This is a genomic window from Streptomyces sp. NPDC041968 (assembly GCF_055589025.1).
This window is the reverse complement of the sequence record NZ_JBVJCB010000005.1, coordinates 168,821-221,375: the sequence shown is the minus strand read 5'-3', so window position 1 is coordinate 221,375 and position 52,555 is coordinate 168,821. Positions and strand designations below refer to the sequence as shown.

Annotated in this window: 66 protein-coding genes and 1 pseudogene (2 of these 67 cut by a window edge); 55 read left to right on the top strand and 12 right to left on the bottom strand. The window is 71.4% G+C overall.

Annotated features, from left to right (window positions below):
• From rplB to truA, 28 genes and pseudogenes are all read left to right on the top strand, one after another.
• A protein-coding gene (gene rplB / locus ACZ6EG_RS14675; RefSeq protein WP_053135624.1) for a 50S ribosomal protein L2 crosses the window boundary here: on the top strand, positions 1-330 show its end. The gene continues 507 nt to the left of window position 1, outside the view; only the last 330 of its 837 coding nucleotides appear in the window; its start codon lies beyond the left edge, outside the window; its stop codon occupies positions 328-330.
• Positions 331-342: 12 nt separating this feature from the next.
• On the top strand, positions 343-624 hold the full coding sequence (rpsS, locus tag ACZ6EG_RS14670; protein WP_003974263.1) for a 30S ribosomal protein S19: 282 nt from the start codon (positions 343-345) through the stop codon (positions 622-624).
• Between the two features lie 44 nt (positions 625-668).
• Entirely contained in the window at positions 669-1,016 is a 348-nt protein-coding gene (gene rplV / locus ACZ6EG_RS14665) for a 50S ribosomal protein L22 (RefSeq protein WP_003974262.1), read from the top strand.
• The gene (gene rpsC / locus ACZ6EG_RS14660) at positions 1,016-1,855 is read left to right on the top strand and encodes a 30S ribosomal protein S3 (protein ID WP_053135626.1); all 840 of its coding nucleotides are present in this window, start codon (positions 1,016-1,018) and stop codon (positions 1,853-1,855) included. Before rplV ends, rpsC begins: the two co-directional genes overlap by 1 nt.
• 5 nt (positions 1,856-1,860) lie before the next feature.
• Positions 1,861-2,280, top strand: coding sequence for a 50S ribosomal protein L16 (gene rplP, locus ACZ6EG_RS14655; protein ID WP_004927269.1), 420 nt, complete (start codon positions 1,861-1,863; stop codon positions 2,278-2,280).
• Positions 2,280-2,504: a 50S ribosomal protein L29 gene (rpmC, locus tag ACZ6EG_RS14650; protein WP_003998824.1), complete on the top strand. Its 225-nt coding sequence runs from the start codon at positions 2,280-2,282 to the stop codon at positions 2,502-2,504. Before rplP ends, rpmC begins: the two co-directional genes overlap by 1 nt.
• Positions 2,504-2,791 carry a 30S ribosomal protein S17 gene (gene rpsQ / locus ACZ6EG_RS14645; protein WP_391969951.1) on the top strand — a complete coding sequence of 96 codons (288 nt, stop codon included), beginning with the start codon at positions 2,504-2,506 and terminating at the stop codon, positions 2,789-2,791. The genes rpmC and rpsQ overlap by 1 nt, the downstream gene beginning before the upstream one ends.
• A 97-nt stretch (positions 2,792-2,888) precedes the next feature.
• Positions 2,889-3,257 carry a 50S ribosomal protein L14 gene (gene rplN, locus ACZ6EG_RS14640; protein ID WP_030831680.1) on the top strand — a complete coding sequence of 123 codons (369 nt, stop codon included), beginning with the start codon at positions 2,889-2,891 and terminating at the stop codon, positions 3,255-3,257.
• 2 nt (positions 3,258-3,259) lie between these two features.
• A complete protein-coding gene (gene rplX, locus ACZ6EG_RS14635) occupies positions 3,260-3,583 on the top strand; it encodes a 50S ribosomal protein L24 (RefSeq protein ID WP_003974256.1) in 324 nt (107 codons plus the stop codon).
• Positions 3,583-4,140, top strand: a complete 558-nt coding sequence (rplE, locus tag ACZ6EG_RS14630) for a 50S ribosomal protein L5 (protein WP_356601753.1) — start codon at positions 3,583-3,585, stop codon at positions 4,138-4,140. Before rplX ends, rplE begins: the two co-directional genes overlap by 1 nt.
• Before the next feature lie 5 nt (positions 4,141-4,145).
• Positions 4,146-4,331 carry a type Z 30S ribosomal protein S14 gene (locus tag ACZ6EG_RS14625; protein WP_003948630.1) on the top strand — a complete coding sequence of 62 codons (186 nt, stop codon included), beginning with the start codon at positions 4,146-4,148 and terminating at the stop codon, positions 4,329-4,331.
• A 209-nt stretch (positions 4,332-4,540) separates the two neighbouring features.
• Entirely contained in the window at positions 4,541-4,939 is a 399-nt protein-coding gene (gene rpsH, locus ACZ6EG_RS14620; protein WP_026248232.1) for a 30S ribosomal protein S8, read from the top strand.
• 24 nt (positions 4,940-4,963) lie between these two features.
• Positions 4,964-5,503, top strand: a complete 540-nt coding sequence (gene rplF / locus ACZ6EG_RS14615; RefSeq protein WP_053135632.1) for a 50S ribosomal protein L6 — start codon at positions 4,964-4,966, stop codon at positions 5,501-5,503.
• Between the two features lie 3 nt (positions 5,504-5,506).
• The gene (gene rplR / locus ACZ6EG_RS14610) at positions 5,507-5,890 is read left to right on the top strand and encodes a 50S ribosomal protein L18 (protein WP_121748663.1); all 384 of its coding nucleotides are present in this window, start codon (positions 5,507-5,509) and stop codon (positions 5,888-5,890) included.
• 43 nt (positions 5,891-5,933) lie between these two features.
• Complete coding sequence (gene rpsE / locus ACZ6EG_RS14605; RefSeq protein ID WP_004927232.1) at positions 5,934-6,539, top strand: 30S ribosomal protein S5; 606 nt, start codon at positions 5,934-5,936, stop codon at positions 6,537-6,539.
• A 2-nt stretch (positions 6,540-6,541) separates the two neighbouring features.
• Positions 6,542-6,724 carry a 50S ribosomal protein L30 gene (gene rpmD, locus ACZ6EG_RS14600; RefSeq protein WP_003974250.1) on the top strand — a complete coding sequence of 61 codons (183 nt, stop codon included), beginning with the start codon at positions 6,542-6,544 and terminating at the stop codon, positions 6,722-6,724.
• Between the two features lie 2 nt (positions 6,725-6,726).
• The gene (gene rplO / locus ACZ6EG_RS14595) at positions 6,727-7,182 is read left to right on the top strand and encodes a 50S ribosomal protein L15 (protein ID WP_043381011.1); all 456 of its coding nucleotides are present in this window, start codon (positions 6,727-6,729) and stop codon (positions 7,180-7,182) included.
• 242 nt (positions 7,183-7,424) lie between these two features.
• The gene (gene secY, locus ACZ6EG_RS14590; protein WP_356601757.1) at positions 7,425-8,738 is read left to right on the top strand and encodes a preprotein translocase subunit SecY; all 1,314 of its coding nucleotides are present in this window, start codon (positions 7,425-7,427) and stop codon (positions 8,736-8,738) included.
• A complete protein-coding gene (locus ACZ6EG_RS14585) occupies positions 8,738-9,391 on the top strand; it encodes an adenylate kinase (protein WP_356601759.1) in 654 nt (217 codons plus the stop codon). Before secY ends, ACZ6EG_RS14585 begins: the two co-directional genes overlap by 1 nt.
• 130 nt (positions 9,392-9,521) lie before the next feature.
• Entirely contained in the window at positions 9,522-10,358 is an 837-nt protein-coding gene (map, locus tag ACZ6EG_RS14580) for a type I methionyl aminopeptidase (RefSeq protein ID WP_391969950.1), read from the top strand.
• A 98-nt stretch (positions 10,359-10,456) separates the two neighbouring features.
• Positions 10,457-10,621 (top strand): annotated as a pseudogene (locus ACZ6EG_RS14575) (type I methionyl aminopeptidase); the annotation flags it as partial.
• Positions 10,622-10,770: 149 nt separating this feature from the next.
• Complete coding sequence (infA, locus tag ACZ6EG_RS14570; protein WP_003948620.1) at positions 10,771-10,992, top strand: translation initiation factor IF-1; 222 nt, start codon at positions 10,771-10,773, stop codon at positions 10,990-10,992.
• A gap of 68 nt (positions 10,993-11,060) precedes the next feature.
• Positions 11,061-11,174, top strand: a complete 114-nt coding sequence (gene rpmJ, locus ACZ6EG_RS14565; RefSeq protein ID WP_003974245.1) for a 50S ribosomal protein L36 — start codon at positions 11,061-11,063, stop codon at positions 11,172-11,174.
• 195 nt (positions 11,175-11,369) lie between these two features.
• Positions 11,370-11,750 carry a 30S ribosomal protein S13 gene (rpsM, locus tag ACZ6EG_RS14560; RefSeq protein WP_003974244.1) on the top strand — a complete coding sequence of 127 codons (381 nt, stop codon included), beginning with the start codon at positions 11,370-11,372 and terminating at the stop codon, positions 11,748-11,750.
• Between the two features lie 64 nt (positions 11,751-11,814).
• Positions 11,815-12,219: a 30S ribosomal protein S11 gene (rpsK, locus tag ACZ6EG_RS14555; protein ID WP_003948617.1), complete on the top strand. Its 405-nt coding sequence runs from the start codon at positions 11,815-11,817 to the stop codon at positions 12,217-12,219.
• 142 nt (positions 12,220-12,361) lie between these two features.
• On the top strand, positions 12,362-13,384 hold the full coding sequence (locus tag ACZ6EG_RS14550) for a DNA-directed RNA polymerase subunit alpha (RefSeq protein ID WP_003966937.1): 1,023 nt from the start codon (positions 12,362-12,364) through the stop codon (positions 13,382-13,384).
• A gap of 181 nt (positions 13,385-13,565) precedes the next feature.
• Complete coding sequence (rplQ, locus tag ACZ6EG_RS14545) at positions 13,566-14,063, top strand: 50S ribosomal protein L17 (RefSeq protein ID WP_053135645.1); 498 nt, start codon at positions 13,566-13,568, stop codon at positions 14,061-14,063.
• A gap of 68 nt (positions 14,064-14,131) precedes the next feature.
• Positions 14,132-14,986, top strand: coding sequence for a tRNA pseudouridine(38-40) synthase TruA (gene truA, locus ACZ6EG_RS14540; RefSeq protein ID WP_391969949.1), 855 nt, complete (start codon positions 14,132-14,134; stop codon positions 14,984-14,986).
• Positions 14,987-15,037: 51 nt separating this feature from the next.
• Here the strand turns inward: truA and ACZ6EG_RS14535 are convergent, their stop codons facing one another.
• Positions 15,038-15,931 carry a hypothetical protein gene (locus tag ACZ6EG_RS14535; protein ID WP_391969948.1) on the bottom strand — a complete coding sequence of 298 codons (894 nt, stop codon included), beginning with the start codon at positions 15,929-15,931 and terminating at the stop codon, positions 15,038-15,040.
• Positions 15,932-16,005: 74 nt separating this feature from the next.
• Between ACZ6EG_RS14535 and ACZ6EG_RS14530 the strand changes: the two genes are divergently transcribed.
• The 4 genes from ACZ6EG_RS14530 to glmM all read left to right on the top strand — a co-directional run bounded on the left by ACZ6EG_RS14530 (position 16,006) and on the right by glmM (position 20,026).
• Positions 16,006-17,211 carry a glycosyltransferase 87 family protein gene (locus tag ACZ6EG_RS14530; RefSeq protein ID WP_391969947.1) on the top strand — a complete coding sequence of 402 codons (1,206 nt, stop codon included), beginning with the start codon at positions 16,006-16,008 and terminating at the stop codon, positions 17,209-17,211.
• 208 nt (positions 17,212-17,419) lie between these two features.
• Positions 17,420-17,863, top strand: a complete 444-nt coding sequence (gene rplM, locus ACZ6EG_RS14525) for a 50S ribosomal protein L13 (RefSeq protein ID WP_003974239.1) — start codon at positions 17,420-17,422, stop codon at positions 17,861-17,863.
• A gap of 42 nt (positions 17,864-17,905) precedes the next feature.
• The gene (rpsI, locus tag ACZ6EG_RS14520) at positions 17,906-18,418 is read left to right on the top strand and encodes a 30S ribosomal protein S9 (RefSeq protein ID WP_052839842.1); all 513 of its coding nucleotides are present in this window, start codon (positions 17,906-17,908) and stop codon (positions 18,416-18,418) included.
• A gap of 249 nt (positions 18,419-18,667) precedes the next feature.
• Positions 18,668-20,026 carry a phosphoglucosamine mutase gene (gene glmM / locus ACZ6EG_RS14515; protein ID WP_384694914.1) on the top strand — a complete coding sequence of 453 codons (1,359 nt, stop codon included), beginning with the start codon at positions 18,668-18,670 and terminating at the stop codon, positions 20,024-20,026.
• A gap of 89 nt (positions 20,027-20,115) precedes the next feature.
• Here the strand turns inward: glmM and coaA are convergent, their stop codons facing one another.
• Complete coding sequence (coaA, locus tag ACZ6EG_RS14510; RefSeq protein ID WP_384695310.1) at positions 20,116-21,084, bottom strand: type I pantothenate kinase; 969 nt, start codon at positions 21,082-21,084, stop codon at positions 20,116-20,118.
• A gap of 217 nt (positions 21,085-21,301) precedes the next feature.
• Here coaA and ACZ6EG_RS14505 point away from each other — a divergent pair, with 217 nt between their 5' ends.
• Both ACZ6EG_RS14505 and glmS read left to right on the top strand, forming a co-directional pair.
• A complete protein-coding gene (locus ACZ6EG_RS14505; protein ID WP_391969946.1) occupies positions 21,302-22,084 on the top strand; it encodes a hypothetical protein in 783 nt (260 codons plus the stop codon).
• A 129-nt stretch (positions 22,085-22,213) separates the two neighbouring features.
• Positions 22,214-24,061, top strand: coding sequence for a glutamine--fructose-6-phosphate transaminase (isomerizing) (glmS, locus tag ACZ6EG_RS14500; RefSeq protein ID WP_391969945.1), 1,848 nt, complete (start codon positions 22,214-22,216; stop codon positions 24,059-24,061).
• A 4-nt stretch (positions 24,062-24,065) separates the two neighbouring features.
• Here the strand turns inward: glmS and ACZ6EG_RS14495 are convergent, their stop codons facing one another.
• Both ACZ6EG_RS14495 and ACZ6EG_RS14490 read right to left on the bottom strand, forming a co-directional pair.
• Complete coding sequence (locus tag ACZ6EG_RS14495) at positions 24,066-24,527, bottom strand: ASCH domain-containing protein (RefSeq protein WP_356601779.1); 462 nt, start codon at positions 24,525-24,527, stop codon at positions 24,066-24,068.
• Between the two features lie 122 nt (positions 24,528-24,649).
• Positions 24,650-26,104 carry an NAD(P)H-hydrate dehydratase gene (locus ACZ6EG_RS14490; protein ID WP_469604591.1) on the bottom strand — a complete coding sequence of 485 codons (1,455 nt, stop codon included), beginning with the start codon at positions 26,102-26,104 and terminating at the stop codon, positions 24,650-24,652.
• 61 nt (positions 26,105-26,165) lie between these two features.
• Here ACZ6EG_RS14490 and ACZ6EG_RS14485 point away from each other — a divergent pair, with 61 nt between their 5' ends.
• Entirely contained in the window at positions 26,166-26,768 is a 603-nt protein-coding gene (locus ACZ6EG_RS14485; RefSeq protein ID WP_356601783.1) for a helix-turn-helix domain-containing protein, read from the top strand.
• 38 nt (positions 26,769-26,806) lie between these two features.
• On the opposite strand, the gene ACZ6EG_RS14480 is transcribed toward ACZ6EG_RS14485, so the two are convergent.
• The gene (locus ACZ6EG_RS14480) at positions 26,807-27,178 is read right to left on the bottom strand and encodes a holo-ACP synthase (protein ID WP_356601785.1); all 372 of its coding nucleotides are present in this window, start codon (positions 27,176-27,178) and stop codon (positions 26,807-26,809) included.
• Between the two features lie 92 nt (positions 27,179-27,270).
• Between ACZ6EG_RS14480 and alr the strand changes: the two genes are divergently transcribed.
• The 3 genes from alr to tsaE all read left to right on the top strand — a co-directional run bounded on the left by alr (position 27,271) and on the right by tsaE (position 30,335).
• Positions 27,271-28,437, top strand: a complete 1,167-nt coding sequence (gene alr / locus ACZ6EG_RS14475) for an alanine racemase (RefSeq protein ID WP_391969942.1) — start codon at positions 27,271-27,273, stop codon at positions 28,435-28,437.
• Between the two features lie 118 nt (positions 28,438-28,555).
• A complete protein-coding gene (locus ACZ6EG_RS14470; RefSeq protein WP_391969941.1) occupies positions 28,556-29,827 on the top strand; it encodes an alpha/beta fold hydrolase in 1,272 nt (423 codons plus the stop codon).
• Positions 29,793-30,335: a tRNA (adenosine(37)-N6)-threonylcarbamoyltransferase complex ATPase subunit type 1 TsaE gene (tsaE, locus tag ACZ6EG_RS14465; RefSeq protein ID WP_391969940.1), complete on the top strand. Its 543-nt coding sequence runs from the start codon at positions 29,793-29,795 to the stop codon at positions 30,333-30,335. Before ACZ6EG_RS14470 ends, tsaE begins: the two co-directional genes overlap by 35 nt.
• 216 nt (positions 30,336-30,551) lie before the next feature.
• Here the strand turns inward: tsaE and ACZ6EG_RS14460 are convergent, their stop codons facing one another.
• Positions 30,552-30,674: a hypothetical protein gene (locus tag ACZ6EG_RS14460; RefSeq protein WP_469604584.1), complete on the bottom strand. Its 123-nt coding sequence runs from the start codon at positions 30,672-30,674 to the stop codon at positions 30,552-30,554.
• A 115-nt stretch (positions 30,675-30,789) separates the two neighbouring features.
• On the bottom strand, positions 30,790-31,344 hold the full coding sequence (locus ACZ6EG_RS14455) for a hypothetical protein (protein WP_391969938.1): 555 nt from the start codon (positions 31,342-31,344) through the stop codon (positions 30,790-30,792).
• 161 nt (positions 31,345-31,505) lie between these two features.
• Between ACZ6EG_RS14455 and tsaB the strand changes: the two genes are divergently transcribed.
• The 8 genes from tsaB (at position 31,506) to ACZ6EG_RS14415 (ending at position 38,339) form a co-directional block, all read left to right on the top strand.
• A complete protein-coding gene (gene tsaB / locus ACZ6EG_RS14450; RefSeq protein WP_391969937.1) occupies positions 31,506-32,159 on the top strand; it encodes a tRNA (adenosine(37)-N6)-threonylcarbamoyltransferase complex dimerization subunit type 1 TsaB in 654 nt (217 codons plus the stop codon).
• A gap of 44 nt (positions 32,160-32,203) precedes the next feature.
• Positions 32,204-32,689 (top strand): ribosomal protein S18-alanine N-acetyltransferase, encoded by a 486-nt coding sequence (rimI, locus tag ACZ6EG_RS14445; protein WP_391970127.1) that lies wholly within the window; start codon positions 32,204-32,206, stop codon positions 32,687-32,689.
• Positions 32,682-33,800 carry a tRNA (adenosine(37)-N6)-threonylcarbamoyltransferase complex transferase subunit TsaD gene (tsaD, locus tag ACZ6EG_RS14440; RefSeq protein WP_391969936.1) on the top strand — a complete coding sequence of 373 codons (1,119 nt, stop codon included), beginning with the start codon at positions 32,682-32,684 and terminating at the stop codon, positions 33,798-33,800. Before rimI ends, tsaD begins: the two co-directional genes overlap by 8 nt.
• The gene (locus ACZ6EG_RS14435; RefSeq protein WP_384694953.1) at positions 33,797-34,054 is read left to right on the top strand and encodes a hypothetical protein; all 258 of its coding nucleotides are present in this window, start codon (positions 33,797-33,799) and stop codon (positions 34,052-34,054) included. The genes tsaD and ACZ6EG_RS14435 overlap by 4 nt, the downstream gene beginning before the upstream one ends.
• A gap of 156 nt (positions 34,055-34,210) precedes the next feature.
• Complete coding sequence (locus ACZ6EG_RS14430) at positions 34,211-35,260, top strand: LacI family DNA-binding transcriptional regulator (RefSeq protein ID WP_391969935.1); 1,050 nt, start codon at positions 34,211-34,213, stop codon at positions 35,258-35,260.
• Positions 35,261-35,523: 263 nt separating this feature from the next.
• A complete protein-coding gene (locus ACZ6EG_RS14425; protein WP_469604578.1) occupies positions 35,524-36,579 on the top strand; it encodes an LCP family protein in 1,056 nt (351 codons plus the stop codon).
• Positions 36,580-36,687: 108 nt separating this feature from the next.
• Positions 36,688-37,044, top strand: a complete 357-nt coding sequence (locus ACZ6EG_RS14420) for a YciI family protein (RefSeq protein WP_383641477.1) — start codon at positions 36,688-36,690, stop codon at positions 37,042-37,044.
• 44 nt (positions 37,045-37,088) lie between these two features.
• The gene (locus ACZ6EG_RS14415; RefSeq protein WP_391969933.1) at positions 37,089-38,339 is read left to right on the top strand and encodes an RNA polymerase sigma factor; all 1,251 of its coding nucleotides are present in this window, start codon (positions 37,089-37,091) and stop codon (positions 38,337-38,339) included.
• 10 nt (positions 38,340-38,349) lie between these two features.
• On the opposite strand, the gene ACZ6EG_RS14410 is transcribed toward ACZ6EG_RS14415, so the two are convergent.
• Positions 38,350-39,525, bottom strand: coding sequence for a class I SAM-dependent methyltransferase (locus ACZ6EG_RS14410; RefSeq protein ID WP_469604574.1), 1,176 nt, complete (start codon positions 39,523-39,525; stop codon positions 38,350-38,352).
• Between the two features lie 162 nt (positions 39,526-39,687).
• Between ACZ6EG_RS14410 and ACZ6EG_RS14405 the strand changes: the two genes are divergently transcribed.
• From ACZ6EG_RS14405 to groL, 4 genes are all read left to right on the top strand, one after another.
• Complete coding sequence (locus ACZ6EG_RS14405; RefSeq protein WP_391970126.1) at positions 39,688-40,557, top strand: polysaccharide deacetylase family protein; 870 nt, start codon at positions 39,688-39,690, stop codon at positions 40,555-40,557.
• Positions 40,554-41,270 (top strand): polysaccharide deacetylase family protein, encoded by a 717-nt coding sequence (locus ACZ6EG_RS14400; protein WP_469604571.1) that lies wholly within the window; start codon positions 40,554-40,556, stop codon positions 41,268-41,270. Before ACZ6EG_RS14405 ends, ACZ6EG_RS14400 begins: the two co-directional genes overlap by 4 nt.
• A 295-nt stretch (positions 41,271-41,565) precedes the next feature.
• A complete protein-coding gene (groES, locus tag ACZ6EG_RS14395; RefSeq protein ID WP_003974211.1) occupies positions 41,566-41,874 on the top strand; it encodes a co-chaperone GroES in 309 nt (102 codons plus the stop codon).
• A gap of 134 nt (positions 41,875-42,008) precedes the next feature.
• Positions 42,009-43,634 carry a chaperonin GroEL gene (gene groL / locus ACZ6EG_RS14390; protein WP_356601811.1) on the top strand — a complete coding sequence of 542 codons (1,626 nt, stop codon included), beginning with the start codon at positions 42,009-42,011 and terminating at the stop codon, positions 43,632-43,634.
• A 206-nt stretch (positions 43,635-43,840) separates the two neighbouring features.
• On the opposite strand, the gene ACZ6EG_RS14385 is transcribed toward groL, so the two are convergent.
• From ACZ6EG_RS14385 to ACZ6EG_RS14375, 3 genes are all read right to left on the bottom strand, one after another.
• Entirely contained in the window at positions 43,841-45,088 is a 1,248-nt protein-coding gene (locus ACZ6EG_RS14385; protein ID WP_469604568.1) for a hypothetical protein, read from the bottom strand.
• Positions 45,089-45,364: 276 nt separating this feature from the next.
• Positions 45,365-46,138, bottom strand: coding sequence for an SDR family NAD(P)-dependent oxidoreductase (locus ACZ6EG_RS14380; RefSeq protein WP_391969929.1), 774 nt, complete (start codon positions 46,136-46,138; stop codon positions 45,365-45,367).
• Positions 46,139-46,244: 106 nt separating this feature from the next.
• Complete coding sequence (locus ACZ6EG_RS14375) at positions 46,245-46,913, bottom strand: MOSC domain-containing protein (protein ID WP_391969928.1); 669 nt, start codon at positions 46,911-46,913, stop codon at positions 46,245-46,247.
• A gap of 81 nt (positions 46,914-46,994) precedes the next feature.
• On the opposite strand from ACZ6EG_RS14375, the gene ACZ6EG_RS14370 reads away from it, so the two are divergent.
• A complete protein-coding gene (locus tag ACZ6EG_RS14370) occupies positions 46,995-47,915 on the top strand; it encodes a LysR family transcriptional regulator (protein ID WP_391969927.1) in 921 nt (306 codons plus the stop codon).
• 68 nt (positions 47,916-47,983) lie between these two features.
• Here ACZ6EG_RS14370 and ACZ6EG_RS14365 read toward each other — a convergent pair whose 3' ends face one another.
• On the bottom strand, positions 47,984-48,316 hold the full coding sequence (locus ACZ6EG_RS14365) for a WhiB family transcriptional regulator (RefSeq protein WP_356364186.1): 333 nt from the start codon (positions 48,314-48,316) through the stop codon (positions 47,984-47,986).
• Between the two features lie 389 nt (positions 48,317-48,705).
• On the opposite strand from ACZ6EG_RS14365, the gene ACZ6EG_RS14360 reads away from it, so the two are divergent.
• The 4 genes from ACZ6EG_RS14360 to ACZ6EG_RS14345 all read left to right on the top strand — a co-directional run.
• Complete coding sequence (locus ACZ6EG_RS14360; protein WP_003948568.1) at positions 48,706-49,317, top strand: response regulator transcription factor; 612 nt, start codon at positions 48,706-48,708, stop codon at positions 49,315-49,317.
• Positions 49,318-49,597: 280 nt separating this feature from the next.
• Entirely contained in the window at positions 49,598-50,185 is a 588-nt protein-coding gene (locus tag ACZ6EG_RS14355) for a sigma-70 family RNA polymerase sigma factor (protein WP_019329587.1), read from the top strand.
• Positions 50,186-50,325: 140 nt separating this feature from the next.
• A complete protein-coding gene (gene guaB, locus ACZ6EG_RS14350; protein WP_356601824.1) occupies positions 50,326-51,834 on the top strand; it encodes an IMP dehydrogenase in 1,509 nt (502 codons plus the stop codon).
• 115 nt (positions 51,835-51,949) lie between these two features.
• A protein-coding gene (locus ACZ6EG_RS14345) for a GuaB3 family IMP dehydrogenase-related protein (RefSeq protein ID WP_391969926.1) crosses the window boundary here: on the top strand, positions 51,950-52,555 show its 5' portion. 519 nt of this gene lie beyond the right edge of the window; only the first 606 of its 1,125 coding nucleotides appear in the window; its start codon is at positions 51,950-51,952; the stop codon falls past the right edge of the window.

Below are 52,555 nucleotides of genomic sequence, written 5' to 3'. Positions count from 1 at the left end.
GGCTCGATGGCCCACCTGCGCATGCCGTCCGGAGAGATCCGCCTGGTCGACGTGCGCTGCCGCGCCACCGTCGGCGAGGTCGGCAACGCCGAGCAGAGCAACATCAACTGGGGCAAGGCGGGCCGTAAGCGCTGGCTGGGCGTTCGCCCGACCGTGCGTGGTGTGGTCATGAACCCGGTGGACCACCCGCACGGTGGTGGCGAAGGCCGTACCTCGGGTGGTCGCCACCCGGTGTCCCCCTGGGGCAAGAAGGAAGGCCGTACTCGTTCGCCCAAGAAGGCGTCGAACAAGTACATCGTCCGCCGCCGCAAGACGAACAAGAAGCGCTAAGGACGGGTTGAGATGCCTCGTAGCTTGAAGAAGGGACCCTTCGTCGACGACCACCTGATCAAGAAGGTGGACACGCAGAACGAAGCCGGTACCAAGAACGTCATCAAGACCTGGTCCCGTCGCTCGATGATCGTCCCGGCGATGCTCGGCCACACGATCGCGGTGCACAACGGCAAGACCCACATCCCGGTGTTTGTCACCGAGTCCATGGTCGGCCACAAGCTCGGCGAGTTCTCGCCGACGCGCACCTTCCGGGGTCACGTCAAGGACGACCGGAAGTCGAAGCGCCGCTAGTCAGCGGGGTGTGAAAGATCATGACAAACACTGAAGGGACAACCATGGAAGCCAGGGCCCAGGCGCGGTACATCCGCGTCACGCCCATGAAGGCCCGCCGCGTGGTGGACCTCATCCGTGGCATGGATGCCACGGAGGCTCAGGCGGTCCTGCGTTTCGCCCCGCAGGCCGCGAGCGTGCCGGTCGGCAAGGTGCTGGACAGCGCCATCGCCAACGCCGCGCACAACTACGACCACACCGACGCCGACAGCCTCTTCATTTCCGAGGCCTACGTCGACGAGGGCCCGACCCTGAAGCGGTTCCGGCCGCGCGCCCAGGGCCGCGCCTACCGGATCCGCAAGCGGACCAGCCACATCACCGTGGTCGTCAGCAGCAAGGAAGGAACCCGGTAATGGGCCAGAAGGTAAACCCGCACGGGTTCCGGCTCGGCATCACCACCGACTTCAAGTCGCGTTGGTACGCCGACAAGCTGTACAAGGACTACGTCAAGGAAGACGTCGCCATCCGTCGGATGATGACGTCCGGCATGGAGCGCGCCGGCATCTCCAAGGTCGAGATCGAGCGCACCCGTGACCGTGTGCGGGTGGACATCCACACCGCCCGTCCCGGCATCGTCATCGGCCGCCGCGGCGCCGAGGCCGACCGCATCCGCGGTGACCTGGAGAAGCTGACCGGCAAGCAGGTCCAGCTGAACATCCTCGAGGTCAAGAGCCCGGAGACGGACGCTCAGCTGGTGGCCCAGGCCGTCGCCGAGCAGCTCTCCTCCCGCGTCTCCTTCCGTCGTGCCATGCGCAAGAGCATGCAGGGCACCATGAAGGCCGGCGCCAAGGGCATCAAGATCCAGTGCGGTGGCCGCCTCGGTGGCGCCGAGATGTCCCGCTCGGAGTTCTACCGCGAGGGCCGTGTGCCCCTGCACACGCTCCGCGCGAACGTGGACTACGGCTTCTTCGAGGCCAAGACGACCTTCGGCCGCATCGGTGTGAAGGTCTGGATCTACAAGGGCGACGTCAAGAACATCGCCGAGGTCCGCGCCGAGAACGCCGCTGCCCGCGCCGGCAACCGCCCGGCCCGTGGTGGCAACGACCGCCCGGCCCGTGGTGGCCGCGGTGGCGAGCGTGGCGGTCGCGGTCGCAAGCCGCAGCAGCAGTCCGCGCCGGCTGCCGAGGCCCCCAAGGCCGACGCTCCCGCCGCCGCTGCCGCTCCGGCTGAGAGCACCGGAACGGAGGCCTGACCGACATGCTGATCCCCCGTAGGGTCAAGCACCGCAAGCAGCACCACCCGAAGCGCCGTGGTCAGGCCAAGGGCGGTACGACGGTCGCGTTCGGCGAGTACGGCATCCAGGCCCTCACGCCGGCGTACGTGACCAACCGCCAGATCGAGGCGGCCCGTATCGCGATGACCCGCCACATCAAGCGTGGCGGCAAGGTCTGGATCAACATCTACCCGGACCGCCCGCTCACGAAGAAGCCCGCCGAGACCCGCATGGGTTCCGGTAAGGGTTCCCCCGAGTGGTGGATCGCGAACGTGCACCCGGGCCGGGTCATGTTCGAGCTGTCCTACCCCAACGAGAAGATCGCCCGTGAGGCGCTGACTCGTGCGGCCCACAAGCTGCCGATGAAGTGCCGGATCGTCAAGCGCGAGGCAGGTGAAGCGTGATGTCGGCCGGTACCAAGGCGTCCGAGCTGCGCGAACTGGGTGACGAGGAGCTTCTGGCGAAGCTCCGCGAAGCCAAGGAAGAGCTGTTCAACCTCCGCTTCCAGGCGGCGACGGGTCAGCTCGAGAACCACGGTCGGCTCAAGGCCGTCCGCAAGGACATCGCGCGGATCTACACCCTGATGCGTGAGCGCGAGCTGGGCATCGAGACGGTGGAGAGCGCCTGATGAGCGAGAGCAACGTGACTGAGAACAACACCGAAGCACGCGGCTTCCGCAAGACCCGCGAGGGTCTTGTCGTCAGCGACAAGATGGACAAGACCGTCGTCGTCGCCGTCGAGGACCGCGTCAAGCACGCGCTGTACGGCAAGGTCATCCGCCGTACCAGCAAGCTCAAGGCCCACGACGAGCAGAACGCCGCGGGTGTCGGCGACCGCGTCCTCCTCATGGAGACCCGGCCGCTGTCCGCGACGAAGCGCTGGCGCGTCGTCGAGGTCCTCGAGAAGGCCAAGTAATTTCCTGCGGCATTACCCCGCAGGTCAGTTCCGCCAGGCTCCGGGAGCCGCTCGCTGAGCGGCTCCCGGGGAACCGGCAGACAATCAGGAGATAGACGTGATCCAGCAGGAGTCGCGGCTTCGTGTCGCCGACAACACGGGTGCGAAGGAAGTCCTCTGCATCCGTGTGCTCGGTGGCTCGGGCCGCCGCTACGCGGGTATCGGTGACGTCATCGTCGCCACCGTCAAGGACGCGATCCCCGGTGGCAACGTGAAGAAGGGTGACGTCGTCAAGGCGGTCATCGTTCGCACCGTCAAGGAGCGCCGCCGTCCGGACGGCTCGTACATCCGCTTCGACGAGAACGCCGCCGTCATTCTGAAGAACGACGGCGACCCCCGCGGCACCCGTATCTTCGGCCCCGTCGGCCGTGAGCTGCGCGAGAAGAAGTTCATGAAGATCATCTCCCTCGCGCCGGAGGTGCTGTGAGCATGAAGATCAAGAAGGGCGACCTGGTCCAGGTCATCACCGGTAAGGACAAGGGCAAGCAGGGCAAGGTCATCGCGGCCTTCCCCCGCGAGGACCGCGTCCTGGTCGAGGGTGTCAACCGGGTCAAGAAGCACACCAAGGCCGGGCCGACCGCTCGCGGTTCGCAGGCCGGCGGCATCGTGACCACCGAGGCCCCGATCCACGTCTCCAACGTCCAGCTGGTCGTGGAGAAGGACGGCAACAAGGTCGTCACGCGCGTCGGTTACCGCTTCGACGACGAGGGCAACAAGGTTCGCGTTGCCAAGCGGACGGGTGAGGACATCTGATGGCTACCACCACCACTCCGCGTCTCAAGACGAAGTACCGCGAGGAGATCTCGGGCAAGCTGCGTGAGGAGTTCTCCTACGAGAACGTCATGCAGGTCCCCGGCCTCGTCAAGATCGTGGTCAACATGGGTGTGGGCGACGCCGCCCGCGACTCCAAGCTGATCGAGGGTGCCATCAAGGACCTCACCACGATCACCGGCCAGAAGCCGGCCGTCACCAAGGCCCGCAAGTCCATCGCGCAGTTCAAGCTGCGTGAGGGCCAGCCGATCGGTGCCCACGTCACGCTCCGTGGCGACCGCATGTGGGAGTTCCTGGACCGCACCCTGTCGCTCGCGCTGCCGCGCATCCGCGACTTCCGCGGTCTGTCCCCCAAGCAGTTCGACGGCCGTGGCAACTACACCTTCGGTCTCACCGAGCAGGTCATGTTCCACGAGATCGACCAGGACAAGATCGACCGCACCCGGGGTATGGACATCACCGTGGTGACCACGGCGACCAACGACGCTGAGGGCCGCGCGCTCCTTCGTCACCTCGGCTTCCCCTTCAAGGAGGCGTGAGCGAGATGGCGAAGAAGGCTCTGATTGCCAAGGCTGCTCGCAAGCCCAAGTTCGGTGTCCGCGGCTACACGCGCTGCCAGCGCTGCGGCCGTCCGCACTCCGTCTACCGCAAGTTCGGCCTCTGCCGCGTGTGCCTTCGTGAGATGGCTCACCGTGGCGAGCTGCCGGGCGTGACCAAGAGCTCCTGGTAATCCGGTAATTCCGGGTTATTCAGACTCTCGGTAAGCATCTGGGTCGGCAGGGGCCCGGCTCCGCATGCCTTAGGCTTGTGGGGTTGGGCGTCTGCCGCCCGTACGACTTACTACGCCGTAGGTCCACCGCGCCGCACCCGTCCCGTCTCGGATCGGGGAGAGGGATGGCGCACCAGGAAACCCCGGCGAGAGAGGCCGAAGGCCAATTCATGACCATGACTGATCCGATCGCAGACATGCTTACGCGTCTGCGGAACGCGAACTCGGCGTACCACGACTCCGTGACGATGCCGGCGTCCAAGATCAAGTCTCACATCGCGGAGATCCTCCAGCAGGAGGGCTTCATCACGGGCTGGAAGACCGAGGACGCCGAGGTCGGCAAGAACCTCGTCCTCGAGCTGAAGTTCGGCCCGAACCGTGAGCGCTCCATCGCGGGCATCAAGCGGATCTCCAAGCCCGGTCTCCGGGTGTACGCGAAGTCCACCAACCTGCCCAAGGTGCTGGGTGGCCTCGGCGTGGCGATCATCTCCACGTCCCACGGGCTCCTCACCGACAAGCAGGCCGGCAAGAAGGGCGTAGGCGGAGAAGTCCTCGCCTACGTCTGGTAGCGGAAGGGAACGGAGGAAACAGCTATGTCGCGCATCGGCAAGCTCCCCATCGCGGTTCCCGCCGGCGTGGACGTCACCATCGACGGCCGTACGGTCTCGGTCAAGGGCCCCAAGGGTTCGCTGACTCACACCGTCGTGGCGCCGATCGACATCGCCAAGGGTGAGGACGGCGTGCTGAGCGTCACCCGCCCCAACGACGAGCGTCAGAGCAAGGCCCTGCACGGCCTGTCCCGCACGCTGGTGGCGAACATGATCACCGGCGTGACCCAGGGTTACGTGAAGAAGCTCGAGATCAGCGGTGTCGGTTACCGCGTGCTCGCCAAGGGTTCGAACCTGGAGTTCTCCCTCGGCTACAGCCACCCGATCCTGGTCGAGGCCCCCGAGGGCATCACCTTCAAGGTGGAGTCCCCGACCCGTTTCTCGGTCGAGGGCATCGACAAGCAGAAGGTCGGCGAGGTTGCGGCCAACATCCGCAAGCTGCGCAAGCCCGACCCGTACAAGGCCAAGGGCGTCAAGTACGAGGGCGAAGTCATCCGCCGCAAGGTCGGAAAGGCGGGTAAGTAAGCCATGGCATACGGACAGAAGATCCTCAAGGGCGACGCCTACAAGCGCGCCGCGATCAAGCGCCGTCACATCCGGATTCGCAAGAATCTCTCGGGTACGGCGGAGCGTCCCCGTCTGGTCGTTACCCGCTCGAACCGCCACATCGTGGCCCAGGTGATCGACGACCTCAAGGGTCACACCCTTGCGTCGGCGTCCACCCTGGACACCTCGATCCGTGGTGGCGAGGCGGACAAGTCGGCGCAGGCCAAGCAGGTCGGTGCCCTGGTCGCCGAGCGCGCCAAGGCCGCCGGTGTCGAGGCCGTCGTGTTCGACCGTGGTGGTAACCAGTACGCCGGGCGCATCGCCGCCCTGGCGGACGCCGCCCGCGAAGCCGGACTGAAGTTCTGAGCCGGTTCCGTATCGCTAGCGGAAACAGAGAGAGGTAATTCCAATGGCTGGACCCCAGCGCCGCGGTGGCGGTGCCGGTGGCGGCGAGCGGCGGGACCGGAAGGGCCGTGACGGCGGCGCAGCTGCCGCCGAGAAGACCGCTTACGTTGAGCGCGTCGTCGCGATCAACCGCGTTGCCAAGGTTGTGAAGGGTGGTCGTCGCTTCAGCTTCACCGCGCTGGTCGTGGTGGGCGACGGTGACGGCACCGTGGGTGTCGGATACGGCAAGGCCAAGGAGGTGCCGGCCGCCATCGCCAAGGGTGTTGAGGAGGCCAAGAAGCACTTCTTCAAGGTCCCCCGCATCCAGGGCACCATCCCGCACCCCATCCAGGGTGAGAAGGCTGCCGGCGTCGTGCTGCTCAAGCCCGCGTCCCCCGGTACCGGCGTGATCGCCGGTGGCCCGGTGCGCGCCGTGCTCGAGTGCGCCGGTATCCACGACGTGCTGTCGAAGTCGCTCGGCTCCGACAACCAGATCAACATCGTGCACGCGACCGTGGAGGCCCTCAAGGGCCTGCAGCGTCCCGAGGAGATCGCGGCCCGCCGTGGTCTGCCCCTCGAGGACGTCGCCCCCGCGGCTCTTCTCCGTGCGCGTGCCGGGGCGGGTGCGTAATCATGGCGCAGCTCAAGATTACGCAGGTCAAGTCCTACATCGGCAGCAAGCAGAACCACCGTGACACCCTGCGTTCCCTTGGTCTCAAGGGCATCAACACGCAGGTCGTCAAGGAGGACCGCCCCGAGTTCCGCGGCATGGTGCACACCGTCCGCCACCTCGTGACGGTCGAGGAGGTCGACTGATCATGGGTGAGCAGAACCCGCTCAAGATCCACAACCTCCGTCCCGCCCCGGGCGCCAAGACCGCCAAGACCCGTGTGGGTCGTGGTGAGGCGTCGAAGGGTAAGACGGCCGGTCGTGGTACCAAGGGCACCAAGGCCCGTTACCAGGTTCCGGAGCGCTTCGAGGGTGGCCAGATGCCCCTCCACATGCGTCTCCCGAAGCTGAAGGGCTTCAAGAACCCGTTCAAGACCGAGTTCCAGGTCGTGAACCTCGACAAGCTGGCCGCGCTGTACCCCGAGGGTGGCGAGGTCACCGTCGAGGGCCTGGTGGCCAAGGGTGCCGTTCGCAAGAACAGCCTCGTCAAGGTCCTCGGCCAGGGCGAGATCTCCGTGGCGCTGCAGGTGACGGTCGACGCCGTCTCCGGCTCCGCCAAGGAGAAGATCACCGCCGCCGGCGGTACCGTCACCGAGCTCGTCTGAACCTTTCAGGCGTCTCGATGACATGAGCGATCCCGACCGGGGATGCCCCACAAAAGGGGTATCCCCGGTTGGTCGTTCCAAGGAAAGTACTCCCGCCGGTAAGGTGGCCTGCGCTGCCCTCTTTCACGGGTGCGTCACATGGGGCACCCTGGGCGGCAGTTGACCGTTACTTACTTAGTCGTCAGTCGAATCCTCAAGACCGTCACCCTTGACGCAGTAGCGCGGGGGTCGCAGGAGGCACCGTGCTCACCGCGTTCGCCCGGGCGTTCAAGACGCCCGACCTGCGCAAGAAGCTGCTCTTCACGCTCGGCATCATCGTGGTGTACCGGCTCGGTACCCACATCCCCATCCCAGGCGTCGACTACAAGAGCGTCCAGGAGTGCGTGGACCAGGCGTCCGGCAACCAGGGCATCTTCGGCCTGGTGAACATGTTCAGCGGCGGCGCCCTGCTGCAGATCACGGTCTTCGCGCTCGGCATCATGCCGTACATCACGGCGAGCATCATTCTGCAGCTGCTGACCGTGGTCATCCCGCGCCTGGAGGCCCTGAAGAAGGAGGGCCAGGCGGGCACGGCGAAGATCACGCAGTACACGCGCTACCTGACCATCGCGCTCGCCATCCTCCAGGGCACCGGCCTGGTGGCCACCGCCCGCAGCGGTGCCCTGTTCTCCGGCTGCACCGTCGCCGGTCAGATCGTGCCCGACCAGGCGATCTTCACCACCGTCGTCATGGTGATCACCATGACCGCCGGTACCGCCACCGTCATGTGGCTCGGCGAGCTGATCACGGACCGCGGTGTCGGCAACGGCATGTCGATCCTGATGTTCATCTCGATCGCCGCGACCTTCCCCTCCGCCCTGTGGGCCATCAAGCAGGAGGGCACCCTGGCCGACGGCTGGATCGAGTTCGGCACGGTGATGCTCGTCGGCTTCGTGATGGTCGGCCTGGTCGTGTTCGTCGAGCAGGCGCAGCGTCGCATCCCGGTGCAGTACGCGAAGCGCATGATCGGCCGTCGTTCCTACGGCGGCACGTCGACGTACATCCCGCTCAAGGTGAACCAGGCGGGCATCATCCCCGTCATCTTCGCCTCGTCGCTGCTCTACATCCCGGCCCTGATCGTCCAGTTCTCCGGCTCGACCGCGGGCTGGGCCACCTGGATCCAGAAGAACCTGGCGGATCCGGAGGCGGCGCCGCACGTCGTTCTGTACTTCCTGTTGATCGTTTTCTTCGCCTTCTTCTACGTGGCGATCTCGTTCAACCCCGAGGAAGTCGCGGACAACATGAAGAAGTATGGTGGGTTCATCCCGGGCATCCGGGCTGGCCGACCGACCGCTGAGTATCTGAGCTACGTACTCAACCGGATCACCTGGCCGGGTTCGCTGTATCTGGGCCTGATCTCTCTCGTACCGACAATGGCGTTGGCCGGTTTCGGGGCAAACCAGAACTTCCCGTTCGGCGGGACCAGCATCCTGATCATCGTGGGTGTGGGTCTTGAAACGGTGAAGCAGATCGAGAGCCAGCTCCAGCAGCGCAATTACGAAGGGTTCCTCCGCTGATGCGAATCGTCCTCGTCGGGCCGCCGGGTGCTGGAAAGGGAACGCAGGCCACCCGCCTTGCCGAGACGCTGCACATCCCGCACATCTCCACGGGTGACCTGTTCCGCGCGAACATCAGCCAGCAGACCGAGCTGGGCAAGCTCGCCAAGTCCTACATGGACGCCGGCAACCTCGTCCCGGACGAGGTCACCATCGCCATGGCGAAGGACCGGATGGAGCAGCCCGACGCCGAGGGCGGCTTCCTGCTGGACGGTTTCCCGCGCAACGTCTCCCAGGCCGAGGCGCTGGACGAGCTGCTCGAGACCGAGGACATGACGCTCGACGCGGTGCTGGACCTGGAGGCCCCGGAGGACGAGGTCGTCAAGCGGATCGCCGGCCGGCGCGTCTGCCGCAACAACTCGGCGCACGTCTTCCACGTGACGTACACCCCGTCGAAGCGGGACGACGTCTGCGACGTCTGCGGCGGCGAGCTGTACCAGCGCGACGACGACTCCGAGGAGACGGTGCGCAAGCGGCTCGAGGTCTACCACACGCAGACCGAGCCGATCATCGACTACTACAAGGCACAGGGTCTGGTCGTCACCATCTCGGCCATGGGCCCGGTGGACGAGGTCACCGGCCGTGCGCTGGAGGCGCTCAAGCGCGACAAGTAGTTCTTCCTCACGGCTCAGCCGCGGTCCCTCGTCCGAGGGCCGCGGCTGAGCTGTGGGACGGGGTGGTCACCGCCCCGTATCGTTGGAAGCGTTCCCCGCCCTCCCCAGGTCCAGAAAGGCCGCAGCCCCCATGGTGCAGATCAAGAGCCCCGAGCAGATCGCCAAGATGCGTGAGGCGGGGCTGGTCGTCGCCGCCATCCACGCGGCCACGCGCGAGGCCGCCGTGCCCGGCGCCACCACCAAGGACCTGGACCAGGTCGCCCGCAAGGTGCTCAGCGAGCACGACGCCAAGCCGAACTTCCTCGGGTACGGCGGCTTCCCGGCGACCATCTGCACGTCCGTGAACGAGGTCGTCGTCCACGGCATCCCCTCCGACGACGTGGTCCTCAAGGACGGCGACGTCATCTCCATCGACTGCGGCGCGATCATCGACGGCTGGCACGGCGACGCGGCCTACACGGCCTTCGTGGGCTCCGGTCACTCCCCGGAGCTGGTCGAGCTCTCCCGGGTGACCGAGGAGTCGATGTGGGCGGGCATCGCGGCGATGAAGCAGGGCAACCGGCTCGTGGACGTCTCCCGGGCGATCGAGACGTACATCCGCCGCCAGCCCAAGCCCGGCGGCGGCAAGTACGGGATCATCGAGGACTACGGCGGCCACGGCATCGGCACCGAGATGCACATGGACCCGCACCTGCTGAACTACGTCGACCGCCGGCGCGGCAAGGGCCCCAAGCTGGTCCCCGGCTTCTGCCTGGCCATCGAGCCGATGGTCTCCCTCGGCACCCCGCGCACGGAGGTGCTGGAGGACGAGTGGACGGTCATCACGACCGACGGCACCTGGTCCTCGCACTGGGAGCACTCCGTGGCCCTGACCGAGCAGGGCCCGTTGGTCCTGACCTCGCCGGACGGCGGCAGGGCGAAACTGGCCGAGCTGGGCGTCACGGCGGCTCCGGACCCGCTGGCATGACGACGACCCTGAGTCCGTCCGCCGGTCGGAGGCCGGCGCAGCCGCTCGAAGCCTGTGAGGCGCCCCCGGCGCCGAGCCCGCGAGGGGGGCGTGGGGGATCGGTCGAGTGGACGGTCATCACGACCGACGGCACCTGGTCCTCGCACTGGGAGGACTCCGTGGCCCTGACCGAGCAGGGCCCGTTGGTCCTGACCTCGCCGGACGGTGGCAGGGCGAAACTGGCCGAGCTGGGCGTCACGGCGGCTCCGGACCCGCTGGCATGACGATCACCCTCGCGGGGCAGACTTCCCCGTTTCGCCTTTCCGGGTGTACTGACGTAGACTGACGCGTCGGCTCTCGTGCACCCGCATGTCTGCATGCGCTCGTACGGCGTACGGGGGTCGATCAAGGTAGTCGATTCGAAGGGCGAAGCGTGGCCAAGAAGCAAGGTGCCATCGAGATCGAAGGCACTGTCGTCGAGTCTCTTCCGAACGCCATGTTCAAGGTGGAGCTCCAGAACGGCCACCAGGTCCTGGCACACATCAGCGGCAAGATGCGTATGCACTACATCCGCATCCTCCCTGACGACCGGGTCGTGGTGGAGCTGTCTCCGTACGACCTGACGCGTGGCCGGATCGTCTACCGGTACAAGTAGATCTTGCCCACGTCCCGCGCGGCTCTCGCGCGGGCCCGCCGGCAACTGACCCGGAGAACCTCACACCCATGAAGGTCAAGCCGAGCGTCAAGAAGATCTGCGACAAGTGCAGGGTGATCCGCCGTCACGGTCGGGTCATGGTCATCTGCGACAACCCGCGCCACAAGCAGCGCCAGGGCTGACGTTCGACCGACCGAACCCTCTGCATCTTTCTCGCAGGGATTCGCGCGACGCGAGCTGAATTGTTCATACGCAGGACCCGGGCACGCGGTGCCCGACACCCCCGGTTCGGAGGCCGGGGACCTTGTCCGTACCTAGTACGGCGGACGGGGAGCCGGTCCTGTGGAAGACCTCCGAAGATCACCAGGAGCCATTGAATGGCACGCGTTTCCGGTGTCGACATCCCGCGCGAAAAGCGCGTGGAGATCGCCCTCACCTACGTGTTCGGCATCGGCCGGACGCTCTCGCAGCAGACGCTGGCCGCGACCGGCGTCGACCCGAACACCCGCGTCCGCGACCTCTCCGAGGAGCAGCTCGTCGCGATCCGCGAGTACGTGGACAACAACATCAAGACCGAGGGTGACCTCCGTCGCGAGGTCCAGGCCGACATCCGCCGCAAGGTCGAGATCGGCACGTACCAGGGTCTGCGTCACCGTCGTGGCCTGCCCGTGCGCGGTCAGCGCACCAGCACGAACGCCCGTACCCGCAAGGGTCCGCGTCGCGCGATCGCCGGCAAGAAGAAGCCGGGCAAGAAGTAGTCCTCAGCGGACGCTCATCAGCGGTCTTCGCTGTAGGACCGACCACCTCCCGTAGGAGAACGACATGCCCCCCAAGGGTCGTCAGGGCGCTGCCAAGAAGGTGCGCCGCAAGGAAAAGAAGAACGTCGCTCACGGCCACGCGCACATCAAGAGCACGTTCAACAACACGATCGTGTCCATCACGGACCCGACCGGCAACGTGATCTCCTGGGCCTCCGCCGGCCACGTCGGCTTCAAGGGCTCCCGGAAGTCCACGCCGTTCGCCGCGCAGATGGCCGCCGAGTCGGCTGCCCGTCGCGCGCAGGAGCACGGCATGCGCAAGGTCGACGTCTTCGTCAAGGGCCCGGGTTCCGGTCGTGAGACCGCCATCCGTTCGCTCCAGGCGACCGGCCTCGAGGTCGGCTCGATCCAGGACGTCACCCCGACGCCGCACAACGGCTGCCGTCCGCCGAAGCGTCGTCGCGTCTGATCCGTCGCGTCACTCCCGACGCGTCTGATCTCGCTTCACCAGGGTTTCCGGGCGGTACGGCTCCTCAGGGCCGTATCGCCCGTACCCTTGCAGTACTGGTCGGGCGTCAAATAGCGGGCGCCCCTGACTGAAGGAACACCACATGCTGATCGCTCAGCGTCCCTCGTTGACCGAAGAGGTCGTCGACGAGTTCCGCTCCCGGTTCGTCATCGAGCCGCTGGAGCCGGGCTTCGGCTACACCCTCGGCAACTCTCTCCGCCGCACCCTCCTCTCGTCGATCCCCGGCGCTGCTGTCACCAGCATCCGCATCGACGGTGTCCTGCACGAGTTCACCACCGTGCCGGGCGTCAAGGAGGACGTCACCGACCTGATCCTCAACATCAAGCAGCTGGTCGTCTCCTCGGAGCACGACGAGCCGGTCGTGATGTACCTGCGCAAGCAGGGCCCGGGTCTGGTCACCGCCGCCGACATCGCGCCCCCGGCCGGTGTCGAGGTGCACAACCCCGACCTCGTCCTCGCCACGCTCAACGGCAAGGGCAAGCTGGAGATGGAGCTGACCGTCGAGCGCGGTCGCGGCTATGTCTCCGCCGTCCAGAACAAGCAGGTCGGTCAGGAGATCGGGCGCATCCCGGTCGACTCGATCTACTCGCCGGTCCTGAAGGTCACGTACAAGGTCGAGGCCACGCGTGTCGAGCAGCGGACCGACTTCGACAAGCTGATCGTCGACGTCGAGACGAAGCAGGCCATGCGTCCGCGCGACGCCATGGCGTCGGCCGGCAAGACCCTGGTCGAGCTGTTCGGTCTCGCCCGCGAGCTGAACATCGACGCCGAGGGCATCGACATGGGTCCGTCCCCGACGGACGCCGCGCTCGCCGCCGATCTGGCGCTGCCGATCGAGGAGCTGGAGCTCACCGTCCGGTCGTACAACTGCCTCAAGCGCGAGGGCATCCACTCCGTGGGTGAGCTCGTGGCCCGTTCCGAGGCGGACCTGCTCGACATCCGCAACTTCGGTGCGAAGTCGATCGACGAGGTCAAGGCCAAGCTCGCGGGCATGGGCCTGGCGCTGAAGGACTCGCCTCCCGGCTTCGACCCGACCGCCGCCGCGGACGCCTTCGGCGCCGACGACGACGCGGACGCCGGGTTCGTGGAGACCGAGCAGTACTGAGAACTCGGACCGTTCGGTCCGTACTCGGGTGCGGGTGCGCTGTGGCTGGTCGCGCAGTTCCCCGCGCCCCTTCCGAACGGGCCCCTTCGGGGCCCCGTCCGGATCTCCGACGGGCGATCGCCCGCTCGGACACTGACTCCGGTACCTGATACGGCCGGGGCAGACACCTAGGAGAAACACCATGCCGAAGCCCAGCAAGGGTGCCCGTATGGGCGGCAGCGCCGCGCACGAGAAGCTGCTCCTCGCGAACCTCGCGAAGTCGCTCTTCGAGCACGGCAAGATCAAGACCACCGAGGCCAAGGCGCGCAAGCTGCGTCCGTACGCCGAGCGTCTGGTCACCAAGGCGAAGAAGGGCGACCTTCACAACCGCCGTCAGGTGCTCCAGGTGATCACGGACAAGAGCATCGTCCACACGCTCTTCACCGAGATCGGCCCGCGCTACGAGAACCGTCCCGGTGGCTACACCCGGATCACCAAGGTCGGCAACCGCCGCGGTGACAACGCGCCCATGGCCGTCATCGAGCTGGTCGAGGCGCTGACCGTGGCGCAGCAGGCCACCGGTGAGGCCGAGGCCGCCACCAAGCGTGCCGCCAAGGACGCCGAGACCACCGAGGCCGCCGAGACCAAGGTCGACACGACCAAGGCCGACGACGCCGCCGAGGAGTCGAAGGACGCGTAAGCGTTCTGCCGCGGGCCCGTCCCTTTCGAGGGGCGGGCCCGCTTTCGCGTTGCTGAGAGGATCTCCGGGTGAGTGACGAAGTAGAGGCCGGGCACGTCCGGGTGCGGCTGGACCTGTCCTACGACGGGACCGAATTCTCCGGGTGGGCCAAGCAGGCCGGCGGGCGGCGGACCGTCCAGGGCGAGATCGAGGACGCGCTGCGGACCGTGACGCGGTCGCGGGAGACGTACGAGCTGACGGTGGCGGGGCGGACCGACGCGGGCGTGCACGCGCGCGGTCAGGTCGCACACGTCGACCTGCCGCACGCGGTGTGGGCCGAGCACCACGAGAAGCTGCTCAAGCGGCTCGCCGGGCGGCTGCCCAGGGACGTGCGGGTGTGGGCCCTCCGGGAGGCGCCCGCCGGCTTCAACGCCCGTTTCTCCGCCGTCTGGCGGCGCTACGCCTACCGGGTCACCGACAATCCCGGCGGCGTCGACCCGCTGCTGCGCGGGCACGTCCTGTGGCACGACTGGCCGCTCGACGTGGACGCCATGAACGAGGCCGCCCGCGGGCTGCTGGGGGAGCACGACTTCGCCGCCTACTGCAAGAAGCGGGAGGGAGCCACCACCATCCGCACCCTCCAGGAGCTGAGCCTGGTGCGCGGGGAGGACGGGATCGTCACGGCCACCGTGCGGGCCGACGCCTTCTGTCACAACATGGTGCGCTCCCTCATCGGGGCGCTGCTCTTCGTCGGCGACGGCCACCGCGCGCCCGACTGGCCGGCGAAGGTGCTCGCCGCCGGCGTACGGGACTCGGCCGTGCACGTCGTACGGCCGCACGGGCTGACGCTGGAGGAGGTCGGCTACCCGGCGGACGAGCTGCTGGCGGCCCGGAACAAGGAGGCGCGCAACCGGCGCTCCCTGCCCGGGGCCGGCTGCTGCTGACCGGGCGGGGGGGTGCCCCGGGGGCCGGCGTCGTGGGCCGGCCCCGGTGGGTCAGCCCGCGGCCGCCGCCGAGGCCTGCGTCTCGCCGCGCCGGTGGATCTGGCGGAAGGTGAACTCGGCCAGGTCGTCGCCGGCGCGGAAGACCTCCGTGGTCTTCTCCGTCACGTCCTTGCCGTTGGTGAAGCCGGCGAGGGTGAAGTAGGCGTAGCGGCCGTAGGAGTTGGTGGTGGAGCGGCAGACGGCGCCGGTGCAGAAGGACTTCACCCCGCCGCCGGACAGGGAGCGGACGATGCTCTTCTTGTCGGCCTGCCGCTTGGCCGCGAGGGCCTTGGCCTCGGTGTCGAAGACGGCGACGCCGACCGTCACCGCGGTGTCGCCCACGGTGTAGGTGACGCGCATCAGGCGGGTGCAGTCGTTGTCGGCCAGCACCTTCGGCAGCGTCTTCTGGGCCGCGGAGCCGCAGGTGCGGGTGTCGGCCGTCGGGCCCTTCTTGTAGACCGTCTCGCCCATGGTCAGCTGCGTGCCCGAGAAGAGCAGGTCAGGGCCGAGCGGGGCCTTGTCCTTCTTCGCGCTGGCGATGAAGTCCTTGGGGTCGAGCGGCGGCGGGGCGCTGGTCGGGGCGAAGGACGGGGTCGCGTCCGTCGCGCTGGGTATGTCGGCCGTCGCCGGGAGCTGCGAGGAGGGGCTGTCCGAGGCCTGCCCCGAGCCGTTGGCCGAGACCACCGCCACGGCGACGGCACCGGCGATCACCACGGTGGCCAGCGCGCCGCCGCCGATGAAGAGCAGCCGGCGCCGCTTGGCGCGGGCCTCGGAGGCCTCGGCGAGGGCCGCCCAGTCCGGGGAGTTGTCGCCGTCGCCACTCTTCCAGGGCTGCTGCTGCGGCTGCTGCGATTGCGGTTTCCAGGGATCCCACTGCGACTGAGGTCCCCCCTGCCCAAAGCTCATGGGCCGCATCTTAGACGGGCCGCGTGGCGTGCTGGTGCGGCTCCTGGCGCCTTGCAGCGCCTAGCGTTCCGTCCATGCGGACGGGCAAAAACGACATCTCCGGGTGGTTGGTACGACCGGCGAGCGGGCACCTGTGGGCGGTGCTCGGGACGGTGCTGGCGGTCACCGTGGCGCACACGGCGCGCGTGACCCCGGACGGCGGGATGGACAACGCGATCGTCGTGCGGGCCGCCCGCACCTGGCTGGCCGGTGGCTCCCCGTACGACGATCCCCACTTCCTCTACTTCCCGAGCGCGGTGCTCGCCGCCGCCCCGCAGGCGCTGCTGCCCCCGGGCATGCTGCGGGTGCTGGCGCCGTGCGCGGTGACGGTCCTGCTGGCGCTGGCCTGGGCCGCCGCGCTGCGGCTGCACCGGGTACCCCTGCGCAGCCGGTTCGCGGTCCTCGGGCTGACCGGGCTCGCGGTGGGCTTCGCTCCCTTCGGGCACCTGGTGCGCCTCGGCAACTGGACCGTGACGGCGGCGGTGGCCCTGCCGCTGGCCCTGCTGCTGGCCGGGCGCGGCCGGTGGACGGCGGCGGGCGCGGTCATCGGTGCCGCGGTGGCGCTCAAGCCGCTGCTCGCGCCCGTGTGCCTGCTCCTGCTGTTCGCCGGGCGGTGGCGGGCGCTGGGGGCGGCCGGGGCGGTGCCCGCGCTCGCCTGCGGTGCCGCCGCGTTGCTGATGCCCGACCCGGCGGGCTTCCTCACCCGCACCCTGCCCTTCCTGCTCCACGGCGACGACGGCTTCGTACGGCTCTACGAGGCCTCCCCGGCCGCCGTGCTGCCCCGGCTCGGGGTGCCCGGGGCGCTCGCCCAGGGCGCGGCGGTGGTCGCCGCCGGTGCGGGGGTGCTGTGCGCGTACGCCCGCTGGCGCCGCGCCGATCCCGGACCGGCGCGGCTCGCCGAGACCGCCGCGGGCCTGATGCTCTCGGCGTTCCTCGTCTCCCGGCCCTCCTACGACCACTACCTGCTGGTCGTCCTGCCGCTGCTGCTCGCCGGGCTGCCGTACGCCGGTGCGGTGGCCCGGGGGCCCTGGTTCTGGATCGCCCTGGTGCCCCAGTTGCCGGGGCTGACCTGGCCGTGGCTGGAGTCGGGGCAGCGGCGGGCCTTCAAGGACGCGTTCACGCTGTGCGTGCTGGCGGTGGCGGTCGCCCGGCGGGACGGGGCCGGTACGGTGGACGGCGACGATCACGCGGTCACCGGACGGGCGCCGGTGCCCGTACGGGCCCCCGCGGCTCCGTTTTGACCCGGCCGTGGGACCCCGGGTATTCTGCACAGTCGTATGTGTATTGGCTTGCTCATTCTCACGTGAGGGGCCCTTACACCGGTCCACCGGGACCGATGACCAGCGACCAGCACGCGGTATGCGTCACCGCAGTGCGGTCAGGGCTGTCGTGATCGTCTTCGGTGACCAATGTCAGGACCACTCACTGAAGAAGCGAAGGCTACGAACCGTGCGTACGTACAGCCCCAAGCCCGGCGATGTGACCCGCCAGTGGCACGTCATCGACGCTCAGGACGTCGTCCTGGGTCGTCTGGCCACCACTGCGGCCTCCATCCTGCGCGGCAAGCACAAGCCGATCTACGCGCCCCACGTCGACACCGGTGACTTCGTCATCATCATCAACGCCGACAAGGTGCACCTCTCCGGCAACAAGCGGACCCAGAAGATGGCGTACCGCCACTCCGGGTACCCGGGCGGCCTGCGCTCCGTGCGCTATGACGAGCTGCTGGACAAGAACCCGGAGAAGGCCGTCGAGAAGGCCATCAAGGGCATGCTCCCGAAGAACTCCCTGGGCCGTCAGATGCTCTCGAAGCTGAAGGTCTACAAGGGTGACCAGCACCCGCACGGCGCGCAGCAGCCGCAGCCGTTCGAGATCACCCAGGTCGCGCAGTAGTTCCGGCCACCCCCTAAGACTGAACAGAATCTGAGGAGCATCGTGGCCGAGACCACTGCCGAGCAGCCGCTCGAAGAGATCGACATCGACAGCTACACCACCGAGTCCGAGGTGCCCGTCGAGGGCGAGTACACCTCGGAGTCCATGGCCTCCGCCTTCGGCGAGCCCCAGCCGGCCGCCGGCCTGGGCCGTCGCAAGAACGCCATCGCCCGTGTCCGGATCGTCCCGGGCACCGGCAAGTGGAAGATCAACGGCCGCACCCTTGAGGACTACTTCCCGAACAAGGTGCACCAGCAGGAAGTCAACGAGCCCTTCAAGGTGCTCGAGCTGGAAGGCCGTTACGACATCATCGCCCGCATCGCGGGTGGCGGCGTCTCCGGCCAGGCCGGTGCGCTCCGTCTCGGTGTCGCCCGCGCCCTGAACGAGGCCGACGTGGACAACAACCGCGGCGCCCTCAAGAAGGCCGGCTTCCTGCGCCGCGACGACCGTGCGGTCGAGCGGAAGAAGGCCGGTCTGAAGAAGGCCCGCAAGGCTCCGCAGTACAGCAAGCGCTAAGCTTCGCTGCCTGTACTCCGAACGCCCCGGCGGCACGCCACTGTGCTGCCGGGGCGTTCGTTTATCCCCGTCGTTGGGCGTATAACGGCACAAGACGTTCAGACGTTCAGACGTTCAGGCGCTCTAAGGCTTGTGTGATCGGATGGTCGGGCGGTGCGTCGCGAAGCGCGGCCGTGGCCACGGGAGCCGACCCCGTGTGAGCCGCACTTGCGGCCGGCTCCCGGAATTGACGTTTCCTCAGGAGGACAAGTGGGACGACTCTTCGGCACGGACGGCGTGCGCGGTGTCGCCAACGCGGATCTGACGGCCGAGCTGGCGCTCGGGCTCTCCGTCGCCGCGGCGCACGTGCTGGCCGAGGCGGGCACCTTCGCCGGACACCGGCCGACGGCCGTGGTCGGCCGTGACCCGCGCGCCTCCGGGGAGTTCCTGGAGGCCGCCGTGGTCGCCGGTCTCGCCAGCGCCGGTGTGGACGTGCTGCGGGTCGGCGTGCTGCCGACGCCCGCGGTGGCCCACCTCACCGGAGCGCTCGGCGCCGATCTCGGCGTCATGCTCTCCGCGAGCCACAACGCGATGCCCGACAACGGCATCAAGTTCTTCGCCCGCGGCGGCCACAAGCTCGCCGACGAGCTGGAGGACCGCATCGAGTCCGTCTACGCCGAGCACCGCACGGGCGCCCCCTGGGAGCGCCCGACCGGCGGCGGCGTGGGGCGGGTGCGGGACTACGACGAGGGGCTCGACCAGTACGTCGCCCACCTGGTCGGCGTCCTGCCGAACCGCCTCGACGGGCTGAAGATCGTCCTCGACGAGGCGCACGGCGCGGCCCACCGGGTCTCGCCCGAGGCGTTCGCGCGGGCCGGGGCCGAGGTCGTCACCATCGGTGCCGTGCCGGACGGCCTCAACATCAACGACGGCTGCGGCTCGACCCACCTCGACCTGCTCAAGGCCGCCGTCGTCGAGCACGGCGCCGCCCTGGGCATCGCGCACGACGGCGACGCCGACCGCTGCCTGGCCGTGGACCACACCGGCGCGGAGGTGGACGGCGACCAGATCCTGGCCGTGCTCGCGCTGGCGATGCGCGAGCGCGAGGCGCTGCGCTCCGACACCGTCGTGGCGACCGTCATGTCCAACCTGGGCTTCAAGCTCGCCATGGAGCGCGAGGGCATCCGGTTCGTGCAGACCGGCGTCGGCGACCGGTACGTCCTGGAGGAGATGAAGGCCAACGGCTACGCCCTCGGGGGCGAGCAGTCCGGGCACGTCATCATCCTCGACCACGCCACCACCGGCGACGGCACGCTGACCGGGCTGATGCTGGCTGCGCGGGTCGCGCAGACCGGCCGTACCCTCCAAGACCTCGCGTCCGTGATGGAGCGGCTGCCGCAGGTGCTGATCAACGTGCCGGACGTGGACAAGTCGCGGGTGACGACCTCCGCGGAGCTGGCGACCGCCGTCGCGGAGTCCGAGCGGGAGCTGGGCAGCACCGGTCGGGTACTGCTGCGTCCGTCGGGGACCGAGCCGTTGGTGCGGGTCATGGTCGAGGCGGCGGACATCGAGCAGGCGCGGTCGGTGGCGGGCCGGCTGGCCGACGCGGTGAAGTCCGCGCTGGGCTAGAGGAACCGGACGTGACGCGAAGGGGCGGCCCTCGGGCCGCCCCTTCGCGTTCCTCCGGGCGGGGCGCCAGGACGCGCTCGGCCCGGGTGTCACAGCTTGCGCAGGCTGAGCCGCTGCACCTTGTGATCGGGGCCCTTGCGCAGGATCAGGGTGGCCCGGCCGCGGGTCGGGGCCACGTTCTCCACCAGGTTGGGCTTGTTGATGGTGCGCCAGGTGGTGCGGGCGTAGTCGAGTGCCTCCTCCTCGGACACCTGGGTGTACCTGCGGAAGTACGAGGACGGGTTCTGGAAGGCGGTCGCGCGCAGTTTGCGGAAGCGGCTGAGGTACCAGCGCTCGATGTCCTCGGTGCGGGCGTCCACGTACACGCTGAAGTCGAAGTAGTCGGCGAGCCCGACCCGGGTGCGGCCGTCCTTGCCGGGCAGCGCGGGCTGGAGCACGTTGAGGCCCTCGACGATCAGGATGTCGGGGCGGCGCACGACCAGCCTCTGGTCCGGGACGATGTCGTAGATGAGGTGGGAGTAGACCGGGGCGGTCACCTCGGCCTTGCCCGCCTTGATGTCGGCGACGAACCGGGTGAGGGCCCGGCGGTCGTACGACTCGGGGAAGCCCTTGCGGGACATCAGCCCGCGGGCCTGCAGCTCCCGGGTGGGCAGCAGGAAGCCGTCGGTCGTGACCAGCTCCACGCGCGGATGTTCGGGCCAGCGCGACAGCAGCGCCTGGAGCAGCCGGGCGACGGTGGACTTGCCGACGGCGACCGACCCGGCGACCCCTATGACGAACGGGGTGCCCGACTGGGAGCCCTGTTCGCCCAGGAAGGTGTTCAGCGCGCCGCGCAGGCCGTCGGTGGCGCCGACGTAGAGGTTGAGGAGCCGGGAGAGCGGGAGGTAGATGTCCCGCACCTCGTCGAGGTCGATGACGTCGCCGAGGCCGCGCAGCTTCTCGACCTCCTCGGCGGTCAGCGGCAGCGGCGTCTTGTCGCGCAGCGCGCTCCACTCGGGACGGGTGAGGTCGACGTAGGGAGTCGCCTCCGGCCGCTGCCGGTGGGCGCTCCGGGGCATCGAGGGGACCGGAGAGATCACAGTCCATTGTTAACGGAGTTCGAACGCGACGGCGGGTGGGGTGTGTCACGCCCGGCCGCGCCGTGTCGCGGATGATCACGCCGGTGTCACGGTTCGGGTACCGGGTGGTACGGGGTGATCGGCTGTCAGTTCCCTGTGCGTACAGTGCTCGCACATACGTGCGGACCCTCCGCCGTCCGGAAGAGAGAAACCCAACGTGAGACTGACCGTCGTCCGCCGTACCGCCCTCGCGGCCTCCGCCGCCGCCCTGGCCCTGCTCGTCACCGCCTGCGGCGGCTCCGGCGACGACGGCGGCTCGTCCGACGAGGGCAAGAACGGCGACACCGGCTCGGCGGCCCCCGCGGCGGCCGAGGCGCTCAGCGCCGCGGAGCTGGAGAAGGCGGCCCTCGCGCAGGCGGACGTCAAGAACGGCAAGGTCACCAAGGCGTCGGCGACGGACGACATCGCGAAGGACAAGGTCAAGACGGAGAAGGCGGAGTGCGAGGCGCTCGCCTTCGCCGAGACCGGCGTCCCCCTGGGCACGCCGGCGGCGACCGTCAAGCGGTCCTGGACGGAGGGGCCGAAGAAACCCTCCGGGGACGCGGCGACCGAGGAGGCCATCGGTGCCGCCTTCGACCTGGACAAGGCGCTGGTGACCCTGGCCACCTACGACGACGGCGGCGCCGAGACGGTCCTCGCGGACGTGAAGAAGGCGGCCGGCGCCTGCGCCGGCGGGTTCGCCTTCACCGCCATGGGCGAGCAGGCGAAGATCGCGAAGGTGGCCGAGGACAAGGCGCCCGGCGGGGCCGACGAGGCGGTCGCGATGACGATGACGATGACCGGCGACGAGGGCGACGCCTTCCCGGTCAAGGTGGTCGTCACCCGTAAGGGCTCCACCGTCGTCACCTTCACCGTCCTGAACCTCGCCTCCGCCGGCACCGGCAAGGACTTCCCGTTCCCCGCCGAGATCAGCGACGCGCAGCTCGCCAAGCTGGGCTGAGGACGCGGCCGGGCCGCCGCACACCGTGCACCGAAGTTCCCGCCGGGGCGTTCGTACCCCGGTGGGAATTTCCGATTTCGGGCATGGGAAGGCCGGTTCGGGACCGGATCTGATCGTAGGCTGCCGGTCATGTGCGGAATCGTGGGATACGTGGGGTCTCAGTCGGCGCTCGATGTCGTACTGGCCGGACTGAAGCGACTCGAGTACCGGGGGTACGACTCGGCGGGCGTCGCCGTGCTCGCGGACGGCGGCCTCGCCACCGCCAAGCGCGCCGGGAAGCTCGTCAACCTGGACAAGGAGCTGTCCGAACGGCCCCTGCCGACCGCCGTGACCGGCATCGGCCACACCCGCTGGGCCACGCACGGGGGGCCGACCGACGCCAACGCCCACCCCCACCTCGACAACGCGGGCCGGGTGGCCGTGGTCCACAACGGCATCATCGAGAACTTCGCGTTCCTCCGCGACGAGCTGGCGGAACGCGGTCACGAGCTGGCCTCCGAGACCGACACCGAGGTCGTCGCCCACCTGCTCGCCGAGGAGTTCTCCGCCTGCGCCGACCTCGCCGAGGCGATGCGGCTGGTGTGCCGACGGCTGGAGGGCGCGTTCACGCTGGTCGCGGTGCACGCGGACGCGCCGGACGTGGTCGTGGGCGCGCGCCGCAACTCGCCGCTCGTGGTGGGCGTCGGGGAGGGCGAGGCCTTCCTCGCCTCGGACGTCGCGGCCTTCATCGCGCACACCCGGGACGCCATCGAGCTGGGCCAGGACCAGGTGGTGGAGCTGCGCAGGGACGGCGTGACCGTCACCGGCTTCGACGGCGCCCCGGCCGACGTCCGCTCCTACCACGTCGACTGGGACGCCTCCGCCGCCGAGAAGGGCGGCTACGACTACTTCATGCTCAAGGAGATCGCCGAGCAGCCGAAGGCGGTCGCCGACACGCTGCTGGGCCGCGTGGACGGCTCCGGCACGCTCAGCCTCGACGAGGTGCGCATCCCCGCGGCCGTGCTCCGGGAGGTCGACAAGGTCGTCATCGTCGCGTGCGGCACGGCCTTCCACGCCGGGCTCATCGCCAAGTACGCCATCGAGCACTGGACGCGCGTCCCCTGCGAGGTGGAGCTGGCCAGCGAGTTCCGCTACCGCGACCCGATCCTCGACCAGCAGACGCTGGTGGTCGCCATCTCCCAGTCCGGCGAGACCATGGACACCCTGATGGCCCTGCGCCACGCCCGCGAGCAGGGCGCCAAGGTGCTGGCCATCTGCAACACGAACGGCTCCACCATCCCGCGCGAGTCCGACGCCGTGCTCTACACGCACGCCGGCCCCGAGGTCGCCGTCGCCTCCACCAAGGCCTTCCTCACCCAGCTGGTGGCCTGCTACCTGGTCGCCCTCTACCTCGGACAGGTGCGCGGCACGAAGTACGGGGACGAGATCCGCGACGTCATCCGCGACCTCTCGCGGATCTCCGGCGCGGTGGACCGGGTCCTGGAGACCATGGAGCCGGTACGGGAACTCGCCCGCTCCCTCGCCCACAAGAACACGGTGCTGTTCCTGGGCCGCCACGTCGGACACCCGGTCGCCCTCGAAGGGGCCCTGAAACTCAAGGAGCTGGCGTACATGCACGCCGAGGGCTTCGCGGCGGGCGAGCTGAAGCACGGGCCGATCGCGCTGATCGAGGAGGACCTGCCGGTCGTCGTGGTGGTCCCGTCGCCGCGCGGGCGCTCGGTCCTGCACGACAAGATCGTGTCCAACATCCAGGAGATCCGGGCCAGGGGCGCCCGCACCATCGTCATCGCCGAGGAGGGCGACGAGGCGGTCGTCCCCTACGCCGACCACCTGGTGCGCATCCCGGCCACGCCGACGCTGCTCCAGCCGCTGGTGGCGACGGTGCCGCTGCAGGTCTTCGCCTGCGAGCTGGCGACCGCCCGGGGCAACGAGGTGGACCAGCCGCGGAACCTGGCGAAGTCGGTGACGGTGGAGTAGGTCCTCAGCCGTCGGCGGGGCGGAGGTCCGCGACCAGGCGGAAGCGCTCCAGCACCGCGGGAGTCCCGTCGTCCACGGTGAACTCCGGGTCGCCCAGGGCCGCGCGCATCTCCTCGCCGTGCCAGAACCGCTCGTGTCCGGCCCGCCACCCGGCCACGTCGGTGTGGCCCTCGCCCTCGTCCAGCACGTGGGCGAGGTCCACCTGACCGAGCGGGACGACGCGTACGCCGGTGACCTCGATGACGGCGACCGGCCGGTCGTGGGAGTCGACGACCACCGCGCGGTTCCCGGGCCGCGGCAGCGGCTCGCCCTCGTGCTCGTAGTCGACGACGAGCCCGGTCGTCGTCGTCTTCGAGCCGTCCAGGATCGCCGAGACGAGCCGGTCGCGCAGGGGGCCGGGGAAGGCGAACTCGGCCCTCGGCAGCGCGGCGGGGTCCGTGGGCGCCGAGGCGGGGTCAGACGTCATGCGAGCACCGTATCGGTGTGGTGCGGTGCGGACGTCGTGCGAGGGCCGTATCGGCGTGATGCGAGCGCCGTAACGGCGTCATGCGGTCACCGTGACGCCCCGGTGCCCCACGGAGCGCCCGCTCACCCCGCCCGCACCACGTCCCGCCACGCACGGGGGATCGCCTCCGCGACGTCGTGCGCCCCCGTCGGCGCGCCCTCCGCCGCGAACCGTCCCGCCAGCCCGTGCAGGTACGCCCCCGCGCTGCCCGCGTCCCGGGCCGAGAGCCCCGCCGCGAGCAGTGAACCGGCCAGCCCGGACAGCACGTCCCCGCTGCCCGCCGTGGCGAGCCACGAGGTCCCCGTCGCGTTGACCCGCACCGGCCCTCCCTCCGCCCCGGCGACCACCGTCGTCGACCCCTTCAGCAACACCGTCGCCCCGTAGCGGCCCGCCAGCTCCCGCGCCGAGGCCAGCCGCGCCCCCTCGACCTCGTCCCGGCCCACGCCGAGCAGCGCGGCCGCCTCCCCGGCGTGCGGCGTCATCAGCGTCGGTGCCGTGCGCCCCCGTACCGCCTCGTCCGCCAGCCGCAGCCCGTCCGCGTCGATCAGCACCGGCACGTCGGCCGCCAGCACCTGCGCCACGGTGCCGGCGTCGTCACCGGCCCCCGGCCCGACGACCCACGCCTGCACCCGCCCCGCCCGCTCCGGCCCCTGGTCCGACACCAGCGTCTCCGGGAAGCGGGCGATCACCGCGTCCCCCGCCGGACCGACGTACCGCACCGCCCCGGCCCCGCCCCGCAGCGCCCCGGCGACGGCGAGCACGGCCGCGCCCGGATAGCGGGCCGACCCGGCGGCGATCCCGACGACCCCGCGCCGGTACTTGTCGCTCTCCGCCCCCGGCACCGGCAGCAGCCGCGCCACGTCGGCGTGCTGCAACGCCTCCAGCGCGGCCCCGTCGGCCGGCAGCGGCAGGCCGATGTCCACCAGCCGCACCGACCCGGCGTACTCCCGCGCGGGGTCGATCAGCAGCCCCGGCTTGTGCGCCCCGAACGTCACCGTCAGGTCGGCCCGCACGGCCGTCCCGCGCACCTGCCCGGTGTCCGCGTCGACGCCGCTCGGCAGGTCCACGGCGACGACGGCGGCCCGGGACCGCGCGGCCGCGTCCGCGAGCGGCACCGCCTCCTCGCGCAGCCCGCCCCGGCCACCGATCCCGACGATGCCGTCGACGACCAGGTCGGCCCGCGCGATCAGGTCGCCGGCCGCCCCGCCACCGGCCGCCACGACCCGCCCGCCGGCCCGCCGCAGCGCCGCCAGCCCCGCCCCGTGCGCGCGCTCCGGTGTCAGCGGCACGGCCGTCACGCCCGCGCCCCGCCGGGCCAGCCGGGCCCCGGCGTACAGGGCGTCGCCGCCGTTGTCCCCGCTCCCGACCAGCAGCACCACCCGGCTGCCGTAGACCCGGCCGGCCACCCGCCCGAGCACCTCCGCGCAGGCGGCGGCCAGCCCGGCCGCCGCCCGGTGCATCAACGCCCCCTCCGGCAGCCGTGCCATCAGCTCCCGCTCGGCCGTCCTGACCATCTCCACGCTGTACGCAGTCCGCATGCCGTCGAGTCTTCCCCGTACACCGCGCACGCTCACGAGTCCCGTGCGGGACAGTTGTCCCATGGGCGACGAGGAGACGGCACAGGTGATGACCTCGCTGGGGGCACGCCTGCGCGCCATCCGGCAGGCCCGCGGCCTCACGCTCGGCCGGCTCGCCGCCGCCACCGGCATCTCCGTGAGCACGCTGTCCCGGCTGGAGTCGGGCCTGCGCGAGCCCGGCCTGCGCCACCTCCTGCCGCTGGCCCGGGCGCACCGGCTGCCGCTCGACGACCTCGTGGGCTCCCGCACCGGCGACCCCCGGGTGCATCCGCGTCCCTTCACCCGGCACGGCCAGACGTGGGTGCCGCTCACCCGGAACCCGGGCGACGGGCTGCACGCCTACAAGCAGATCCTCCCGGCGCCGGCCACCCCGCGGACCGCGTCGACGCCCCGCCCCGCACAGGGGTCGCACGAGGGCCACGAATGGCTCCACGTCCTCTCCGGCCGGCTGCTCCTCGCCCTGGGCGACCACGACCTGGTCCTGACGGCCGGCGAGACGGCGGAGTTCGACACCCGCGTCCCGCACGGCCTCGCCAACGCCGGTGAGCAGCCCGTCGAATGGCTCGCCCTGTACGGCGCCCAGGGCGAGCGCATGCACATCCGGGTCCGGCCGACGGGGAGCTGACGGGAGGCGGCCGGGGGGCGGGGAGAGCGGCGGTGCCGCTACCCCTCCGCGATCACCACCGCCGACGCGATCCCCGCGTCGTGGCTCAGCGACACGTGCCACGACGCCACGCCCAGCTCCGCGGCCCGCGCGGCCACCGTCCCCGAGACCCGGAGCCGCGGCTGCCCACTGTCCTCCACGTACACCTCGGCGTCCGTCCAGAGCAGCCCCGCCGGTGCGCCGAGCGCCTTGGCCAACGCCTCCTTCGCAGCGAACCGGGCGGCGAGCGAGGCGGTGCCCCGGCGCTCCCCGCTGGGCAGGAGCAGCTCGCTCTCCAGGAAGAGCCGCCGGGCCAGGGCCGGCGTACGTTCCAGCGACACCCCGAACCGCTCGACCTCGGCCACGTCGATCCCGACCCCGATGATGCTCATGCCGGGCACCCTAACGACCGGCGGGCACCGTCGTCGCCGCCGGGCGCTGCGCCGCGGGGGGCGTCCGGGCGCTCTGAGAGACTGTGGGCACGATGAGTGAGACAGCTGCTCGGCGGGACGCGGTACTGCGGGCCCGGGCCGAGATCGACCTGGCCGCCCTGCGGGCCAACGTCCGCGCCCTGCGCGAGCGCGCCCCCGGGGCGGCTCTCATGGCCGTCGTCAAGGCCGACGGCTACGGCCACGGCGCGATCCCGTGCGCCCGCGCGGCCGTCGCGGCGGGCGCGACCTGGCTGGGCACCGCCACACCGCAGGAGGCCCTCGCGCTGCGCGCGGAGGCCGGGCTGCCGGACGACGTGCGGATCATGTGCTGGCTGTGGACGCCGGGCGGCCCCTGGCGCGAGGCCGTCGAGGCCCGTCTCGACGTGTCCGTCGGCGCCCTGTGGGCGCTGGAGGAGGTCACCCGGGCGGCCCGGGCGGCCGGCACCGCCGCGCGCGTGCAGCTCAAGGCCGACACCGGCCTCGGCCGGGGCGGCTGCCAGCCGGGCGAGGACTGGACCGAACTGGTCGGGGCGGCCCTGCGTGCCCAGGACGAGGGGCTGCTGCGCGTCACCGGGCTCTGGTCGCACTTCGCCCGCGCCGACGAGCCCGGGGACCCCTCCATCGCCGCCCAGCTCACCCGCTTCCGGGAGATGACGGCGTACGCCGAGGAGGAGGGGGTGCGCCCCGACGTGCGGCACATCGCCAACTCGCCGGCCACGCTCACCCTCCCCGAGACCCACTTCGACCTCGTCCGGCCCGGCATCGCCATGTACGGCGTCTCGCCCAGCCCCGAGATCGGCACCCCCGCCGACCTCGGACTGCGCCCCGTGATGACGCTGTCCGCCTCGCTGGCCCTGGTCAAGCAGGTACCCGGCGGCCACGGCGTCAGCTACGGGCACCACTACACCACCCCCGGCGAGACCACCCTCGGCCTCGTCCCCCTCGGCTACGCGGACGGCGTACCGCGCCACGCCTCCTCCACCGGGCCCGTCCTGGTGGACGGGAAGTGGCGCACGGTCGCGGGGCGTATCGCGATGGACCAGTTCGTCGTCGACCTGGGCGGGGACCGGCCGGAGCCGGGCGCCGAGGCGGTGCTGTTCGGGCCCGGGGACCGGGGCGAGCCCACCGCCGAGGACTGGGCCCAGGCGGCGGGCACCATCGGGTACGAGATCGTCACCCGGATCGGAACACGCGTTCCGCGCGTCTACGTCAACGAGTGACACGCCTCCCTCCATGGAGCGGCGGGCCCGGCGGGTCCGGCGTGCATGACGGACGCGTTCGGGTGAATCAGGAACTAGAGGGGAATCCGCACAGCGGCCCGGCGAAGAGGAGCGGTACGTGAGCGAGAGCAGCGCGGAGGTCGTCGCGGACGTGGCCGCGGCGGCCGTCGCCTCCGCCACGGAGGCCGCCACCGAGGTCGCCGTCGGCGGCTGGCGCCGGGCGACCGGTGTCGCCGGTGTGGCGATAGGCGTGGTCGCGGCGGGCGCCGCGGCCGGTGTGGCGATAGAGCGGCTCACCGTCGGCCGCGGGATGCGCCAGAAGGCGCGGATCGCCCTCGACTCGGCGGGACCGTACGGCGGACTGCGCGGCACCCCCGGCAGGGCCTACGCCGACGACGGCACCGAGCTGTACTACGAGGTCGACGACGTCGACCCGGAGACGGAGTCCGCGCTCACCCGGCGCCGTCGGCGGCTGTTCGGCCGCAGGGCCCCCGCCCCCGTGACCGTCGTCTTCAGCCACGGCTACTGCCTCAACCAGGATTCCTGGCACTTCCAGCGGGCCGCCCTCAGGGGTGTGGTGCGCACCGTGCACTGGGACCAGCGCAGCCACGGCCGGTCCGGACGGGGCGTGTCCCAGACGCGGGACGGCCGGCCGGTCACCATCGAGGAACTGGGCCGTGACCTGAAGGCCGTCATCGACGCGGCCGTGCCCGAGGGCCCCGTCGTGCTGGTCGGGCACTCCATGGGCGGGATGACGGTGATGGCCCTCGCCGACGGCTTCCCCGACCTGGTCCGCGAGCGGGTCGTCGGCGTGGCCCTCGTCGGCACCTCCTCCGGGCGACTCGGCGAGGTCAACTTCGGGCTGCCGGTGGCCGGTGTCAACGCGGTGCGGCGGGTGCTGCCGGGGGTGCTGAAGGCGCTGGGGCAGCGGGCCGAGCTGGTGGAGAGGACGCGGCGGGCGACGGCGGACCTCTTCGCGGGGATCATCAAGCGGTACTCGTTCGCCTCCCGGGAGGTCGACCCGGCCGTGGCCCGCTTCGCCGAGCGGATGATCGAGTCGACGCCGATCGACGTCGTCGCCGAGTACTACCCGGCCTTCAGCGACCACGACAAGACCGAGGCCCTCGCCCACTTCGCCGGCCTGCCGGTCCTGGTGCTGGCCGGCGTACGGGACCTGGTCACGCCGAGCGAGCACAGCGAGGCGATCGCCGACCTGCTGCCGGACGCGGAGCTGGTGCTCGTCCCCGACGCGGGGCACCTGGTGATGCTGGAGCACCCCGAGCTGGTCACCGACCGCCTCGCCGACCTGCTGGCCCGCGCGGGCGCGGTGCCCGCAGCGGCTACCGTTGACGGCTATGGAAGCACCAGCAGCACCGCAGGGCCCGGCTGAGCCCTCCGGATCCCCCGCACCCGCCCCCGACGTCGAGATCACCGTCACCTCCCCCGAGCAGATGCGGGACCTGGGCCGCAGGCTCGCCGCGGTGCTGCGCGCCGGTGACCTCCTGATGCTGAGCGGGGAGCTGGGCGCGGGCAAGACGACGCTGACCCGGGGCCTCGGCGAGGGCATGGGAGTGCGCGGCGCCGTCACCTCCCCGACCTTCGTGATCGCCCGGGTGCACCCCTCCCTGGGCGACGGTCCGCCGCTCGTCCACGTCGACGCCTACCGGCTGTCGGGCGGCCTGGACGAGATGGAGGACCTCGACCTCGACGTCTCCCTCTCCGACTCGGTGATCGTGGTGGAGTGGGGCGAGGGCAAGGTCGAGGAGCTGACCGAGGACCGGTTGCAGCTCCGGATCGAGCGGGCCGTGGGCGACACCACCGACGAGGTGCGGCACGTGACCCTGACGGGCGTCGGCGCACGCTGGTCCACGGCCGACCTGGGCACGCTCGCCGGCTGAGCCGGTGGGGCGAAGGCGCTCGCCGCTTGAGTGGCCGCGAGGGCGCTCGCCGTCTGGGTTGGTGGTTGCCGGGGGTGCGCTCGCCCTGCGAGTCGGCGGCCGCCGCCGGAGCGTCCCGACAAGACGTCGGGAAGATATTGCGTTCCGGGTCTTGCCCGTGGTCACATGGTATCCAGCTCGTGGTTAGGTTTGCCTAACTGCGCCCGCCCCCGACCTTCAGGAGGCGTCCATGTCGGAGACCGAGCCGCAGGCCCGGCCGAGGCCGCAGTCGTCCGTGCTCGCCGGGGTGTCCATGCGGGACCTGCTCGCGTCCTGCGCCGCCGCGAGGGCGGTCTCCACGCCGCCACCCGCCCCCGGGCCGGCGACCCGCCGGCCCGCCCGGGAACACCGCGAAGCGGCCTGACCGCACAGGGCGGCCGTGCGCCCCCTCCGGCGCCCCGCCCCGCCCCGCGTGTCAGGGGACGACGACGACCCGCTGCCCGATCGTCGCGAACCGCCACATGGCGTCGCCGTCCGCGCGGGTCTGCCGGATGCCGCCGGTGCGCTCGCCCGGGTCGGGCTCGGCCATCGAGCCGTCCACCGCCGCGCTGAACCCGATGACCACGTCCTTGACGCCGGCGAACCGCACGACGTGCTCGACCGGGATGCCGTCGGACCCGGTGACCCGGTTCGAACGGGACGTGACCGCGTAGGTGCCCGGTGCCGGGTCGACCGTGCTGGGCGTGACCTCGAAGGTGCGCCGCACCGTGCCGCCCGCGTCGACCAGCCACACCCGGTCGTCGTCCACCGAGTACACGACCCGTTCACCCCGCCCGGACCCCGCGGGCAGCGCGTCCGGGTGCCGCCGGTCGCGGGGGGCCTTGGAAGCGCCGGGCGCCGGCGTGCTGCTCGCCCGGCTCCGGTCCAGCGCCGCCGGGGCGCCGGCCGACGCCTGGTGGGTGAGGACACCGATCGTCACGAGAGCCGCCGCGGTGAGGCCGGTGACGAAAACGGCGCTGCTGCTGACCACTGCCGACCACCTCGTCGTCGTAGGGCGTGCTTCTGCTTCCCGGCGACGGTAGCAGTAAGTGACCGTATGACCGCGGTGGGCGACGCTGCCGCACCGGATGCCGTGCCGGGCCCGTCCACCGGGCGTCCGCCGCGCCCCCCGAGGCGCCGTAGGCTGTTTGCGTGCTCTTGCTCGCTCTGGATACCGCCACGCCCGCCGTGACCGTCGCGCTGCACGACGGTACGGACGTCATCGCCTCGTCGAGCCAGGTGGACGCACGCCGGCACGGCGAGCTGCTGCTGCCCGCCGTCGACCGGGTGCTCGCCGAGGCCGGACTGCGACTCGACGCCGTCACCGGCATCGTCGCCGGGACCGGCCCGGGCCCGTACACCGGGCTGCGCGTCGGCCTGATGACCGCGGACACCTTCGGGCTCGCGCTCGACGTCCCCGTGTACGGCGTGTGCACGCTGGACGGCCTCGCCTACGCCACCGACCTGGAGGGCCCCTTCGTGGTGGCGACCGACGCCCGCCGCAAGGAGGTCTACTGGGCCCGGTACGCCGACTCCCGCACCCGCCTCACCGACCCGGCGGTCGACCGGCCCGCCGACATCGCCGAGCAGGTCGCCGGGCTCCCGGCGGTCGGCGCGGGCGCGCTGCTCTACCCGGACACCTTCCCCAAGGCGCACGAGCCGGAGCACGTGTCCGCCGCCGCCCTGGCGTCCCTGGCCGCCGAGCGGCTGGCGGCGGGCGAGGAGCTGCCCGTGCCCCGGCCGCTGTACCTGCGCCGGCCGGACGCCCAGGTCCCCAAGAACTACAAGGTGGTCACCCCCAAGTGACCGAAGCGACCGAGTCCGTGACCCCGCCCACCGGCCTGCGCGAGATGCGCTGGTGGGACATCGACCCCGTGCTCCGGATGGAGCGCGAGCTGTTCCCCGAGGACGCCTGGTCGCGGGGGATGTTCTGGTCCGAGCTGGCCCACGCGCGCGGCCCCGGGGCGACCCGGCGCTACCTGGTCGCCGAGGAGGACGGCCAGGTCGTCGGCTACGCGGGCCTGGTCGTCTCCGGGGAGCAGGCCGACGTGCAGACCATCGCCGTCGCCCGCGACCACTGGGGCACCGGCCTCGGCGCGCGACTGCTGACCGAGCTGCTGCGGGCGGCGACCGCCTTCGAGTGCACCGAGGTGCTGCTGGAGTGCCGGGTGGACAACACCCGCGCCCAGCGCCTCTACGAGCGCTTCGGCTTCGAGCCCATCGGCTTCCGACGCGGCTACTACCAGCCGGGCAACGTCGACGCCCTGGTCATGCGGCTGACCGACCCTTCCACCTCCGTACCGGGAACCGAACGAGGAACCGACCACCATGGCTGACCCACGCGACGAACCCCTCGTCCTCGGGATCGAGACCTCCTGCGACGAGACCGGCGTCGGCGTCGTCCGCGGCACCACCCTGCTGGCCGACGCCGTCGCGTCCAGCGTCGACGAGCACGCCCGCTTCGGCGGCGTCGTCCCCGAGGTGGCCAGCCGCGCCCACCTGGAGGCGATGGTCCCCACCATCGAGCGCGCCCTGAAGGAAGCGGGGGTCACCGCCCGCGACCTCGACGGCATCGCCGTCACCGCGGGCCCCGGCCTCGCGGGCGCCCTGCTGGTCGGCGTCTCGGCGGCCAAGGCGTACGCCTACGCCCTCGGCAAGCCCCTCTACGGCGTCAACCACCTCGCCTCGCACATCTGCGTCGACCAGCTGGAGCACGGCCCGCTGCCCGAGCCGACGATGGCGCTGCTCGTCTCCGGCGGGCACTCCTCCCTGCTGCTGTCGACGGACATCACCTCCGACGTCCGCCCGATGGGCGCCACCATCGACGACGCGGCCGGCGAGGCCTTCGACAAGATCGCCCGGGTGCTGAACCTGGGCTTCCCCGGCGGTCCGGTCATCGACCGGTACGCGCGCGAGGGCGACCCGAACGCGATCGCCTTCCCTCGCGGCCTCACCGGTCCGCGCGACCCCGCGTACGACTTCTCCTTCTCCGGGCTGAAGACGGCCGTGGCCCGCTGGATCGAGGCCAAGCGGGCCGCGGGGGAGGAGGTGCCGGTACGCGACGTGTCGGCGTCCTTCCAGGAGGCCGTCGTGGACGTGCTGACCCGCAAGGCGGTGCGGGCCTGCAAGGACCAGGGGGTCGACCACCTGATGATCGGCGGCGGCGTGGCCGCCAACTCCCGGCTGCGGGCCCTCGCCCAGGAGCGCTGCGAGGCGGCCGGCATCCGGCTGCGCGTACCGCGGCCCAAGCTGTGCACGGACAACGGCGCGATGGTGGCCGCCCTCGGCGCCGAGATGGTCGCCCGTAACCGGGCCGCCTCCGACTGGGACCTCTCGGCGGACTCGTCGCTGCCGGTGACGGACCCGCACGTACCGGGCAGTGGCCACGCGCACGGACACGGCCACGACCATGTGCACGAGGTCAGCAAGGAGAACCTGTACCCGTGACCGTCGCGCTCATGTGGGAGGCGCGGGCCGTGCCCGGCCGCGGAGGGGACCTGCTGGCCTGGGTCCGCGCACAGCGGCCCGGCGGTGCCCCCCTGCGCCGGGAGGTCCTGCGCGCTCCGCAGGACCGGGTCCTCGTCATCACCTGGTGGGACGCCGCCTACGACGCCGAACTTCCGGAACTGCCCGAGCCGGACGGCGACCTGGTCACGCGGGCGGTGCACCGGTGGCGGTTCGAGTCGGTGGCCGAGGACTGACCCGCGAGGCCACGAGCTTCCGCGTTCCGGCGTACCGCGTTCCCTCCTACCGCCCCGCGGTGAATCGAATGTTTCGCCATCTGTGGCGAATGATCGGGGATGTCAGGGCCCGCCGAGGACTGCGTCAGGGGGCCTCGCAGGGTTACGATCGCCGCCATGACATCCCCGCAGCCCGCTGAAACCCGGACGCAACGGCGATCCGCGCAGACCGCGACCCTCGCCGAGATCGCGCGCGAAGCCGGAGTGTCGGCGCCGACTGTTTCGAAGGTCCTCAACGGCCGCGCCGACGTCGCCCCCGCGACCCGGGCCCGCGTGGAGGAGCTGCTGCGCGACCACGGCTACCGGCGCAGGCGCGCCGAGGCGACCCGCTCGCCCCTGATCGACCTGGTCTTCCACGAGCTGGAGAGCGCCTGGGCGATGGAGGTCATCCGGGGTGTGGAGAACGTGGCACGGGACACGGGGCTCAGCGTCGTGCTCTCCGAGAGCGCGGGGCGCCTGACCCCGGGCCGGACCTGGGCCGACCAGGTGGCCGCCCGCCGTCCGCACGGCGTGATCCTCGTCCTGTCCGACCTCGACGAGTCCCAGCGGGCACTGCTCACCAGCCGCTCCATCCCGTTCGTGGTGATGGACCCGGCCGGCGACCCGGGCGCCGACGTGCCGTCCATCGGCGCCACCAACTGGCAGGGCGGGCTCGCCGCCACCCGGCACCTGGTCGAGCTGGGCCACACCCGCATCGGCGCGATCAGCGGGCCCACCCGGATGATGTGCAGCCGCGCCCGCGTGGACGGCTACCGGGCCGCCCTGGAGACGGCCGGGCTGCCGGTCGATCCCGACCTGATCGTGACCGGCGACTTCCACCACGAGGCCGGCTACCGGCAGGGCCTGAACCTGCTGCGCCGGCCGGACCGGCCGACCGCCGTCTTCGCCGGCAACGACCTCCAGGCGCTCGGCCTGTACGAGGCCGCGCGCGAGCTGGGCCTGCGCATCCCGCAGGACCTGAGCGTGGTCGGCTTCGACGACCTGCCGGTGGCCCGCTGGGTGGGGCCGCCGCTGACGACCGTACGGCAGCCGCTCATGGAGATGGCCGAGGCGGCGGCCCGGCTGGTCCTGGACCTCGGGCGCGACGAGGGCTCCGCGGCGGCGACCCGGGTGGAGCTGGCCACCAGCCTGGAGGTGCGCAGCAGCACGGCGCCGCCCGCGGCCTGACGGAGCCCGGCCGACTCGTCGGCTCGCCGGTGCGCCGAACCCGCCGGTGCGCCGAAGCCGCCGGTCCGCCGAAGCCGCCGGTCCGCCGACCTCGTCGGTCCGCCGGCGAAACTTTCGACCCCTTCGGCGTCCTCCGAAGTCTGAGAATTTCCGCAGAATGTCGGCCCCTGTGTCCCCGCTCCCAACAATTCGGACTTATGTTCCTTGCGATGGGGCATTCGCGTGGGGACGCGAACGGGACCGGCACGGGCGGGGGCGGACGCATGGCTGCGCGGGGTGTGCCGGATGCGCGGGACGGGCGGGGCGGGCTCCGTGGGCGTTCGAAAGGGCTGAAGGCGGCCGGGCTCGCCCTGGCAGGCGCCCTGCTGCTGGGGGTGGCCGCGGCCGGCTGGGCCTACTGGCACCTGAACGGCAACATCACCAGCGTCGACATCAACGGCGCGCTCGGCGACGACCGCCCCGAGCGGCCGGTCACCGCCCCCTCCGCCGCGCCCTCCGCGTCCCCGGTGCCCACCGGAGCCCTGAACATCCTGGTGCTCGGCTCGGACTCGCGCAGCGGCGAGGAGAACCGGGAACTGGGCGGCGGCGACAGCGAGGGGGCCCGTTCGGACACGGCGATGGTCGTCCACCTCGACCCGGGCCGGACCGCCGCCACCGTGGTCAGCATCCCCCGGGACACGCTCGTCACCCGCCCGTCCTGCCCGCTGCCGTCGGGCGAGGAGACCCGGGAGGCGAGCGGCGTGATGTTCAACTCCGCGTACGCCCTGGGCGGGCCCGTCTGTGCCGTCAAGACCGTCGAGACCCTCACCGACGTCCGCATGGACCACTACGTCGAGATCGACTTCTCCGGTTTCGCCGAGCTGGTCGACGCGCTCGGCGGGGTCACCGTCACCACCGACGAGGACATCGACGACGACAAGAGCCACCTCCACCTGGACGCCGGCACCCACCACCTCGACGGCACCGAGGCCCTCGGGCTGGCCCGCACCCGGTACGGACTGGAGGCCGGCAGCGACCTCGCCCGCATAGAGCTCCAGCAGAAACTGGTCAAGGCGCTGCTGGAGCGGATCTCCGGCACCGACCTGCTCACCGACCCCGCCCGGCTCTACCAGGTCACCGACGCGGTCACCGGCAGCCTCACCACCGACACCGGCCTGGACTCGCTGGGCGAGCTGATGAGCCTCGGACGGAGCCTCGGGGGCCTGTCGGCGGACGACGTGCGCACGGTCACGATGCCGGTGGTGCCGGCCCCCTGGGACGCCAACCGGGTGGTCGCCCGCGAACCGGACGCCGGTGACCTGTGGGAATCGCTGCGCTGAGAATTCCCGCGGAAAATCTCCGGGCGGCTGTCGATCCAGGGGGCTCCCGTTCGACGCAGGGGTGAGAGGCCGGAGGAACCCGGCCGCCGACGACCCCGAGGAGTCCCCATGCCCCGCTATCTTTCCCTGATCCGGATCGAGGAGAGCGACGCGCTCTCCGGCGGTCCCAGCCCCGAGCTGATCCAGCGCATGGAGAAGCTGATGGAGGAGATGACGAAGGCCGGCGTCCTGCTCGACACCGCCGGGCTGACCCCCACCGCCGAGGGCACCCGCGTCCACTACGAGGGCGGACAGCTGTCCGTCACCGACGGCCCCTTCACCGAGACCAAGGAGGTCGTCGGTGGCTACGCGCTGCTCCAGGCCAAGGACAAGGCCGAGGCGATCGAGTGGACCAAGCGCTTCCTCAAGGTCCACGAGGAGCACTGGACGGTGACCTGCGAGGTGCGGGAGCTGATGGAGGGCTGACCGGAGTCGCCCCCCGCCCGCCCGAGGGTGTTGCATGGTGGGCTGTGGAACCACAGCCCACCGAGGCCCTCGAAACCGTCTTCCGGCTGGAGTCGCCCCGTGTCATCGCCGGCGTGGCCCGCCTCGTCCGGGACGTCGGCATCGCCGAGGAACTCACCCAGGACGCGCTGGTCGCCGCCCTGGAGCAGTGGCCGAGGGACGGCGTGCCCGACAACCCGGGCGCCTGGCTCATGGCCACCGCCCGGCGCCGCGCCGTCGACCTGATCCGGCGCCGGGAGACCTACGCCCGCAAACTCGCGGAGGTCGGCCGCGAGCTGCCCGCCGCGGCGCCGCCGCCCGCGGAACCGGCCGATCCGCAGGACATCGACGACGACCTGCTGCGGCTGGTCTTCACCGCGTGCCACCCGGTGCTGTCCGCGCAGGCCCGCATCGCCCTCACCCTGCGCCTGCTCGGGGGCCTGACCACGCCGGAGATCGCCCGCGCCTTCCTGGTCCCCGAACCGACGGTCGCGCAGCGCGTCGTGCGCGCCAAACGCACCCTCGCCACCAAGGACGTCGCCTTCGAGGTGCCCTACGGCCCCGACCGCGCGGCCCGTCTCGGCTCGGTCCTGGAGGTCATCTACCTGATCTTCAACGAGGGGTACGCGGCCACCGCCGGCGACGACTGGCTCCGCCCCGCCCTGTGCGAGGACGCCCTGCGGCTGGCCCGCGTGCTCGCGGCCCTGATGCCGAAGGAGCCCGAGGTGCACGGCCTGGCCGCCCTGCTGGAGTTGCAGGCGTCCCGCACGGCCGCCCGCACCGGCCCCGACGGGGCGCCGGTGCTCCTCAGGGACCAGAACCGCCGCCGCTGGAACCGCATGCTGATCGCCCGCGGCCTCACCGCCCTCGACCGCGCCCGCACCACCGGCTCCGGCGCCCCGGGCCCCTACGTCCTCCAGGCCGCGATCGCCGCCTGCCACGCCACCGCGTTCACCTACGAGGAGACCGACTGGCCGCGCATCGCCGCGCTCTACGGCCTGCTCACCGCCCGCACCCCGTCCCCGGTGGTCGCCCTCAACCGCGCGGTCGCCGTGTCCATGGCCGAGGGACCGGCCCCCGCACTCGCCCTCGTCGACGCCCTCGCCGCCGAGCCCGCCCTGCGCGACTACCACCTGCTGCCCAGCGTCCGCGGCGACCTGCTGCTGCGCCTGGGCCGCACCGCCGAGGCCCGCACCGAGTTCGAGCGCGCCGCGTCGCTGGCCCGCAACGCGCGCGAACGCGAGCTGCTGGCCCGCCGGGCGGGGGAGTGCGGTTGAGGCCGCCCGGTCAGCGCACAGGGTGCCCGATCAGCATCGTCGGCGCCCCCGCGACCCGGGTCATGAACACCGTGGCCGCGTTCGGGCCCTGCGGCTTGACCTTCCGCCGCAGCTCCTCCGGTTCCACCGCCGAGCCCCGCTTCTTCACGGTCAGCGTGCCGACCCGGCGGTCCCGCAGCAGCGCCTTCAGCTTCTTGACGTTGAAGGGCATCACGTCGGTGATCTCGTACCCCGTGGCGTACCGGGTCGGCCTCAGCTCGTCGGCGGTGACGTAGGCGATCGTCGCGTCGAGCAGCCCGCCCCCGACCTGTTCGGCGACCTCGGCGACGAGATGGGCCCGGACGACGGCACCGTCCGGCTCGTACAGATACCGGCCGGGCGTGCGGACCTCCGGGTCGGGCAGACCGGTGCCGAGCAGCGTGCGGGGCCCCGGCAGCAGCGTGGCGCGCACCGCCCCCGGCACGGTGCCGAACCACAGCACCGCCTCCTTCACGTCCCCGCCGTCGGAGATCCACTCGGCCTCGGCGTCCTCGGGCACCACCTCGTGCGGGATACCGGGCGCGATCTTCAGCGCGGCGGCGCGGTCGGCCGTACGGGCGGCCTCGACGGCCCAGGACAGGGGCGGCGAGTACGCCTCGGGGTCGAAGACGCGGCCCCGACCGCCCCGCCGCGCGGGATCGACGAACACGGCGTCGTACCCGGCGGTGTCCACCTCGGTGACGTCCGCCTCCCGCACCTCGATCAGCTCACCGAGCCCCAGCGCCCCGGCGTTGGCGCGGGCCGCGGCAGCCGTCGCCGGGTCGCGGTCCACGGCCAGCACCCGGATGCCCGCGCGGGCCAGCGCGATCGCGTCGCCGCCGATCCCGCAGCACAGGTCGGCGACGGAGGTCACGCCGAGGGCCGACATCCGCCCGGCCCGGTACGCGGCCACGCTCGCCCGCGTCGACTGCTCCACCCCGTTCGGCGTGAAGTACATCCGCCCGGCGTCCTCGGCCCCGAACTTCGCCACCGCCCGCTGCCGCAACCGCGCCTGTCCGAGCGCCGCGGACACCAGCTCGGCCGGGTGTGTGCGCCGCAGCCGGGTCGCGACGGCGAGCTCCCGCGCGGGGTCGGTGTCGCGCACCTCGTCGAGGAGGGCACGGCCCTCCGGGGTGAGCAGGGCACGGAGGGCGTCGAGGTCGTTCACCGGGACATTGTGGGCCAGTCGGTGGACGGTGCGCCTCCGGCGCGGTGTCGGACGGGGTCGGGCGGCCGTGGACTGCGAAGATCCGGCACCATGCGAGCAGTCGTACAAAATGACAAAAGTCGGACGGTGCGCGTCGTCCGCGCATCCACCCCCGGGCTCCGGATGCGCGGCGCTGCCGCCGCCCTCGCCGTCGCCACCCTCGCCGCGGGCTGTGCGCAGGACGCCTCCGAGGCCCGCGGCGCCTCCGGCCAGCAGCCCCTCCAGGCGCCCCCCGCCCGCGCGCTCGACGCCTACGCGTCCAAGCTGCGCGCCGCCCAGGCGGCCCGGGTCGCCGCCGCGAAGCGCTGGAAGCTGAAGAAGGTGCCGCTGACGGCCCCGCCGCCCCCGGCCAGGAAGCCGGAGATCAGGGCGCGCAAGGGCTTCGAGGTGACCGGCCAGGAGGACCTCCCGCCGGTCTTCACCTCGATCCCCACCAAGGAGAAGATCGTCTTCCTCACCATCGACGACGGCGCCGAGAAGGACCCGGCGTTCCTGCGCATGATGAGCGAGCTGAAGGTCCCGTACACCGCCTTCCTCAGCGACTACCTGGTGAAGGAGGACTACGGCTACTTCAAGGAGATGCAGGACCGGGGCGTCACCCTGAACAACCACACCCTCCACCACCCCTACCTGCCCGGCCTGTCCTACGCCGAGCAGAAGCGCGAGATCTGCGGCATGCAGGACGTGATCGAGAAGCGCTACGGCAGCCGCCCCACCCTCTTCCGCCCGCCCTTCGGCAACTACAACCGCGACACCCTGCGCGCGGCGAAGGCCTGCGGCATCAGGTACGCCCCGATCTGGAACGAGGAGGTCTTCGCCGACCGCTGGGACTACCGGGAGTGGGACCGGGAGATCCACCCCGGTGACATCGTCCTCAGCCACTTCCGGGGCGAGGACGACTGGGACGGCACCATGCGCGACATGGTCCGGGAGTTCCTCGACAAGGTCACCGCCGAGGGATACGCGGTGGCCCGGCTGGAGGACTACCTGTGAGGCGCGGGCGGTTCCGGACGGGCGGGGCCGCCCTGGCCGCCGTACTCCTCACCGGCTGCGCCCAGTTCGCCGGCCCCGCGCAGCACCCGGCGGCCGGCGAGCCCGCCCAGGGCGGCGACCGCGGGCAGAACCTGCCGCCCGTCGTGGACCACGTCCGCACCACCGACCGGGTCGTCTTCCTCACCTTCGAGGACAGCGCCGAGCGGGACCCGCGTCTCGCCGCCCTCATCCGCGAGCGGCGCCTCCCGGTCACCCTGTTCCTCACCGACACGGTCACCGGACCCGCCTACGGCCACTTCGCCCGGCTCCGCTCGGTCGGCGCGAGCCTGCAGAACCACACCCTCGACCACCGCTCCCTGCGCGGCCTGCCGCACGCGGGCCAGCGCGCCGAGATCTGCGGCCAGCAGACCAAGCTCACGGCCCGCTTCGGCGTCCGCCCGCACCTCTTCCGCCCGCCCTACGGCACGTACGACACCACGACGCTGCGTGCCGCCGCCGACTGCGGCATCGCGGCGATCGTCCTGTGGCGCGCGTCCCTGGAGGCCGACGGCGCCCTCGCCTACACCCGCGGCGAGCACCGCCTCCATCCCGGCGACATCGTGACCGTCGCCCCGGACGACCCGGGCCGGAACCTGCGCGACCGCACGGCGCGTCTGCTGGCGACGATCGAGGAGCAGGGGCTGAGGGTGGGGCGCCTGGAGGACTACCTGTAGGCGGGGTCCGTCCAGGCCGAAAGCGGGGGTCCGGGGGCGGCAGCCCCCGGCGGGCCCGGCACCGGCGCAGGGTGCCCACCTGGGCCGGCGGGTACGAAAAAACCGCCGACGCGCCGTCGGCATTGGCACTCCGCTTGACCGAGTGCTAATCGCGGTCATAGTCTCGGGTCTGGCACTCACCACTGGAGAGTGCCAACACAGCGACGGGCAGGTCCGGCACCCGCGACGACGGATCCACCTGGTCGCCACCTCAGACAGTTAACCCCGTGAGATCTCCGAAGGGGGAGGTCGGATCGTGACGACCACCAGCTCCAAGGTTGCCATCAAGCCGCTCGAGGACCGCATCGTGGTCCAGCCGCTCGACGCCGAGCAGACCACGGCCTCGGGCCTGGTCATTCCGGACACTGCCAAGGAGAAGCCCCAGGAGGGCGTCGTCCTGGCCGTCGGCCCGGGCCGCTTCGAGGACGGCAACCGTCTTCCGCTCGACGTGAGCGTCGGCGACGTCGTGCTCTACAGCAAGTACGGCGGCACCGAGGTGAAGTACAACGGCGAGGAGTACCTCGTCCTCTCGGCCCGCGACGTGCTCGCGATCGTCGAGAAGTAGAAGCGGCGCTTCACTTCACCGAAGTACCTGGCTTCTCATCTGCGCCCCTGGCTCCCGCGACCTTTAACAAGCCGGGCGCCCGGGGCGCATTTGCCGTATAACCCCAAGATTTCCGGAAGAGGGCTCACGCTCCCATGGCGAAGATCCTGAAGTTCGACGAGGACGCCCGTCGCGCCCTCGAGCGCGGCGTCAACAAGCTTGCCGACACGGTCAAGGTGACGATCGGCCCCAAGGGCCGCAACGTCGTCATCGACAAGAAGTTCGGCGCCCCCACCATCACCAACGACGGTGTCACGATCGCCCGCGAGGTCGAGATCGAGGACCCGTACGAGAACCTCGGCGCGCAGCTGGTGAAGGAGGTGGCGACCAAGACCAACGACATCGCGGGTGACGGTACGACCACCGCCACCGTGCTGGCCCAGGCCCTGGTCCGCGAGGGTCTGCGCAACGTCGCCGCCGGTGCCTCCCCGGCGCTGCTGAAGAAGGGCATCGACGCGGCCGTCGCCGCCGTGTCCGAGGAACTCCTCGCCACCGCGCGCCCGATCGACGAGAAGTCCGACATCGCCGCCGTGGCCGCGCTGTCCGCCCAGGACCAGCAGGTCGGCGAGCTGATCGCCGAGGCGATGGACAAGGTCGGCAAGGACGGTGTCATCACCGTCGAGGAGTCCAACACCTTCGGTCTGGAGCTGGACTTCACCGAGGGCATGGCCTTCGACAAGGGCTACCTGTCGCCGTACTTCGTCACGGACCAGGAGCGTATGGAGGCCGTCCTCGACGACCCCTACATCCTCATCAACCAGGGCAAGATCTCCTCGATCGGCGACCTGCTGCCGCTGCTGGAGAAGGTCATCCAGGCCGGCGCCTCGAAGCCGCTGCTGATCATCGCCGAGGACCTGGAGGGCGAGGCCCTCTCCACCCTCGTCGTCAACAAGATCCGCGGCACCTTCAACGCCGTCGCCGTCAAGGCCCCCGGCTTCGGCGACCGCCGCAAGGCGATGCTCCAGGACATGGCCGTCCTCACCGGCGCCACCGTCATCTCCGAGGAGGTCGGCCTCAAGCTCGACCAGGTCGGCCTCGAGGTGCTCGGCACCGCCCGCCGCATCACCGTCACCAAGGACGACACCACGATCGTCGACGGTGCCGGCAAGCGCGACGAGGTCGAGGGCCGCATCGCCCAGATCAAGGCCGAGATCGAGTCCACCGACTCCGACTGGGACCGCGAGAAGCTCCAGGAGCGCCTCGCGAAGCTGGCCGGCGGCGTGTGCGTGATCAAGGTCGGCGCCGCCACCGAGGTGGAGCTGAAGGAGCGCAAGCACCGTCTGGAGGACGCCATCTCCGCGACCCGCGCCGCGGTCGAGGAGGGCATCGTCTCCGGTGGTGGCTCCGCGCTGGTCCACGCCGTCAAGGTCCTCGAGGGCAACCTCGGCAAGACCGGCGACGAGGCCACCGGTGTCGCGGTCGTCCGCCGCGCCGCCGTCGAGCCGCTGCGCTGGATCGCCGAGAACGCCGGCCTGGAGGGCTACGTCATCACCTCCAAGGTCGCCGAGCTCGACAAGGGCCAGGGCTTCAACGCCGCCACCGGCGAGTACGGCGACCTGGTCAAGGCCGGCGTCATCGACCCGGTGAAGGTCACCCGCTCCGCCCTGGAGAACGCCGCCTCCATCGCCTCCCTCCTCCTGACGACCGAGACCCTGGTCGTCGAGAAGAAGGAGGAGGAAGAGCCGGCCGCCGCGGGCCACGGCCACGGCCACGCCCACTGAGCGCTGCGCTGAGCTGAACGGTGCCCAGTCCCCTGCGGGGGCTGGGCACCGTTTCTTGGTGCCGGGTGCGCGCCTGCCCACGGGTCTCGTGCCGGGTGCGGCGCCGTCGTGGTTGCTCGCGCGGTTTTCCGCGCCCTTACGGGGGGCAGGCGGCTGCTCCTCACAACGGGGAGGCGGCGTGGCGGCGGTCCGTCACCGGCGAGCCGTCACACCAGCCCGCTCAGGGGCAGCACCCGCTCGGCGAGCCGCCCCCGCAACCTGCCCCCGGCGGTGTCGGCCTCGGTGAGCCAGCCGGCGGCGACCAGCAGCTCGGCGTGCTCGGCGATGTCCTCGGGCCGCAGGCCACAGAACGAGGCGACCGCGTCCAGGCCGACACCGTCGCCCTCGGCGTCTTCGACCCGCTCACCGAGACGCCCGTCGGGACGGCTGTGGGCGACGGTGTACACGGCGAGGAGCCGGGTGGCGGCGCCCGCCTTCTTCTTCCGGAGCTTCCGGTCGCCCACCACCTTCTGCGCCCACCCCGACAACCGCGCCCGGGTGACCTTGCCGAAGGGGAGCGGGCGCGGCTCGGCGGGCAGCAGCGAGGGGACGGTGACCTGGGTGGGCTCCTCGGGCCGGGAGTCCAGCGCGTCGGCGACGTCGACCCCCTCCGGCAGACGCAGCCAGCCGACGTCGACGAGTTCCTGGAGCACCCGCTCGGCGTCGCCCTGCAACCAGCCGCCGAGATCCTGCCCGGTGACGTTCCCGGTGCCGGCGCGCGCGGCCCGCAGGGAGAGCATGAGCACCGCGAGCCGCTCCTCGGCCCCGGGGAGCGGGGCGTGGACCCGCACGTGCTCCAGCACGCCACGGGCGTGGGCGCCCTGACCCCGGGTCAGCAACCGCTCGACGACCGGCCCGCCCCCGTCCACCTTGATGCCGAGGCGGTTGGCGTTCATCTCGCGGGTGGTCCGCGCCGCTGCCTCCGCCCGCGCGGCCTCCTCCCGCAGGGACGCGTCGTCGGTGACGTCGGCCCACGACGCGAACGCGCGGGCCTTGCGGTCGTGGAGTTCGGCGAGGACGGCGAGGTCCGGTTCGGGGCGCCGCTGGTACGCGCGGAACGCGTCCCCGAGTTCGGTCAGCTCCAGGCGCAGCGCCTCGGGCTGGAGGTCGTCCGGCACGATCCGCTGCGCGATCTTCCCCCACCGTCCCGCACCCAGGTGCCCGGCAGGGACACCGCCGGGCCGGGGACGCGGGGCGGGCCGGGCGCGCGGCAAGGATGCGGCCCCCGCACCGACCGCACCGGGGCGCCCGGAGGCGGGATCCGCCGACGGCGACCCACCGGCGCCGGGGGCATCGGAGAAGATCACCGTCCCCCCGCCGGTCACCGCCCCCCGGCCCGCCCTGCCCCTGCCCTCACGCCCGCTGTCGGCGCCGTCGACGAACAGTCCGCCCCGGTCACCCGTCCCCGCGCTCACCCGATGCCCCTTTCCTGTGCCTGCCTGCCCGCCCCCTGCGTGGTCGCAGCCACCCGACGCTACGTTTCCCGCAGCCTCGGCCGGGCCGGGACCGGAATGGACCACACGTTCGGGTGACAACCCCGGGCGGCACCGCGGGCACCGGAGCCGAACCCGAGTGACATGAGCCCCGGAGATCCGTGCCGCGCCGGTGCTTCATCGATCTTTCACCGCAGCCCGCAGCCCGCAGCCCGCAGCCCGCAGCCCGCACCTCCGCACCGCGGCCCGCACCTGCGCCTACTGCGGCCCGTACTTCCGCCCCGTCCGGGACGAGAGGCCGCCCAGCATTCCTCGCGGTACCAGCTTCGCCGCGCCCATCAGGGTCTTGTAGCGGGGGTCCGGGATCGACAGGGACTTGCCGCGGGACAGGTCGGCGAGGGCTGCCGCGACGACCTTGTCCGCGTCCAGCCACATCCAGTTCGGGATGTTGTCCGTGCCCATGCCGGCCCGCTCGTGGAACTCCGTGCGCACGAAGCCGGGGCACAGGGCCATCAGGCGTACGCCGCTGCCGGCCAGGTCCTTCGCCACGCCCTGGGTGAACTGCACGACCCACGCCTTGGACGCGCCGTAGGTGCCGCGCGGTACGAAGGCGGCGACCGAGGCGACGTTGACGACGCCGCCGCGGCCGCGCTCGCGCATCGCCTCCGTCGCCGCCGAGGTCAGCCGCAGCACCGCCTCGCAGTGCACCTTGAGCATGGTCAGCTCGTCGGCCATGGAGACCTCGAGGAAGCGGCCCTTGTTGCCGAAGCCGGCGTTGTTGATCAGCAGGTCGACGGGCTTCCTGCGCTCGCCGAGCCGGGCGGTCACCGCGTCGATGCCGGTGTCCGCGGCCAGGTCGGCCGTGAGCACCTCCGCCTCGATGCCGTGCCGGTCGTGCAGTTCGGTCGCCTGTTCGCGCAGCCGCTTGGTGTCGCGGGCGACCAGCACCAGGTCATGCCCGTCGGCCGCCAGTCGCCGCGCGAACGCGGCCCCGATGCCCGCCGTCGAACCCGTAATCAATGCCGTTGTCATGGCGCAAGGTTATGGGTCCGGACCGCGCGGATCCCCTTCGCTCACCGGGACCACCGCGGGACCGCCGCTCGCGACGGAGCGGTGCGCACGGCCCCGGTGAGGGCCGTCAGGCCCCGTGCGCGGCCACGTACTTCCGGGCGGCCGCCAGCGACTCCGGGTGGAGCGCCTCGCCCGCCGCGAGCAGCCGCGGCAGCAGCTCCCGCCGGGTCGTCACCGCCCGGAACTGCAAGGCCACCGTCACCTCGTGGTCGGGCCGGTGCACGAGCGCGACCGGGTCGCCGACCCGTATCTCACCGGGCTCGATCACCCGCAGGTAGGCGCCCGGCGCCCCCTTCTCCGTGAAGCGCCTCACCCACCGCTTCTCCCCCAGATGGCCCTGGAAGGTACGGCACGGGATACGGCCGCAGGTGACCTCCAGCACCAGGTCGGGGCCGATCCGCCAGCGCTCGCCGATCCGCGCGCCGGAGACGTCCACGCCCGTGGTGGTGAGGTTCTCGCCGAAGGCGCCGTTCGGCAGCGTCCTGCCCAGCTCGCGTTCCCAGTCGTCCATGTCCTCCCGCGCCACCGCGTAGACCGCCTGCTCGTCGCCGCCGTGATGGCGCGTGTCGCACACCGCGTCCCCGGCCACCCCGCTCGCCCCGACCCCCTTCGGGCCGGGCGCCGACACCCGCACGATCCCGTCGGTCGGCTGCTTGTCGATGCCGGTGACGCCGTCGGGGTGGTCCGTGTAGGGCACGGCCTTCGGACGGCCCAGGTTGACAGAGAGAAGCTTCATGGCGGAACGGTAGAACACCGCTCATCAAAGCGTCGACGCACTATTCGGCGTCCGGCCAAAGCGTCGCTTATCCTCGGCGGTGTGATCGAGGCTCGTCATCTCCGCGTGCTGCGCGCCGTGGCATCCACCGGTTCCTTCTCCGCCGCGGGACGCGAGCTGGGCTGCACCCAGCCCGCCGTCAGCCAGCAGATGAAGGCCCTGGAGGCCTCCGTCGGCACCCCCCTGCTCGTGCGCACCGGGCGGGAGATGCGGCTGACCCAGGCCGGCGAGGCGCTCGTGCGGCACGCCGCCGGGATCATCGCCGGGCTGACCGCGGCCGAGGAGGAGGTCGCCGCCATCGCCGGGCTCCGGGCCGGCCGGGTCCGCCTGGTCTCCTTCCCCAGCGGCAGCTCCACCCTCGTGCCGACCGCCCTCGCCGCGTTGCGCGCCGCGCACCCCGGCACCCGGGTCTCCCTGGAGGAGGCCGAGCCGCCGAGATCCGTCGAGCTGCTGCGTGAGGGCGACTGCGACGTGGCGCTCGCCTTCCGCTACGAGGGCGCCGCGGGCGCGGAGGAGTGGGACGACCTCGTCGTACGGCCGCTGCTGACCGACCGCCTGGTGGCGCTGGTGCCCGAGAACCACCGGCTGGCGCGTACCGAGGCGACCGGTGCCGTGGCCATCGGGGAGCTCGCCCGGGAGTCCTGGATCGCGGGCTGCCCGCGCTGCCGGGGGCAGCTGGTCGAGGTCTGCGAGGGGGCCGGCTTCACGCCCCGTATCGACTTCGCGACCGACGACTACCCGGCGGTCGTCGGCCTGGTGGGGGCGGGCCTGGGCGTGGCCGTCCTGCCCCAGCTCGCCGTCGAGTCCGTACGGCCCCGGGGCGCGCGCACCGTGGCGCTGGAGCCGGCGGTGCGGCGGGAGATCGTCGCGCTCACCCTCCCCGACCTGGCCCAGGTGCCGGCGGTGACGGCGACGCTGGACGAGCTGGCCCGGGCGGGGGCGCGTCAGCCGGCGGCGCGCTGACCGGCTGCCCCGGCACCGCGCGCCGAGTCGTCGGGCCGCGTTGCCGAGGGTGAGAGAGAAACGTTCCTTCAGTGAGGTGCGGCCGCCTCGCCGCCGGCCGACGCCGACGCCGCCACCAGGCGGTTGCGGGCACGCCCCATGAGCTCTTCGCGCTCGTCCTCGGTCAGGCCGCCCCACACCCCGTACGGCTCGCGCACCGCGAGCGCGTGCGCCGCGCACTCGGCGCGGACCGGGCACCTCATGCAGACCTCCTTGGCCGAGTTCTCGCGAGCACTCCGCGCCGCACCGCGTTCGCCTTCCGGATGGAAGAAGAGCGAGCTGTCCACCCCGCGGCACGCGGCCAGGAGCTGCCAGTCCCACAGATCCGCGTTCGGTCCGGGAAGGCGGGAGAAATCTGCCATTGCGTGACCCCTTGTAGCCGATATGGGTAGAAGCCGGGATACAGCGTCCACGACCGTACAACTACGATCTAAGGAGATGAAAATATGACTCATTGCGAATCTAGTCGCAGACACCAGCGAAGCGGAAGAAAAGCGGCTAAATGGGGCATCGGTTGTGATGAAACGGGGCGGGTCCCACGCGCATGTCTGCTGCGTGGCCGCCCCCTCACGTAGAGTGCCGAAGACGACACACAGCCCCGTAACTCTTTCGAGTGACCGTCGTTGAGAGTGCGGAGGCGGTTGAAGGAACAAGTGCTCGGGCGGGCGTCCGGGACGGTCGACCGCACAGGTGACGATTTCGTACCAGCCTGGAGGCTCAACGTGACGCGCATCAGCTGCGGAGGACGGCCATGACTTCCGTTCTCGTCTGCGACGACTCCCCGCTTGCCCGAGAGGCGCTCCGCCGCGCCGTCGCGACCGTGCCCGGCGTGGAGCGCGTGACGACGGCGGCCAACGGCGAGGAAGTCCTCCGCCGCTGGGGCGCCGACCGCTCGGACCTGATCCTGATGGACGTACGCATGCCCGGCCTGGGCGGCGTCGAGACCGTCCGGCGGCTGCTGTCCGCCGACCCCGGGGCGCGCATCATCATGCTCACCGTCGCCGAGGACCTGGACGGCGTGGCCCTCGCGGTCGCCGCCGGCGCCCGCGGCTACCTGCACAAGGACGCCTCGCGCGCCGAGCTGCGGGCCACCGTGACCCAGGCCCTCGCCGACCCGACCTGGCGGCTCGCCCCGCGCCGGCTGCGCTCGGCCGAGATGGGCGCCGCGCCCACGCTCACCGCGCGGGAGATCCAGGTGCTGGAGGGCATGAGCCACGGCCGCTCCAACGCGGAGATCGGCCGTGAGCTGTTCCTCTCCGAGGACACCGTCAAGACCCACGCCCGGCGGCTCTTCAAGAAGCTCGGCGCCTCGGACCGGGCACACGCGGTGGCGCTCGGCTTCCGGTGGGGCCTGGTCCGCTAGGGGCACCCCGTGCGGTGGAGGCGGAAAGGGCCCGTCGGGGATGCCGCGATCCCCGCTTATCGCGAGGTGAGCGGGGCTGACAAGGCGACCCGCCGGACGCCCCATGCTTGTTTCGCCGCCGATGACGCATCCTTGAGGTGTGGAGTTCCTCGGGGACGAGTCGGTCGAGCGGAAGGGGAGGGCGCAGGGGATGAGTTCCGGCGCACCTGCTCATAACGCTTCGGTGCACAACAACGGGCGCGGAGCCACGGATCGGACGGCCGCAAGGCACCATGGACCGATGCGTGACGACGAGGCGGCCCCCGATCAAGGGACGGTCGGTGGGCTCGTCCACCGCGCCGTCGACGGGGACGAGCAGGCCACGCACGACCTGCTCGCCCATGTCCATCCCCTGGCGCTGCGCTACTGCCGCACCCGTCTGTCCCGGCTGCCGGGCGACGCCCGGCACTTCGTCGAGGACCTCGCCCAGGAGGTCTGCGTCGCGGTGCTGCTCGCCCTGCCGCGCTACAAGGACACCGGACGCCCCTTCGAGGCGTTCGTCTTCGCCATCGCCGCCCACAAGGTCGCCGACCTCCAGCGCGCGGCGATGCGCCACCCCGGCTCGACGGCCGTCCCGTCCGACGAGATGCCCGAGCGGCCGGACGACTCCTTGGGCCCCGAGGAGCGCGCGCTGCTCAACAGCGACGCCGCCTGGGCCAAGAAACTGCTGGCCAACCTGCCCGAGAACCAGCGCGAGCTGCTCCTGCTGCGGATCGCGGTGGGGCTCACGGCCGAGGAGACCGGGCAGATGTTGGGAATGTCACCCGGTGCCGTGCGCGTCGCCCAGCACCGGGCCCTGAGCCGTCTGCGGGCCCTGGCGGAGCAGTAGCGCCGGGCCTGAACGCGCGACCACCGGCGTCCGTACGAAGCTACGAATGCCGCGGCCGCCCCTGATCGTGGAATGAGCCACCTCCGCTTCCCGTTAGCATGGACATCCGCACCGATCAAGGCCATTTTGGGGAAGGTGTCATGACTGCCAACGTCGACGGAGTGCCCGCCAAATTCGCGACACTCGGGCTGACCTACGACGACGTGCTGCTGCTGCCGGGCGCGTCGGACATGGCGCCCGACGAGATCGACACCGCCTCGTACGTCTCCAGGAACGTGCGGGTGAACATCCCGCTGCTGTCCGCCGCCATGGACAAGGTCACCGAGTCGCGCATGGCGATCGCGATGGCCCGCCAGGGCGGCGTCGGCGTCCTGCACCGCAACCTGTCCATCGAGGACCAGGCCAACCAGGTCGACCTGGTCAAGCGCTCCGAGTCGGGGATGGTGGCCAACCCCATCACCATCCACCCGGACGCCCTGCTCGCCGAGGCCGACGCGCTGTGCGCCAAGTTCCGCATCAGCGGCGTCCCGGTCACCGACGGCTCCGGCAAGCTCCTCGGCATCGTCACCAACCGCGACATGGCCTTCGAGACCGACCGCTCCCGGCAGGTGCGCGAGGTCATGACGCCGATGCCGCTGGTCACCGGCAAGGTCGGCATCTCCGGTGTGGACGCCATGGAGCTGCTGCGCCGCCACAAGATCGAGAAGCTGCCGCTGGTCGACGACCACGGCGTGCTCAAGGGCCTGATCACGGTCAAGGACTTCGTCAAGGCCGAGAAGTACCCGCACGCCGCCAAGGACGGCAAGGGACGGCTGCTGGTCGGCGCGGCCGTCGGTGTCGCCGGTGACGCCTTCGAGCGGGCCCAGGCGCTGATCGAGGCGGGCGTCGACTTCATCGTCGTCGACACGGCGCACGGCCACTCTCGCCTGGTCGGCGACATGGTCGCCAAGATCAAGTCGAACTCCTCCGGCGTCGACGTCATCGGCGGCAACATCGCCACCCGCGACGGCGCCCAGGCCCTCATCGACGCCGGCGTGGACGGCATCAAGGTCGGTGTCGGCCCCGGCTCGATCTGCACCACCCGCGTCGTCGCCGGCATCGGCGTCCCGCAGGTCACGGCCATCTACGAGGCCTCGCTCGCCGCCAAGGAGGCCGGCATCCCGGTCATCGGCGACGGCGGCCTCCAGTACTCCGGCGACATCGCCAAGGCCCTGGTCGCGGGCGCCGACACGGTGATGCTGGGCTCGCTGCTCGCGGGCTGCGAGGAGTCCCCGGGCGAGCTGCTGTTCATCAACGGCAAGCAGTTCAAGTCGTACCGCGGCATGGGCTCGCTCGGCGCCATGCAGACCCGCGGCGACCGCAAGTCGTTCTCCAAGGACCGCTACTTCCAGGAGGGCGTCGCCTCCGACGAGCAGCTGGTGCCCGAGGGCATCGAGGGCCAGGTGCCCTACCGCGGCCCGCTCTCCTCGGTCGTCCACCAGCTGGTCGGCGGCCTGCGCCAGTCGATGTTCTACGTCGGCGGCCGGACCGTGCCCGACCTCCAGGACAACGGGCGGTTCGTGCGGATCACCTCCGCCGGTCTCAAGGAGAGCCACCCGCACGACATCCAGATGACCGTCGAGGCACCGAACTACAGCCGCAGCAAGTAGACAGCAGCCTCCCGAGGGCGGCCCCGGACCATCCGGGGCCGCCCTCAGCAGTGCCCCGGCGTGCCCGTCGGGGATACTGGAAGGCGCTGCAACGCATCAGGGAAAGGCCACAGACGTGACTGAGATCGAGATCGGGCGCGGCAAGCGCGGCCGCCGGGCGTACGCCTTCGACGACATCGCCGTCGTCCCCAGCCGCCGTACGCGGGACCCGAAGGAGGTCTCGATCGCCTGGCAGATCGACGCCTACCGCTTCGAGCTGCCGTTCCTGGCCGCTCCCATGGACTCGGTCGTCTCCCCGGCCACCGCCATCCGCATCGGCGAGCTGGGCGGCCTCGGCGTGCTCAACCTGGAAGGGCTGTGGACGCGGTACGAGGACCCGCAGCCGCTGCTCGACGAGATCGCCGAGCTGGACACGGACAACGCGACCCGCCGCCTCCAGGAGATCTACGCGGCTCCGATCAAGGAGGAGCTGATCGGGCAGCGCATCAAGGAGGTGCGCGACTCGGGCGTGGTCACGGCCGCCGCGCTCTCCCCGCAGCGCACCGCCCAGTTCTCCAAGGCCGTCGTGGACGCGGGCGTCGACATCTTCGTCATCCGCGGCACCACGGTCTCCGCGGAGCACGTCTCCGGCTCGCACGAGCCGCTGAACCTGAAGCAGTTCATCTACGAGCTGGACGTCCCGGTGATCGTCGGCGGCTGCGCCACCTACACCGCCGCCCTG

What these genes read in the sequence shown, in the direction of transcription:
- rpsS (WP_003974263.1), top strand. Translation starts at nt 343, where the DNA reads ATGCCTCGTAGCTTGAAGAAGGGACCCTTCGTCGACGACCACCTGATC.
- rplV (WP_003974262.1), top strand. Translation starts at nt 669, where the DNA reads ATGGAAGCCAGGGCCCAGGCGCGGTACATCCGCGTCACGCCCATGAAG.
- rpsC (WP_053135626.1), top strand. Translation starts at nt 1,016, where the DNA reads ATGGGCCAGAAGGTAAACCCGCACGGGTTCCGGCTCGGCATCACCACC.
- rplP (WP_004927269.1), top strand. Translation starts at nt 1,861, where the DNA reads ATGCTGATCCCCCGTAGGGTCAAGCACCGCAAGCAGCACCACCCGAAG.
- rpmC (WP_003998824.1), top strand. Translation starts at nt 2,280, where the DNA reads ATGTCGGCCGGTACCAAGGCGTCCGAGCTGCGCGAACTGGGTGACGAG.
- rpsQ (WP_391969951.1), top strand. Translation starts at nt 2,504, where the DNA reads ATGAGCGAGAGCAACGTGACTGAGAACAACACCGAAGCACGCGGCTTC.
- rplX (WP_003974256.1), top strand. Translation starts at nt 3,260, where the DNA reads ATGAAGATCAAGAAGGGCGACCTGGTCCAGGTCATCACCGGTAAGGAC.
- rplE (WP_356601753.1), top strand. Translation starts at nt 3,583, where the DNA reads ATGGCTACCACCACCACTCCGCGTCTCAAGACGAAGTACCGCGAGGAG.
- ACZ6EG_RS14625 (WP_003948630.1), top strand. Translation starts at nt 4,146, where the DNA reads ATGGCGAAGAAGGCTCTGATTGCCAAGGCTGCTCGCAAGCCCAAGTTC.
- rpsH (WP_026248232.1), top strand. Translation starts at nt 4,541, where the DNA reads ATGACCATGACTGATCCGATCGCAGACATGCTTACGCGTCTGCGGAAC.
- rplF (WP_053135632.1), top strand. Translation starts at nt 4,964, where the DNA reads ATGTCGCGCATCGGCAAGCTCCCCATCGCGGTTCCCGCCGGCGTGGAC.
- rplR (WP_121748663.1), top strand. Translation starts at nt 5,507, where the DNA reads ATGGCATACGGACAGAAGATCCTCAAGGGCGACGCCTACAAGCGCGCC.
- rpsE (WP_004927232.1), top strand. Translation starts at nt 5,934, where the DNA reads ATGGCTGGACCCCAGCGCCGCGGTGGCGGTGCCGGTGGCGGCGAGCGG.
- rpmD (WP_003974250.1), top strand. Translation starts at nt 6,542, where the DNA reads ATGGCGCAGCTCAAGATTACGCAGGTCAAGTCCTACATCGGCAGCAAG.
- rplO (WP_043381011.1), top strand. Translation starts at nt 6,727, where the DNA reads ATGGGTGAGCAGAACCCGCTCAAGATCCACAACCTCCGTCCCGCCCCG.
- ACZ6EG_RS14585 (WP_356601759.1), top strand. Translation starts at nt 8,738, where the DNA reads ATGCGAATCGTCCTCGTCGGGCCGCCGGGTGCTGGAAAGGGAACGCAG.
- map (WP_391969950.1), top strand. Translation starts at nt 9,522, where the DNA reads ATGGTGCAGATCAAGAGCCCCGAGCAGATCGCCAAGATGCGTGAGGCG.
- rpmJ (WP_003974245.1), top strand. Translation starts at nt 11,061, where the DNA reads ATGAAGGTCAAGCCGAGCGTCAAGAAGATCTGCGACAAGTGCAGGGTG.
- rpsM (WP_003974244.1), top strand. Translation starts at nt 11,370, where the DNA reads ATGGCACGCGTTTCCGGTGTCGACATCCCGCGCGAAAAGCGCGTGGAG.
- rpsK (WP_003948617.1), top strand. Translation starts at nt 11,815, where the DNA reads ATGCCCCCCAAGGGTCGTCAGGGCGCTGCCAAGAAGGTGCGCCGCAAG.
- ACZ6EG_RS14550 (WP_003966937.1), top strand. Translation starts at nt 12,362, where the DNA reads ATGCTGATCGCTCAGCGTCCCTCGTTGACCGAAGAGGTCGTCGACGAG.
- rplQ (WP_053135645.1), top strand. Translation starts at nt 13,566, where the DNA reads ATGCCGAAGCCCAGCAAGGGTGCCCGTATGGGCGGCAGCGCCGCGCAC.
- ACZ6EG_RS14535 (WP_391969948.1), bottom strand. Translation starts at nt 15,931, where the DNA reads ATGAGCTTTGGGCAGGGGGGACCTCAGTCGCAGTGGGATCCCTGGAAA.
- ACZ6EG_RS14530 (WP_391969947.1), top strand. Translation starts at nt 16,006, where the DNA reads ATGCGGACGGGCAAAAACGACATCTCCGGGTGGTTGGTACGACCGGCG.
- coaA (WP_384695310.1), bottom strand. Translation starts at nt 21,084, where the DNA reads ATGCCCCGGAGCGCCCACCGGCAGCGGCCGGAGGCGACTCCCTACGTC.
- glmS (WP_391969945.1), top strand. Translation starts at nt 22,214, where the DNA reads ATGTGCGGAATCGTGGGATACGTGGGGTCTCAGTCGGCGCTCGATGTC.
- ACZ6EG_RS14495 (WP_356601779.1), bottom strand. Translation starts at nt 24,527, where the DNA reads ATGACGTCTGACCCCGCCTCGGCGCCCACGGACCCCGCCGCGCTGCCG.
- ACZ6EG_RS14490 (WP_469604591.1), bottom strand. Translation starts at nt 26,104, where the DNA reads ATGCGGACTGCGTACAGCGTGGAGATGGTCAGGACGGCCGAGCGGGAG.
- ACZ6EG_RS14485 (WP_356601783.1), top strand. Translation starts at nt 26,166, where the DNA reads ATGGGCGACGAGGAGACGGCACAGGTGATGACCTCGCTGGGGGCACGC.
- ACZ6EG_RS14480 (WP_356601785.1), bottom strand. Translation starts at nt 27,178, where the DNA reads ATGAGCATCATCGGGGTCGGGATCGACGTGGCCGAGGTCGAGCGGTTC.
- alr (WP_391969942.1), top strand. Translation starts at nt 27,271, where the DNA reads ATGAGTGAGACAGCTGCTCGGCGGGACGCGGTACTGCGGGCCCGGGCC.
- tsaE (WP_391969940.1), top strand. Translation starts at nt 29,793, where the DNA reads ATGGAAGCACCAGCAGCACCGCAGGGCCCGGCTGAGCCCTCCGGATCC.
- rimI (WP_391970127.1), top strand. Translation starts at nt 32,204, where the DNA reads ATGCGCTGGTGGGACATCGACCCCGTGCTCCGGATGGAGCGCGAGCTG.
- tsaD (WP_391969936.1), top strand. Translation starts at nt 32,682, where the DNA reads ATGGCTGACCCACGCGACGAACCCCTCGTCCTCGGGATCGAGACCTCC.
- ACZ6EG_RS14430 (WP_391969935.1), top strand. Translation starts at nt 34,211, where the DNA reads ATGACATCCCCGCAGCCCGCTGAAACCCGGACGCAACGGCGATCCGCG.
- ACZ6EG_RS14425 (WP_469604578.1), top strand. Translation starts at nt 35,524, where the DNA reads ATGGCTGCGCGGGGTGTGCCGGATGCGCGGGACGGGCGGGGCGGGCTC.
- ACZ6EG_RS14420 (WP_383641477.1), top strand. Translation starts at nt 36,688, where the DNA reads ATGCCCCGCTATCTTTCCCTGATCCGGATCGAGGAGAGCGACGCGCTC.
- ACZ6EG_RS14405 (WP_391970126.1), top strand. Translation starts at nt 39,688, where the DNA reads ATGCGCGGCGCTGCCGCCGCCCTCGCCGTCGCCACCCTCGCCGCGGGC.
- groL (WP_356601811.1), top strand. Translation starts at nt 42,009, where the DNA reads ATGGCGAAGATCCTGAAGTTCGACGAGGACGCCCGTCGCGCCCTCGAG.
- ACZ6EG_RS14380 (WP_391969929.1), bottom strand. Translation starts at nt 46,138, where the DNA reads ATGACAACGGCATTGATTACGGGTTCGACGGCGGGCATCGGGGCCGCG.
- ACZ6EG_RS14375 (WP_391969928.1), bottom strand. Translation starts at nt 46,913, where the DNA reads ATGAAGCTTCTCTCTGTCAACCTGGGCCGTCCGAAGGCCGTGCCCTAC.
- ACZ6EG_RS14365 (WP_356364186.1), bottom strand. Translation starts at nt 48,316, where the DNA reads ATGGCAGATTTCTCCCGCCTTCCCGGACCGAACGCGGATCTGTGGGAC.
- ACZ6EG_RS14360 (WP_003948568.1), top strand. Translation starts at nt 48,706, where the DNA reads ATGACTTCCGTTCTCGTCTGCGACGACTCCCCGCTTGCCCGAGAGGCG.
- ACZ6EG_RS14355 (WP_019329587.1), top strand. Translation starts at nt 49,598, where the DNA reads ATGCGTGACGACGAGGCGGCCCCCGATCAAGGGACGGTCGGTGGGCTC.
- guaB (WP_356601824.1), top strand. Translation starts at nt 50,326, where the DNA reads ATGACTGCCAACGTCGACGGAGTGCCCGCCAAATTCGCGACACTCGGG.